The following is a 57,671-nucleotide window of genomic DNA, read 5'->3' on the forward strand; positions in this document are numbered from 1 at the left end:
GAATCCTTTCCGGGCCGCACCCTCGCTCGCTCGGCCCGGAATCCTTTCCGGGCCGCACCCTCGCTCGCTCGGCCCGGAATCCTTTCCGGGCCGAATCCCCCGCGGAATCCTTTCCGCATTCGACGCCCATGACGATGGCGATCCTCCACCGGCAGGTACGGTAGCCGCAAGCCCGACCACTCCCCCAGCGCCAAACCAACCCGCCCTCCGCCGCCCATGACAATATGACAAGCCATGGGCGGAGAAGTCATGGCAAAGGAAGTTATAGGATCGATAAAGGGTTGTTTCACTGATAGATGAGCGACCGAAGAATCCCCGCTACGCGACACACATCGCTGCGAGGTGGAGCCCCCTGTTCTTCGGGGCGCCGCGGCGTGGCTTGCATCCCGTAGCGTCTGATGCTTTAATCGGGGTATCAACGGTAACCGGGAGCCGGATTCATGACCAAGTGGCAGTACTGGTCGCCGCTGCTTGTCGGTGGCGTCATCGGCGAGGTTTACGGGCTGCAGGCCTCAATGAACTCGGGAGGCAACCCGCTCATCACGATGGGCCTGCTTCCGCTGGCATCCGCGCTGAGCTGGGCGATACTGCTTCAGCTCGCCATGTTCGCCGCACAGGCCCTCTTTGCAGCGGTGCTGCCGGTTCCTTTCGGCAAGAGTATTCGCGGGACCCAATGCAGGGTGATCGGCTTCCTGATGCTCTTGGGGTCGCTGATTACCCTGCTCTTCAAACTGAGTGGGGCGTTTGTCTACTTGGGCGGCCAGCGGCATACCTTGACATCACTCTGGCAGATCTGGTTCCTCGGCTGGGCCGTGGTCGCCGCCCTGTGCTTTCCGGCGGCTCTGGTGATCTATCTGTACTCCCTTCCCATGGCCGAGTCGGACTTTCAAGCCGAGGATTAACCGTGCTCCGCCAATACCGCTCCGCCAATCGCCACAGTAGCGGGCAGGACACGGCGGCACCCGGCAAGAGGGGACAAGCCTCCATGACCAAGCCCCCTTTCGAAGATCCGTCCGGGCCCGCCGTGGCGACCCTGGCCCGATAGTGTAATCCGGACGACGAAAGCCGCCGAGGGCCTCTATCCTCCCTTTCCCGAAAAAAGTCTGATGTGTAAGCTTGATGCCATGTCCAGGGGCGAAAATGCACTGATCGACTGGCTGCGGCGGCGATTCCCAGCCAACCCCGCGCGGGTCCCCATTGGCATCGGCGACGACATGGCCTGCCTGCGCCTGGAGGGAAGCCTCCTTCAGATCACCACCGACATGCTGCTGGACGGCGTCCATTTCGACACCCGCCGGCACATCTACGAACTGATCGGGAGAAAAGCGATCGCCTGCTCGCTGAGCGACTGTGCGGCCATGGCTTGCCGCCCGCGCGCCGCCACCGTCAGCCTCGCACTGCACGACGGCATGTCGATGGACGATGTGAAAAGGCTGTACGAGGGCATGGCGTGCATCGCGGGAGAATTCGATTGTGCCATCGTCGGAGGCGACACAACCAGTTGGCCGGGCAAGCTCGCCATTGATGTAGCTATGCTGGCCGAGCCGATGTCGCCGCGCGGGCCGATACGCCGATGCGACGGCCGTGTCGGCGACGGCATCTATGTCAGCGGCCCGCTCGGCGGAAGCGCCGCCGGCAAGCACCTGACCTTCACACCGCGACTGGAACTCGCCAGCCGACTTGTGCTGGACCCCGAGCTTCACGCGATGATGGATCTCTCCGATGGGCTGTCTATGGATCTGCATCGGATGTGCGCGGCGTCCCGATGCGACGCGGAACTGTCCACCGAGGCAATGGAAGAAGTCATCAGCCCGGCCGCTCGGGCCATGTCACAAGAAGACGGCATCAGCGCGATGGACCACGCTCTTAATGACGGCGAAGATTTTGAGCTCCTCGTCGCCGGCGGCGAGGGCCTGCGGGCCGAGGAACTGGGCCTGACGCGAATCGGCCGACTGACCAGGCCGTCACAGGAAGGCCGGCCCACGATATGCCTGTGCGATCGCCTGGGACGATTCAGCTACATCGAACCACGGGGATATGAGCACTTCCGATGAATCAGCGGACGATCAACATCGCCGATGTCGAAGCAACCCGCCGGCTTGGCCGGCGACTCGGTTCGGCCCTCCAGGCAGGAGACCTCGTCGCCCTTATCGGCCCGCTGGGCTCCGGCAAGACGACGCTGGTCAAGGGCATCGCCGCCGGCGCGGGCGTGGCTGACTCGCGCCAGGTGAACAGCCCCACGTTTGTGATCGTCAACGAGTACGAGACCGGTCTTTCACCCGCCCCGCGAATCTACCACATCGATGCCTATCGTCTCCGCGGCGGAGGCGATCTTGAGTCGCTGGGTTTCGATGAGATGCTTTCGCTTGGCGCGGTTTTGATCGAGTGGGCCGACCGCGTTCAGGGTGTTCTCCCGTCCAGTCGCCTGGAGATCAGCATCGAGCCGGTTGACGAGAACCGACGCCGATTCCTCTGCCGGGCGTTCGGATCGGCCACAAGGCTTCTCGATCGGCTGGGACCAGATGAGCGGATTGTCCGACCCGCCGTGAATGGGTAGAATGTCCGCTCCGCACCGGTCCACAGATCGCAAAGGCCGAGTGGGAGATCGATGACCGTGCGTCCTGAAACCAATGCGGCAGCGGCATTGTGCCGCTCCGGTAACCGTCGGAAACGGCTCCGCACCGCATCGGGAGGCACTCCTAAACAGAGGGCTGACAATGGCTTGCGAACTCAAGGTATTCAACACGGAAAACAGAACCAACCAGACGTACATTTGCGATGAAGACAATGCCGGCCGGATGGTCGAAAACGACTTTGCCGCCAAGGGCACCGGTGAATACACCGATACCAGCGGCAAGAAATTCGCAATTGACTGGACAAAGCATCGCCTCGTCGGTTTCAAGCGGGGCAACTGAGCACGCCGACCTTCCTCTTGCTCAGCGCAGCAGTCTCAGCCACCCACAGCAGCCAACTGCGGTGGCCGTTATCGCCAAGGCATCTCGGTCCCGGCCCCTTTCACACGCAAGGATCGCCGTAAAACCCTGGGGCGACGAGCAGGCAAGAGCGGCAAACTCCACACCCTGGTCGTCGCGATTTGCCCAGCCGCGCGGCCTTAACTATACTGATGCGATCGGTAGTCTACCGGCCCCATCGTCTAGTGGCCTAGGACACCGGCTTTTCAAGCCGGCAACGGGGGTTCGAATCCCCCTGGGGTCAATAATCATCGCATGTCGGGTCGGCAGGAACGCCCGGCCCGCTCGCGCACCGTTCAAAGGCGATCACGTCGATCTGATCGATGTAGTTATCGTTGTTGTTATCGAAACAACGGCATTCGTTTGCCACAAGCGGCCGGGTCGGTCCCGTGTAACATATCTGGAAGCTCGCAAAGTCGGCCTGGTCGACGTCCGCGTCGTTGTCAAAGTCGGCGAACGGGTTCGGACACACTGTCGGCGTCAACGGAGACCGCCGCCAATAGTCGGACTCACAGGCATCCTTAAACACCCACTCGTTTTCGCACGAATACACCTGAGAGCCCGTCTCGAAATTCGCGTTTGAGACAAGATTCGGACCGCCGCTCTGACGCACCTCGACCTTGTCGACGAAGAACTCCAGCCGTCCCGGCGGAACACGGCCGCATTTGAATACCACGGTCACAACATCGTTCACCGGCGTAATGGTTTGCGGGCGTGGGCCGTAATTACCTTGATCAGGCGGCGTCTGATCGGTGATCTGCTCCCAGCCGAAAGGATTACTGTCCATTCCCACCTTCTTGCGAACCATGTACGGATTGTTCTGTTGCCGCGTGTGTTCCTGATAACCGTCGGCGTAATAGAGGTTGAAGGGCCCGTCCAGCAGCAGGAGCTCGTACCAGATGTTGTCGTTCGCCTGGTACGTCGCCTGCCCCTTCCACCAGAACGAGTACTCGATCGGCACCCCCGGCGTAACTGAGATCTCCTGGTAGATACCGCCGCTTCCGGCTTGAGTGCCCGTGTCCGGCGGCTGTGAATCCCAGAAGAAGTGGAAGGCCGTGGGACTTCCGTCGGGCGTATCCTTCACCATTCCCAGATTGGTGTTCTGGCTGAAAGAGTAATCCCAATTCGTGGGATTGTACGCCTCACCAACGGGATCCGGATCAAGATCAGGCCCTTTGTTGAGACTACTCCAGGGGGCTGCCCACGGTTGCCAGACGCAGGCAAAACCGGTTGGTGGTTTGACCACCCAGAGCGCGTTGCTCAGCCTGGCCGGATTGGAGCAGTCAGAACTGCGAGTTCCCTCCAGATGATAAGGCCCGGCCGGTCCCCCTTCGCCGTTGAAGCAGGACAGGTTGAAGGTCGCAAGCAGGTCGTCTCCGTCGGGCGTCAACATGGTTCCTGGAATGTTGGGATTGTTGGGATCATCTTCATTGGCGTAGACAAGCTTCACACTTGTCAACAGGGTTACATTTGCCCCCCTGATGCGGAATTGGAGCGGATACTGCGGATTGGAGACTGTGCTCGGCTCAATGCTGTTGAACACGGTCGCGGTGGCACAGGTGAGCTGGAAGGCGCCGGGTAGAGTCTTCGTCGCGCAATTGGGCTGTAGGGTCACCACGTCGTAAGTGCCCCATTGCGCACCCTGGGTCGGGAACTGGACGGTCAACGTGGTGTTCCCCGCACCGGCGACCAGGTTGGTGCCCACGAGTTCGGCGCCGCCGCCGGTCGGCACCAGCTTGACGCTGCTGACCAGGTGAAGATCCGTCCCGGTAATCGTCATCGTCGTATTGCTTGCGTTGTCGTGCGATGCCGGCTCGCTTCCGGACGTCGTATGCTGCACCGGACACTGCCCCAGAATCAGAGCTTGGTTGAAGTCCTCGTCCGTGGGGATGTACGATTCGATCGTCGACCAGCAGATAACATCGATACAGGCATTCCAGGGGGACGCCTCGGCCTCGTAAATACGAAACGTGATTCTGCCGTTGATGAGTTTGAAGTTCTTGTTCAGTCGATAGTTGCCGTTGGCGATGATGTTACCGATCCAGACCCAGTTGGGCCGCCGGCCGTCCAGCTTCGGATTGATTCCGGGAGGCCATTCGACAAACCGGACATCGTTACAGATTCGGTCGTACTCTCGTTGTGGTTCATTTGCCGCTCCTTTGGTCACGGCCGTGTACCACTCCGCATCCGTAGGAACATGGTCGGTAATGTCGATGTCGCCCTTGTCGTTGCTTCCACCGAAACCAGGCGGGTTGCCGTTGACCACCAGCCAGTCAGAGTCCTGGTTCGATTCCACATCGCTTTCGGCATAAAGCTGCTGCGTTCGGGTCCAGAAGTACCACTTGCCACTGAGACTGATATCTCCCGGCACATCGGCGGGAAAGATCTCGTACTGCACCCATGCGTCGGCCTGAGCCTGGTTGTCCACGCAGGTGCCGGGCGGACTCGGACAGGAAACGCGCCAAGCGTCCGCGGGCAGTCCGGTCGGCGGAAAGAAGTAAGCATGGCCGCTGATCGGATCGTTGGCCGACAGATCCTCGACGTAATTGGCTGCCTGTCCGTAGTTGGCGCTGACCGCGGCGGTTCTCGCAGCGGGTATCCAGATCTGCTGACCGCCTCCGTAGTAAGAATACCTGATCTCATTGGCTCCGTACGCCGCCTGGATCGACAAACCAAAGGCGGCCACGGCAGCGATTGCCGCAAGAGCCTTTAGTCCCTTCCGTCGGGACTGGTGCGCGTTTTGCGCGCATGTTTCTGGATCGCAGAGCACTTGGGTTGCGGCCCGCAAAAAGGCGGTCCGCCTTTGATTCTTCTGAAGCATCTCCTAGTCCTCCTTATGTGACTTCTTCAACAAGAAACCTCATTCCGCACTCTCCGGTTTTGTCGGGGCACGCACCCCGGTCGCACGCTGCTTCAGGACAAGCCGATGCCAAGTGCCAATCGATCGGCCAGCATTCAAGCGGATGTTGGTGCCATCCTACGCCATCTGCGAACCTCCCCGACGGGACCGAGGAAGATGGGTCATGTGACGACCGACCAAAGACGAACGAGCGCAGCAGCGGCCGGACGATTCAACGCCCAACCTTCTCGGCCAGGGGCCTCATACCTCCAAGAATAGAATCACACACTGCCCGGAAGGGCACGAAGATCGAAACCAGACATTTGCGCGACACATTATAGCAGGCTGACCCTGCTGATACTCTATGGTACCATCGGCAGGACCTGCCAAGAAAGCCTGAAGTCCCGTTTTTTTGGGGTCTTGCAGTGCGGATATGGCGAACGTTTTGGGCATATCAGGTGTTTTCCCTAAGGCGGACCGCCTTTTTGCGGGCCGCAACCCAAGTGCTCTGTGATCCAGAAACATGCGCGCAAACCGCACAGATATCCCGCCGCAAGGCTCTAAATCGTGACCGAGGAACCCGAAACTGGCCCTGAACCGCTGACCCCGACGGTCGGGGATCACGGATTTCTCGGGAGGGTGATGGGCGGTTTTGACTCCTGCGGGGAACAGGGTTAGCGTGCGGACATGACACAGCGCGACGAGCGGACCGACTGGATCATGCGGGTCGGAACGACACTCCTGGGCATCCTTGCGGCTGCGTCGGCAATGCCCGCCATTGCCGAGCCCCCCCAAAGGGGGAGCTTACCGAACCCGACCTCGTTAGATGTTCAGAGTCCCCTGACTCGACCTCACAATGCATCCGCCGGCTTCAGGGCTGACCGGCACTTCGGTGAGGGGGTCTTGACGTATCGTCTTGAGCCGGGCGTTCAAGTCCGTGTCGTGGCTCCCCCGGCAGCCCAATTCGATCGGCCCAAGCCGACGCAAATCATCGTCTATGCCCTGCCCAACGGAAACACAACCGACCAGACCATCGGCAAGCGCGTGACATCCGGCGTCGATTGGCATTACGGCATCCAGCATATTGGTGCCCAGACCCGGCGGATGCGCGAGGTCATCCGTGATGAGAACCTGGTCACCGCCTACGTCGAGGCTGACGGCAAGAGCTGGCCGGCGTGGCGATCCAAGCATGCCGACAGCAGCCGGATCATCGCCCAAGTCATCGACTCGATCGCCGGCCGGTTCGAGGGCATGCAAACAAGCATCACGCTGACCGGCCACAGCGGCGGCGGCAGCTTCATCTTCGGCTACCTCAACGGCGTCGATCAAATCTCCGATCGCATCGACCGCATCGCGTTTCTCGATAGCAACTACGCCTACAGCGACGACCAGCACCACGGCGACAAGCTTATTGCATGGCTCAAGGCGTCGCCACGAAACCACCTGATCGTGATCGCCTACGATGACCGGAACATCATGCTCGACGGCAAACGCGTGGTGAGCCCGACCGGTGGCACGTACCGCCGAACAACAGAGATGATCGCCCGGTTGCGCAAAGAGATCGCTCTGTCCGAAAAGCCTCTGCTGGAAACGCTGCCCACGGGTGCGTTTCCCGCCATCGCCCCGTCCGGGCACGCCTCCGCTCTGGCAATGAGCAAGCGTTACCGTGGGCTCGATGGCCAGATTGACATCGTTCTCGTCGAGAACCCACAGAACAAGATCCTTCATACGGTACTGGTCGGCGATATGTCCGGCTTCATCCACGCAATCACCTCCGGAACGCCTTACGAGAACCGGGTCGCGGTCTTCGGCGGACCCGTCACTTACGAGAAGTGGATTCAGCAGGATTAACTGCGTCGGCAACCTCCGCCCGTGAGCAAGCTCTTTCTGATGGCCGCCCGCCAGGACCCGGCGCCCTCGCACCACTCAACCCAGGATGACGCTGGTTGATTTGGACCACGACATGGTTCATTTCGACCACTTCGTGCGACTGCCCCTCGCCCAGCCGACGACTGGGCTGCCGGTTTACGGGGCCTCATCGATGGCACGCCAAATGCCAGCGTTTTTATGGCAGAAAACAACGAAGAGAAGTGGCCTGGAATGTCGATTCGCCGGACCGGCGGTTCGACCGGCCGCTGAACCGAGTGCGAAAGCAGTCCGCGCGGCACGTATGCCGACGATTGTTCGGGGAACTGGTGCGCGCTTTTCTGGAAAGGAGGCATATCATGAGGAACCGGCAAGCCAATACGCTCCAGCGTGAGGCTTTCACGCTGATTGAATTGCTGGTGGTAATCGCCATCATCGCCATGCTGATCAGCATCCTGCTACCGTCACTGGCCAACGTTCGCGAGCTTGCTCGGAGAGTGTCTTGCGGCGTGAATCTCCGGTCCATCGCCCAAGCCTGCATCATGTACAGCGAGAGCAACCAACAGGGATTCCCGACCGCCTGGCAGCCCTCGACGGTCGCCCTGAGCATGACCAGCAATACCGCCATCGGAAGCCTTCGAGGCCTGCCCGACGGCTGGATGGACGCCGACGGCCCGGCGGCATTGGATAACCAGAGCAATTATCGTGCCTACTATCGGCTTCTCCTGGGCGGCCCAAAGGCGTACCTGCAACCGCGGCAGCTCATTTGTCCGACGGGCAATCGCAAGCTCGGCCACTTCTCGTCCGGTACCAATCCCAGTCCGATCGTCAACGATGCCAACCTCAAGTACTTCGCAAAACCCAAGCCACCGGTCGGCGCCGAGGGCAAGTGGTATGATTTCGACGGCTCGCCCACGGCCATCGTCAACGCCGGCACCGAATTGGCCGAGATCAGCTACTCCCTCCAGATGACGCGCGTGGCGACGGTCAATGAGCGAGGAATCGGGCAAACCTACGGGGTCAGGATGACCAGCTCGCAAGACCCTCGCAAGGCCCTTGCGGCAGATCGCAATCCCTTCTCGAACCGAATCGAAATGTTGCACCCCAACCCAGCCGGTCCGCAGGCCTCACGATACAACTTTGATCCGACCGCCCAGGGCACCGGCCTGCCCGCCCCTGGCGACCTCGACGGCAACGGCAGCGTGGACGCCGGTGAATGGCTGGCCGCATTGCGAAAACGAGATCGGAGTCTCAGCTCTCGCAACCACAACCTCGCGGGGCAGAATGTCGCCTTTCTTGGCGGCAACGTTAAATGGTGCAGGCATCCGCTTTGCGGGGCTGATGAAGATCTGATCTGGACGCCAACGAGTCCACCCCAGGTCGGCGGGACCGTCCAGGACCCACTTGAGACGCATGTGTATCTGCTGCCCGGCCGGGGAACACCAGCCAACTACCAGACCGCGCTGTCGGACCCGGCCGTGAGTACCGACTCCCTGTTAATCCCATAGCCTCCGGTCACGCAGCCGGAGGCCCTCCACCGGAAGAGCAGCGCGGGTCAATACGGACGCTCGGACATCAACGTTGCTGCCGGAGACCTCACACAGAGGCGTAAGTCTGCTATAATGTCGCCTTTGGTCCGAAACCGGATCGCTCGAAGTGGGTGCGAGTCGGGAAAGGCGTTCGGGAAAGGGTGCAATCTCCAACGGCCGTCACGAGTATATTCCCCAAGGTGGCGCAGACTCCACGGCCGCCCGTCGAAATCGGGAGGCGAAACGACATGAATGCATTCTACTTGCCTGTGTATCATAGCCTGGCGTGCTTGAGAAGGTTCGCTTCGACGGCCATCCTGTTCTTAGCCTCCTCGGCCGTGACGGCGGCAGCCCCCTCGTCACAAGCAGCGGACGGGCAACCGAAAACCGTGGCCGCACCTCCGGCAACGCAGCCGGATTCGTTGACCATCCCGCTGCAAACGACGCACGTCGATGCCCTCAGGGCGGACGAGAAAGACCTGCCTCTCATTCGCGATCTCATCGCCCGGTTCGACACGAGTTCTCTCAAGCCGCCGCTTACCCAAGCGACTGCCAGCCGGCCGGCGGCGACCGCTCCGGCTGCCGAGGAGCCGCTTGTCGTGCGGGTATTCAGCCTGAAGCACATCGATCCCAAGACAGTGATCAACGCCATCACCACCGCATTCAGCGATCCCACAACGCGGGTCACCGCCGGCAGCAGCAACGGCGTCGTCGTGCGGGCCAAAGAGAAGGCCATGGCCGCCATCGAGCAGTTGCTCCAAAAACTGGATGCGGCTCCCGACCAATCCCAGGAGATGAGGACGATCATTTTTCCGCTCAGGCATGCCAAGGCGGCCGAGCTTGCCCCTATTCTCCAACGAGCGGTACCCGGACTACGCGAGTGCATTTCGTGGGCGGCGGCCAATTCATTGCTCGTCACAGGAACCCCCAAGGCAATCGAAACGGCTCGCTCCCTGGTCGCCGAACTGGATGCCCCACCCTCGGCACCTCCCCCCGCACCGCCGACAAACGAGCCGATCACAAAGCTCTTCCCTCTGGAGTTCGCACGGCCCAACCCGGCCCTGCTTGACGCCCTGAGAGCGGCCGCCGGCGACGGCAGTTCCGTCGTGCCGGTTCCCGACATCCGCTCAATCATCGTCACGGCCAGACCCAAGAACATGGCCGCTGTTGAGAGCATCATCAAACAGATCGACAGACAGACCGAGCCCGGCCATGCACCGGCCGTGGGGTTGCGAATCCGATTCCTCTGGCTGGTCAGCGGTCTGCCCGAGGACAAGTCAAGCCCGACGCCGGCTGATCTGCTGCCGTTGGTGGAGGATTTGCAGCGAATCGGCGTGACCGGGCTGCGGCTGGCAACCCAGAACGTGGTCGAAGCCACGCCCGGCCGACGCTTCATCATGAAAGCCAGTCCGCTGTTGGCAAACCGGTGCGACCTGGAGCTCGAAGGCCAGTTCGTCAATGAGACCGCTTCGCAGCCCTGCGTCGAGCTTCAGGCCAGGGTGGCCGAGTATGCCCCCTATCTCGAGCCTGAGAAGAACGGCTACAAGGTGTACGAGAGACGGGAGCTATGCAAATTGGAGACCACAGTCGTCACACCGCTGGGAAAGGCGATCATCGCGGGGGTGACACCTATCGATCGAATGACCAGCGTGTTCGTCGTGCAGGTGCTGCCGCAGTAGGCAAGGGGTCAGGGTTCCCTGCTTCGCTCCTTGAGCTTCGCAGGGCAAGCAGCCTTCGGGGTTCGGGGTTCGGTGAGAAGGCCACAAGACGAAGGTCGGCGCGAAATCACAGAGCAACCGTCTTCCGCGGGGTCTCAATTCATGCCTCATCCTGCCCCGGCCTGAGCTTGTCGAAGACTGCCTTCATCCCTCCGCCTTCATCCTTCGTCTCGCCACGGCGAGTCGCCTGGGGCGAGCCTTTGCCTGCATCCCCGGTCCTTCGGCCTTCAGCCTTCGTCCGACTCGGCCACCCATCCGGCCTCGGGCGTGACGTAGTCCAGGATCTCCGCATCGTTGAAACACAACGAGATCCCAACGGCCGCCCACTCCGGCGAGTCGCTGCCGTGGACAAGGTTATAGGTGGTGCTGGCCCCAAAGCCACCGCGAATGGTGCCGGTCTTCACTGGCTGGAGTGTCGCTCGTGCTCCCGTTTTACAGGAAGTCGGAACAAGTAAGCCCCGCCGTCACCCACTGCGGGCTGCCGACACTACAGCCTTGAGATTCTCCGCGGGCACGGCCTTGGGGTCGTATGTACATCCGGGAGTGATGAGAATCGGGCGATCGCCGGCCTGCCGAAGGGCATCGCGAACCTCGGCTACACAATCCTCGGGTTTGCCCTGAGGCAGCGTCTTGAGGTTGTCAACGCCGCCGGCGATGGCAGGCCTGGCCACCTCACACGCATAGGCGATGCTCGGACCCGCGGCACGATCCGCCCAGTTGATCACCGCCACCGGGTAGTTTGCGAATCGCTCGAAGATCATCGGACGACCGCACACGTGCAGCACATTGAACGGCGCGTGCTTGACAGCATCCAGAATCTCCATATCCGTAGGCATCACCATCTCGTCATACACGCCATCGCCGTTGGCCGGGCGGTCAACCCAATCATCGCGCACGGACAGGAAGATGCCCATGGCCCCGGCGGCAACACACTCGCGGGCGAACGCCGCGAGCATCTTGCCGATCGCCCGCACGGCAGCCTTCACCGCCGACCGGTCCTCTTGTAAGAGTTTCGTGAGAACGTCGTCACGCTGGTCTTCTCCAATGATCTTGGGCGGGCCGTGCTTGTCACTCGGCGGCGCCACCCAGGCTCGCAACACCGTCCACGCGCTGAAAACCGTCGCGCAGGTAAACAGATCGTCATCCAGCCGCCTGCGGAGGCCCCGCAGAAGGTCGAGTTGCCCCGCCAACTGGCCTGCATCGCCCGGCAGTGGCTTGATCTTTCGCAAGTCCGCCACCGACTGAACCAGGTTCACGTCCCCTCGCGGGTAATGGTGGTCATTCATCACCTTGAGGAAATCGAGATCATAGGTTTCCAGGTGACGAAGATGGGCATCGAGGGCCGCCCGCCCGGTAATCTCGTGCGGCTCGAAATGATGCCAGAAGCTCACAGGCGGACAATCCGGACGCCGCCCCCCCAACACCGCTTCCACGCGTTCCCTCTTGGTCATCATGCGAGGAATCTAGGCACGACGAGATCCCCGGTCAAGCTTCTGACAAGCACCGCCGTCGGGGAATGGGAAACGAGCGCCCGCGTTCTTGCCACCCCATAGCAGTTGCCTGCCGCAATCCTGCGAATAATAGATGCCACGATGCCAATACGAGGACTCTCTCGTGAGCGTTTGCGCCATCCCTTGCAGGCCTGCCTCCGAGTCGCCGCTGCCTCTATCCCGTCTCCCCGTCAAGCCGCATCGTCCGGCTTGGCGAAACGCTTGCTTCGAAGGATCATCGCCCTGCAAGTCGCGGGAGACCCGATCATCGCACTCAGGCCGCCGCGCCCCCCACTCGAACGTTTGTATCGCTCCGGCATGCCGCTTAACATGATCTTTCGTACGCAAGACAGCCTTTCCTGCAAGGAAGAACGATGGATACCCGTTATCTGGGTGTTGATCTGGGCACCAAGCGAATCGGCCTGGCCATCAGCGATCCGCACACCGGCGTCGTCTCACCCCTGAGTGTCATCAACACCCGCGCCGGCCTCGAACAAAACGCGTCCGCGATTATCGACGTGGCCGAGGAATATGACGCCGGCGGGATCGTGATCGGCCTGCCGCTGAACATGGATGGAACCGAGGGACCCCAGGCACGGCTCTCGAAACAGCTCGCCGAGGCCATCCGCAAGGCCTGTCAGGCACGAAGAAACGCCGCAACGATCACCGTTCATCTGCACGATGAGCGTCTGACGTCCCATGCCGCTGATCGACGGTTGCTCGGTCGCGATTTGACTCGCAAGAAGAAAAAAAACCGACAGGACGCGATCGCCGCTCAGGTTCTCCTGGAGTCGTTCCTTGACCGCCTGACCGGGAAAAACACGTGAGCAACACCCAGAACTGCAAGAACCGCCTGCTCAACAAAAAAAGTGTCAGGATGCGACACAAAAGTGTCAGGACGGTTTATTTGACCAGCCACCTGGACGCCATTCCCTTCTCGCTCAGTTCTCCTCTCGTCTCCTGCTTTATCCTACAGATGTAGGGAATGTAGACGAAGGTGTAGCAGCCGTCAAGTTGTTTTCGCGACTGTTCTGCAATCCTGACGGCTTCCTTGCGAGGTACTGAGGACAACCCAGCCAGACGCCAGGATGCTTCTAATGAATCTCGGACATGCTATGGCTCAAAGCCCGATGAATGTGCGCGAGCGACGGGTTTCCGCTTCTCTCGGCGGTAACGACGGTTGCAGAATCCCCTCGGGCTGCCGGTTCAGCCCGCACTTCCACCGCCGCTCAGCCGGACTGAAGCCCCCAGTTGCATGAACATCGCCGCAGGTATCCATGAAGGCCGTTGTAGATCGGGCGTTTCGTGCCGAATCATCGCTGTTTCCGGAGTTCGCCGGCGGTGAGGTTCATGGGCGACGGCGAACGACAGCCCATTCCCAATTCCACACTCACAATTCCGCATTCCCCGGCGCTGCCGTATGCAACGCCGGGGTCGATCATCTTCCCACCGGCAGATTGGGCAGCAGACCGTTGCGTCTCACTCTGACAGTGCTTCTCTCTGACCCGAAGAGCGACCAGAGACACGCTGTGGCTCCCGGCAGGGCTATAATGTGCATGGTGTGTTGTCGGATAGCGCAGGCTTCGGTGCCAGGAGAAACGCCGCCATGTCGATCGATCTGAGCAAAGACGCGGGGCTGCTGGCGGGGTTGGCCGGCGAAGTGCGGGCCAAGACGCTGCGGCTGTTCGACGATGTGAAAGACTCAGAGTTGATGTACTCGCCGCCGGGGCTGTCAAACCACATCCTGTGGTACGCCGGGCACGTGCTGTGGGTGCAGGATGCCCTGGGCATTGCCGCGATCACCGGCAAGAGCGAATTGCCGGTCGGCTGGGCTGAGACTTTCGGCAAGTTCTGCCGGCCGGTGAAAGAGACCAAACAGTGGCCCGGCCGCGGCGAGATCCGCGAACGCCTCGTCGCCCAGTTGCCAAGGTTGCAGGAGGTTATTGGTTCGGTGGGCAAACGCGACCTGGAGAGTCCATCACCGAACAAGGCCCTCGGCCCCGAAAAGCCCCTCTGGTACTGGATCACCCACGCCAGCCACGACGAGGCCAACCACCAGGGTGAAATCTATCTGTTGATGAAGATACAGCGAAACAGATGATTCTTGCTCTGCGGCCACCCTTGGCTCCCAGGAGGAATCTCAGTGCCCGAGCCGACATACGACAGCAAAACCTCCTGTCGGCTTTCCGTCCACCCGAGCTCGCGCCCGCCAGTTGTGCCAGCCAGCTTTCCCGATCCGACCGCGAAAATGTTTCACTTTTTGAAAATATTCCATAACCATCGTCGGCACCTATCCTTGTGATCGACCAGACCGTCCAGCGTCTCTGACGAGAGGATGCCTATGGCCGATAACTCCTTTTTTGGCAATCCTTTGCAATCTTCCGGTCGGATGGAAAGAATCCCTCAGAAGAGGTGCAACCTTTCGCCGAAATAGGTGTCCAATATTCCGTAGATTCCCCATTGGGGCCTGCCGGTCAGGCTCAGGGCCGCAAGAGCCTGGGCAAGAGGGAAGCAAGGGCGAGCCCGGCAGGTACCCGCGAGTGAGAAGGAGTGTTTGCTGTGCCGCTATACCTGCTTTGTCCGCATTGTGAACACCCGCAGATCGTTCCGGTCCGGCGTAGGGGCAGACCGCAGTTCTGCCGTCAGTGTGGGCGCGCCTATGTGCCGTCCAAGACCCGGGAGCAGGCGCAACCGCTCCCGATTTCCAGCATTGCCGAGATGGAGGAATACTCTCGGCCTGCCGAAGCACGGGTGTTCGTCCTCGACTGAACAAAGACTGCCCGGCAATCCGGCCGTCGGACTGTCAGGCAGGAGCGCCTGGCAAGAAGCATTTGATGGGCAAAAGATACGTCAGACAAGCGAGGCGGGCAGACCGCTCCGCGTGGTTTCTGTCGTAGCAACGGGAAGGTTTGATCCGGCGAGATCGGGCCTGGCGGGCTCGGGTAACATGCCCGGGGTGGAGCCTGCCGGCCCCATCGCCGGACATTGCTCAACAGCCGACGGCGACGCCGTCTTTCCGGGGATCGGACACCGCCCGGAGCACGTCACTGGCACGGCCAATCGGAATTCCCTGGTACCCTCCGAAGCCGATTGAGCCGCGAATAACCTTGTGGCCCCCGGCTTGCAGAGCGGCGAGCTCGGTCGAACCCCATCCTGCTTTGTGGGACCAATCTCCTGTGACAGACTGGAAGCCTGTCCCACACCGTCGTGAAACACATTGAGAGCGACCGCAGCGACGATCCGGTCATAGCCCAAGCATGCGCAGGGCATTCGTTGCCGCGATGGCTTCCCGCTGCCGTGTGCTCAGTTCCGCGTGATCGAGTTTGGCCACGTTGCACGCCGGGTAGTGCAAAGTTGCGCCGGTCCCCAACAAAACGCGATCCGCACCCACCTGCCGGACCAGATTCGTAACCGAGTCGAAGCCCTGGAGACACGAGATCTCGCAGCTCACGTTGGGACACTGCCCCATGACCTTGACCAATGCCTGGCACTCGATCAGGTAGTTCGGCCCGCTGATAATGAACGTCGTCGACGGGTGCCGGGCCGCCAGGGCCCCAATACTTTCGATGGCCACCGTCTTGAACCGCCAGTTCATCATTGGCCGCGTCGGAATCATCACGGGGATTCGCCGCTCGGCGGCTGCCCGGCACACGTCGTCGGTGAACTCGCTATCCAGCGGGTAGCTATGAAACAGCGGATACAGCCGCACGCCGCGCATGCCCGTATCGGCCAGGCGCCGCAGCTCGTCGCCGTTGCCGTCCATGAACGGACTGAGCGTCGCCATGGGGATCAGACGACCGGGATGCCTATCGGCCGCCGCCAGCGTCTCGTCGTTGCCCGCCCGCCAGTCCACCAGCACGCCGCGAAGGCTCAACACGGCCGCTTTCTCGATGCCGTTGCGGTCCATCAAACGGACCAGGTCCTCCGCAGTTTTGTGCGGCAGATCCCAATAGGGCCAGTGACCGAAACAGGCGTTGATATCCAATCGCATCATGGCAAGCCGAGCAACCGGTGCAGGTTGTCTCCAAGTATCAGGCTCTTGGCCCGGTCGTCCAGTTCCGCCCCCGTGACCTTGGCCATCTGTGTGAACGGGTCGAGCAGCGGCATGTCGCTGCCGTACAGGATCTTCTCCGGTCCGAGCTCCGCGACCGCCCATTCGAGCATGCCGTTGTCGATCTGCGAGCTGGCCGTATCGAGCAGCAGGTTCGGGTGCTTCTTGGCCACCGCCACCGCCCGGTACCAGTCGCCGAAGGCATACGGGTGCCCGCCCATGTGGGCCATGACCAGCCGGGCCTGCGGCACGTTCTGCATGAGGTGGTCACATTCGTCCGGTGTGGTGTGTGAGAGAATGAGCATGCCGCACTCGGCCGCAGACTCCAGCAGCGGATAGGCGGCCGGCTCGGTAATCGGGGCTTCCGGGTGCGAGTAGATCTTCACCCCGCGGAAGCCGTGCTTCTCGAAGCAGCGGCGGATCTCGTCCACGGCCCGCTTGCCGAATCGCGGCGTCGGCACCGAACAGTAGCCAATGAGCCGATCCGAATGGGCTGCAATGTCACGTGCCAGCCGGTCATTGCCTTCGCTCATATCGTAAAACAGCGAACCGAGATCGGTGACGAACAGCTTGTCCACGCCCACCTTGTCCGCAAGACGCAGAAGCTGATCCACATCCGCCTTCATGTGGAAGTAGTTGCCGACCCCGATATGGACATGGCCGTCGATGATCATTGAGATTGCGAGAGACCTTTCAACAAGGAGGTACAGGTGAAGAACCAGAATGACGAAGTCCAAATGACAGGAGTGTAATTGACCTCGCGTCATACGGCTCTCTCGTGGTTTCTACATACCAGCGGCCGCGTTGCCCCGAAGGGGCACAGCTATGTAGCCAGGAACGCAAGCCCCTCGTCCAACTGCCGCCGAGACCGATCAGCCCCGAAGGGGCGGTAGAAAACACCATCCGTTTACAAGAACCCAGGGGCTTACGCCCTTGGCTAAATACCTTCGCCCCCGCCGGGGCGGCTTGTGATGGCGTGTTCGGCGAATTGCACCTCAACGGCGAATGAAACCCGGATGACCAACCCTGAACAAGCAGGCTGGACGTAAGCCGCATACCTTTCGTCATTCGTGCTTCGTCATTCATTCGACATTCGTGCTTCGTCATTCGTCATTTCCTCAAGACCTCGGTTCCTCGGACTCGCCCACCTGGATGCTGACTTTTTGCCTCAGTCCACTCGCCAGAGCCTCGACCTCCCGCCGCCAGTTCTCCACTGTCGGGGCGATGGGGTGTTGCCGGCCGCGACGCCAGTCACCGATGATCCAGTACCGCAGCTCACCCCTTTCCGTCAGGCCGCAGCGAATTCGTCGCTCCTCGGGCAAGTCCACGACGTCTTGTGCCGAATTGGCGGCATCGACCACGATCGCCATGCCGATATCGCCGATGACTTCCTGCTGATAGCCCCAACTTCCCAAGATGCCCTTGTCCGGATCGGAAAAGGCCTGTTCGCGAGGCAGCTTGACCAGCCCCGGAGCCAGGAGAACGTTGCCCTTCGCTCCGGTGACTGTCGCCCGGATCTCCGATTCCTGCCTCTCGGCGTAGGAGATGCACAGAATTCGCACCCTGAGGTCCGGCTGCTCGGGCACGATGTTCTCGGCCGTGATCTCGACCGCCGCCCGCACCGGCCCCTTGACAAGCTGTCGTTTACTGAATTTCACATCGCCTTTGCCGGCCGGGTTCTGGACAAGATAAGGCTTGTCGTCGACATAGAGCGTCAACCCGCCAATCCCGGAAGCGTTGCCAACATGCAGGGCGTCGATGCCCCACTCCGTCTCCTCGTGGTAGCTCTGCTTGCCGATGTCTTCGTAGATGAGCTTGTCGGTCTTCTTACCGAAGAAATCAAACTGCCCCCAGTAGGCCCGGTACGCGCAGCGGTTCGACTCCCATCCGATGTTGGGCGGCACCCAGTCCTCGGCCGTGCTGGTCTTGCGGGCGAAGCTGGTCTCGCTCTTGCCGGTTGGCGAGTAGTACAGATAGTAGGTTGCCTCGCCGCTCGCCGGCACGTCCGCCACGAAGCTCAACTCAGGCCCAATTGCCGGGTCAATCTCATCCACTTGGTGCGGGATCCGACGCCAGTCGAGCCAACGCTCCGATGCAACCACCGCGCAGTTGTCGGCGTTGAAATCGGGTACTTTCGTCTGAATCCGCCTCAGACCCAGTTTCACGGGCCAATCGAATCGCGCAGTTCTACCGCTGTTGCTCATCCTGATCGAGATCCGTTTCGCGAAGCCGCTGAGACCGTTCACCCGAGCCGTCACGGCTTCCTTGTCCTCGCGCGGGACGTACTTTGTTGCGGTCCGTAAATTGCCTACGCCGTATGCCGACTCAATGGCCTTCCACGCCTCCTCTTCGCCGTATCGCTGCTTCAGGGACCAGAGCAGCCGGTCGCGGACGAGATCGGCGTAGAACCTGGCTCCGGCCGGCGAACGGCGGATGTACTCGCCGAGACCCGTCCGGGGCATCCAGCCATCCAGTCTGTTCAGGAAGAAGTCCTCCACAGCTTCCGCTTCAGGATAGTCGTTCGGCCCCAGCGCGGCCCTTGCGGCGTCGACAAATGCCTGGCTTTCAGCCAGTGTCTGATTCAGCTTGCCCCGATAAAAGGTCGAGATGGCCCTGAACGCCAACTCGAGCTCGTGCTGGCTGCCATGCTGCACCATCCAATCGAAGTCCGCCGTTCCGTCGCCGTTCCAATCGATCAACCGCCGTTCGAAGATGCCGTCATGGTCATCGTCACGATACACGTATCGCGCATCCGGCTTGCCATCGAAGTCGTAATCGACGTCAAGCCAGCCCTTGGATGCGCCCTTGAGGTGCAGGCGCCGGTCAGCCGTCGAGTAATAGAGCTTCAGGGGCGAGACCGGCTTGAGAGCCAACTCGTATCGCTTGTTCATCGTGCTGCATGGCGGGCCGCCGACCTGTTTGAAGTCCGGGTTGCCATGAGCGATCACGCCTTCCCATCTCTCGTGCGGGTCTTTCTCGACGTTTTCCTCGGTGTTTGCGTTGATCTCGTCCCAGGTCAGTAGCACGCGGTCCCACTGGGCATTCTGGACAAACGCCTCGGCCTTATCGCGCCTCAGCCAGGCCTGCGTGGGGATGCCGCGAAGCTTAGTGCTGATCGTCGCATCGGCGGGCAGCACCACCGGTCGATCCTCCGGGGCCCGGGCGGTGATGGAAAAGTCGTAATCGTGCGTTCGACGGCCATAGGCATCGTCGTCGGCATCGAAGCTGTAGCGAATCGCCCGCACCTGGTTGCCCTGCCCCTCAATCCGAAGGACCACCTCGCTGCACGTGTCGCCGTCCGGATCGTAGAACAGGAACGGGTTCTCGAAGGCCGACTGCCACTCCTTGTCCTCAAGACGCAGACCAAAGGCCACGAACGACTCATCGCCGCTGAAATGGCAGCGGTACTGGCAGGTGTGCTGGTCGTAGGTGTAGTCGATGTCGTACCAGAGCAGGTTGTCGTCGCCGTCGTCGCTGCCCCACCAGACCCGCAGCACGTCTTTGCCGAAATAAGGGTGCTCGGTCATGTAGAAGTAGAAGGCCATCTCGTCGACATCGTTGTCGCCGTCGTTGTCCTGGTAGTCGAGCACCACGTCGACCGTGCCGTCCGCGTTCCAGTCAACGACGTACAGATCGCTATCGAGATCCGGCCCCATCCACGAGTCCAGATCGCCGTCCTCATCAATCGCCCGTACCAGCAATGGCCGAGCCCTGTCGTTGTGCCGGTAGGCCGTGTCGATGTACCACGCTTCGTCGTTCTTGCCGTCGCCGTTGCGATCCACGAAGATCCGCTCGCCCGGCTTGGCCGCCTTGACCTTGGCCACCATGGCCGGGTCGAGCCTGACCGCATCGCCAAAAACCCGTTCGAACAGCTTGGCCTTTGCGCCCTGTCCGTGGGCGGGTGCCGCAGCCAATGACAAGACCAACACTGCCAGGGCGGAACTGAGAATGAGGAGTTGAGAATTGCGAATTGGCCCTGCGTGCCTGACCAACGCAGTCCGAGATGCCTTGAAAGCTAATAGCCGAGAGCTAACAGCCAATAGCTCTGCGAATAGCTGACTGATAACTGACCACTGACAACTGACCACTCTCATGATCACACCACCTTCATCGCCTCTGCCACTGCTTCCAGCGTCCGAACCACATCCTGCTGCGTATGTGCCGTCGAGACGAACCACAGGCCGTCAGGGATCACACGAACGCCGCGATCCTGCAGAGCCAGCCAGAAACGGGTGTACGCCTCGCGGTCGCGCGACAGACAGGTGCGGTAATCCACAACTTCTTCCTTGTCGTTGAACGACACGAAGAACGCCGCCGGCGTCCCTCGAATTCGGACGTTCTTGCCTGCCTTGCGACCGATATCCTCAATCCCGACCATCAGTCGTCGTCCCATCTCGTGGGCATGTTTCAACGCCGCCCCGTCGTCGGCCGCCAGCATGTCGAGTGCCGCCACGGTCGCAGCCATGCACGGGGCGTTGGAGTTGTACGTCCCTGCGTGGCTGACCGACAGATCGCCGAAGTCCTTCATGTACTCATGCTTGCCGGCGATCGCGCTGACCGGAAAGCCGCCCGACATCCCCTTGGCGAAGGTGGCCAGGTCCGGCGTCACACCGAAAAACTCCTGTGCCCCGCCCAGACTCACCCGAAACCCCGTGATCACCTCGTCGAAAATGAGCAGCGCCCCGTTCTTCTCGCACAGCTCGCGCAGTCCCTCGAGGTAACCTTTGCGCGGCATGATCCCGCCCATGTTGCACATGATCGGCTCGGTGATGATCGCCGCGATCTGTCCGGGATGTCGCCCGAATGCCTCCTCGACCAATGCCAGGTCATTCCACGGACGGATGACCAGGTGCTCGGCATCGGCCGGCGACTGGCCGCGTGTTGCCGGGATCGGCCGGGGATTCTCTCGCGGGCCCGCCTGATCCAGCGCCGGAGCGTAGCTCCAGAACTGGTTGTCGAACCAACCGTGGTAGTGCCCCTCGAAACGCAGAATCTTCGTCCGCCCGGTCACCGCCCGGGCCAGCCGGATGGCCGCCGTTACCGCCTCGCTGCCCGACGACGAGAAACGCACCATCTCGGCGCAGGGTACCATTTTGCAGAAGCGCTCGGCCGCCTCGATCTCCAGCCTGTGCTGCCCGGCGTACATCAGGCCCAAATCAAGCTGTCGTTTCACTGCGTCCAAAACCGGCTTGGGCGAATGACCCAGCAGCAGCGGCCCGCGTGCCAGCACATAATCGATGAACTCGTTGCCGTCGGCGTCCCAGACGTGTGACCCATGCCCGCGTTCGTAGAACATCGGATGGGGCTTCCAGTTGGCCCGCACGTTGCTGTGAATACCACCCGGCGTAGTCTTGCACGCTCTTTCGTACAGACGGAGCGATTCGGCGAACTTCATGACAGCACGATCTCCTTGCCCGTCCGCGACGACTCATACGCCGCCAAAGCGGCCGCGACCGCCTGGCGCCCGTCCCAGCCGGTGACCGCCGGCGGGCGGTTTTCGATGCACGCGTCGATGAAGTCCTGGCACTGGCGGACGTAGCTCTCCAGCCGCACAGGGTCCAGAAAACCCTTGCCCTGCCAGTCGATCGGGGCCTGCGTCTCGACCACCTGCCACTCGCCATCCACCGCCAGCCGCAGCTCGCCGTATGCGTCCAGGTCGATCAGACCCTTTTCGCCGACGATTCGGGCGGCAAACTGCGATCTTGGGAACGAAGGCTTGGGCAACTGGAACGAACTCCACAGGCTGGCGAACGTCCCGCCGCTCAGCGTCATCAGCACCATCGAAGTGCCTTCAACCTTGACGTCCGGTTCGAAACTCGTGCACTTCGCGTAAACCGTCTTGATCTCCTGCCCGCTGAGCCAGCGGATCGAGTCGAAGTTGTGGATGCCGTGGCCGAACAGCGTGCCCAGGTTGGCCGCGTCGCTCTGCCAGCCGGGCAGAGTACCCACCCCGCCGCCGAGCAGTTGCGTCGAGGCAATCTGTTGAACGGTGCCGATGCGGCCGCCTTCGATAAGCTGCTTGGCCCGCATGTTGCAGATTCGCGTGCGCTGCGTGAAGGCGATTGAGGATAGCACCTTGGCCTTCTTGCACGCATCGAGAATTGCGTCGCAGTCGGCCACCGTACAGGCCATGGGCTTCTCGATCAGGATGTGCTTGCCGGCGGCGGCGGCGGCGATCGACTGTTCGGCATGGACATGGTGCGGCGTGGCGATAAACACGGCTTGAATGTCCTTGCGACCCAGCAGTGACTCGACCGACGGTTCCAGGTCGATGCCGTAGTCTTTGGCCAGTTGCCCGGCCCGCGACCCGACGGCGACCGCCCGAACGCGTCCCCGCCTGCAGTACTTGTTGATTGTTTCCGTGTACGTCCGACCCATGAAGCCGGACCCGATGACGCCAATGCCGATCTCTGTCATGATTCCTACTCCTGCGACTTGAGTTGCGTTTCCGTCCTTGAGCCCCGACCGCTTCGCCACGCGACATATACCCCACTGACGACCAGAAAACCGCCGAGCACAGAATCCAGCACGAGGCCGAGTCTTGTTCTCGTCCAGGGCGTGATCGCAATCAACAACACGCCGATAATGGCCGTGCTCGTGCCGACAATGCGGAAGGGTGAGATGATATCGCCCCGCGCCGGTTCCTCGACGCGGTCCCCATCGAGTTCGCCGATCGGCGTCCGAAGTCGGTCCAGGAACTGCTCGACGCGCGGAAGCGTCCCTTGCCGCTGTCCGTCCAACCAACTGATGGCCGCGGTCAGGCATATGGTGACCGCCAGGGCGACGAGGAAAATCGCATTTTCCCTCATCCATGTCATCTTGAGGAAAACAAACTTCTCCTCGAGTCCAAAGAACATGAACAGTCCGACGCCCACCCCCGCTGCGAAACCGATCAAAGCGGCGCGAGTCGTAACCTTTGGGGTGATCAGTCCGGCCAGCATCGGGACGGCCACCGGCGCGGTCGCCACGCTGAACAGAGTGATCATCCAACGAAAAAGCTTGTCGCCGCCGGCCCCCTCAAGGCTGACAATGTAGAACGCCACCGCCAGCGAGATCAAACCTACCAGCAGCGTCATGAGCCGACCGACGAGAACCAGTTGTTCTTGTGAGGCATTGGGCCGGATCAACCGCCGATACACATCATTGGTCAATACGCTGGCGCATACGTTGTAGTCGGTGCTCAGCATCGACATCGTTGCCGAGAACATCGCCGCAACCACCAGCCCCAGGAGCCCGACCGGCAACAGCGTCACACAAAGACTCGGATAGGCCTGATTGGGATCGGCCAGGGCGGGCAGAAAATACCGTCCGAGCATGGCCGGCATGAACATCAGAGGAGGGGTCACGATGTTCAGAACCACCACCAGCCAGCCGACCTTCTTGGCGTCCTTCTCCGTGGGCACGCAGTAATAACGCTGCACGAGACCCCAGTTCACACTGTAAGAGAGGCAGTATAGCACCACGGCCGTTGCCAGGTAGACCCAGTTGAAATCCCCCGTATACGGCTTGAAGAAACCGGCCGGTGCGGTCTCGATCATCTCAGACAGGCCACCGGTTTTGTCAAAGGCCGCTTGCAGTGACAGCGGAAACAGGATCAGCACCGCCAGCATCATGACCACAAACTGCAGAAAATCGGTCACCGTCACCGCCCACAGACCGCCCATGAAAGTGTAGGCAAGCATGATCACCGACGACCAGAACATCCCTTGCTTGAGCGGGACGTTCAGCGCCGTCGCCAGGAACATCCCGATCGCAACGATCTTCAGAGCATCATCGATGATTTTCTGGGGGATGCCCTGCCAGGCGAAAAGCTGCCGGACAGCCGAGTCGTACCGCGATTCGAGATATTCGACCGGGCTGCTGATTCGAGCCCGCCGCCAGCGGGTCGCGAAGAAGACAACACCGAACGCCGCCGCCGGCACTGTCACCCAGTAAAAAGTGACGCCGAAGATGCCGTACTTATAGGCCAGCCCTGAGTAGGCCACGAAAGCAAAGGCGCTGAAGCTCGACATATAGTAGGACACGCCGCTCAGCCACCAGGGAATACGATTCCCCCCGGCAAAGTAGTCCTTCATCGCTTTGATGTAACGATAGAAGTACGCACCCACGCCCAGCATGAGCACAAAGTAGGCGACAATGATGAAGTAGTCGGGACCGTACAGCTTGCCGGCTGCCAGGATGTTCACTCGATCACCTCCCCAGTCTTCGCGATCAGTCCGTCTTCCTCACCAGTGGTGATGCTGAAAGCTCATCCAGCGCAGCGAGTACTGCGTCGATGTCTCCCTCGCCCCACGCCACGTCCAGACGCTCCAGCAGGCGGGTCAGTTCCCAGGCGGTCTGCGAATTGGGCGTGGCCGCCCGCTGCTCGGGGGACAGCGGCCGCAAGTCGTCCATCTTCGCCTCAGCCAGGACCTTGTTAGCCGCCTCGCTCAGGCTCCGCCGCAGATCGCGATAGTGGAGCTCCAGGGCGATATCCTGCGCGTACCGGCGGTAATTGTCCGGCCCTTCGCGCATCGCCGCCTGAAGTTCCGCCGAACAGGTGAACGGTCGCACGCGGCTCATCGCGGCCATCAGCTTCTCATTCGCCGCCATCGTCTCGGGCAGCACTTTCTTCGTGTAGAATTCCCGCAGCCATTCGATGTCGAATGGCACGCGGCGGGCCTTCTCGTCGTGCACCGTCGAGACCCTCCACGGGCCGGGCTCGCCCTTGAGCCAGACCTCCCAGCGGTCGAAGTACCCGTTGCCATCCGTGTCGTACATGCGCGACTCGCCGATCTCGCCCAGGCCGGCGAAGTGGCCCATCTGAATCCAGCCTTCTTCGGCTCCGAACAGATGAATCCGCCTGTCGATACCGCTGTAGTACAACTCGCGGCGGTTTGCCGGCTTGCGGCTCCACTCTCGGCGAACGTTCCACTTCTGGCACGGCCCGCCGGTGTTCTCCATGAACCGCCGTTCCCAGATCCAGAACACGCCCTCCCATCGGAAATCGTCGTCCTTGCTCGCCCCGTAGCCGATCGAGATCGTGTCATCGTGGTTCTCGTGCCAGGAAAAACCCGTCTCGCGGGCCGGATAGATATTGCTGATGTGCCGGACGCGGTCGTATGGCGCCACCACCGTTGCCTGCGGCGGCCGTCGCAGCGGGTTGTAGTGATACATCCCCGGGAACTGATAGGGTACCTTGCTGACCAGGTTGAAGCCGAAATCATAGTGGAGCGGCGTCTGCGCGCTGCTCAAGTTGTCGATATCGAAGCTGTAGCGGATGTTCACCACGCCCATGCGCTCCAACTCGTTTTTCCACGGCAAGGCGTAGGCCGTATTTGCGTAATCAGGATACTTCCCCACGTCGTATTCAAGCGGCACGGCGCTGAACCGAACCACCTCCTCGCTCTGGCCGTCGCCGTCGGTGTCGTAGAAAGCAAACGGGCACTCGGAGATAGGGCTCCATCGGCCGAGGTTGGGGTTGAACTTGTTCATGTAGATCATGTTGTTGCCGTACGGGTCGGCCTCGAAGAAGCTCGGACCACCGTACTCGTAACCCGTCAGGCTCCACATGTGCCCGTCGCCGTCGAAATCCATTCCCAGCCAACAGTAGTTCAGCCGGCCGTTGGTGAAATAGCGGATGTCCATCTCGTCAGGGACGCCGTCGCGGTCGTTGTCGATCCAGTCGACTATGCGGTCGACCACGCCGTCGCGGCCATAGTCCGCCACGTAGCAGTCGTTGACCCGATCGCCGCCGCGAACCGCACTGCCGTCATGGCCGTCGTCAATGATCCAGACGAGTGCTTCAGCCTCCTTGCCGTCGCGAAGCGTGACCTTCTCTCGCCGCACAAGCATTCGAGTGGCTGCCTCTCCCTCGGCACGAACAATGAACTGTTCACCGACCTCAAGCCCTGCAGCCTGGGGCCACCACTCTTTGCCCTTAAGGTCCAGCTTGCCGTCGCGGGTCATCGCAGTCTCCCGCATCCACCAGGGGCCGAGCCCTTCCTGCCCGGCATCCAGGCCGCGACCGCGCCCGGCCGAACATCCGGCGATCAGCAAAACGGCGGCTGTTAGACACAACGTATGGCGAGAGATCCGACTACGAGCTGCGGCTGGGTGGGACGGGTCCGTAGAGCAGCCCTGTGGCTTCACAATCAGTGACCCCGCACGGCTGCAAATCGCCCCGGTAGGGGCGGAGGTGTGTAGCCAGGGGCGCGAGCCCCTGGATTCGATGCCCCATTCACCGGTTAGCCCCAGCGGGACGATGGACGCCTGTGGAAGGCCTGGCTCTTCTTCCGCCCCTTCGGGGCTGATCGGTCCTGGCGACATCTGCACTTGGGGCTCGCGCCCCAGGCTACATATCTGTGCCCCTTCGGGGCAAAAAGGCTGCTGGTGCGCAGACGATACGCGAACGGCGGATCCGTGCCACCCTTTCGCGGGCAGGTGCTGACCCATAGTGAGGTTCGCCGTTGTCTGCCACAATCGCATGGCACGTCTCTCATTTCTTCCTGGTTTGCACTGGTGCATCCTCGGGCCCGATCCGCAGATGCTCCTCAAGCAACCTGACGGCCCTTTTCCCGTCGCCTCGGCGAACGGCATCAAAAATGGCCCCATGCTGATCGCGGCCCTTGCGATAGCGCGCCATGCTCTCCGGCCCCCGCCCGAGCATGAAGCACTTGCCCTGCTCGACCAGCGTGGCGTACATCTCACTCAGTCTCTTGTTCCGGGCCATATCCACGATGGCTTGATGAAACCGCGTGTCCGCCGCAAGATAGGCCAGAGGATCGCTTCTTCGAACCGCCGCCCGGAGCTCGGCCAGCGCCTTCTCCAGTTGCCCCAGCCCCTCGGCCGGCGGGCGAGGCATCACCTTTCGCAGCGCGGCCAACTCCAGCATCCCCCGAAGCTCGTAGAGCCCGGCCAGCTCGACCGGGTCCAACGGCCGCACGAATGCCCCCCGAAACGGTATTGTCTCCACCCAACGCTCGTTCTCCAGTCGTCGTAAAGCCTCGCGGACAGGCGAGTTACTGACGCCGAGCTGCCGCGCCAGGGCATCAATGTTGAGCTGTGTGCCCGGCCCGAAATCTCCGCCGACGATACGTTGCTTGATGGCCTGGTACGCCTGCTCAACAAAGCTCAATCGCGAAATGGCTGAAGGAGGCATGATCGTTCATCACCCGAGCAAGCCAATGGGCAAGCGCACCCAATCGTGCATGATCCATAATCAACGATCGGCTGCCTGTCAACCCCCAGCGCCGCCAAACCTGTGAATGCACGCGGAGAGGGACCGGGGCAAGCCTGAACCCCGGCTCGGCATCAGGTTCTGTTACCCGCATGGGTCACGCTGACTCTGACAACCGAGAACGGACCACTGACGACTTCACTCGTCCCTCACCACCGGATTGACCAGCTCCCCGATCCCGTCGATCTCGACGGCAAAGGTGTCACCTTCGCGAAGGAAAACGGGAGGCTTGCGGGCAACGCCCACGCCTTCGGGCGTGCCGGTCACGATCACCGTGCTTGGCAGGAGAGTGAACTGGTGCGAGAGGTAGCTGATCAGCTTGGGCACCGAGAAGATCATGTCGGCCGTGTTCGACTCCTGCATGACCTTGCCGTTGAGCCGGCCCCGGATGGGAAACGCATTGGGATCCTGATTCGGGTCGATCAGCAGGCACGGCCCCAGCGGGCAAAAGGTATCGAAGCTCTTGGCTCTTGCCCACTGCTTGTCCCGTCGAATCTGGCAGTCGCGGGCCGACACGTCGTTCCCGCAGGTGTAACCCAGCACATACTTGAGCGCATCGGCTTCGCTCACCTTGCGGGCCTTCCTCCCGATCACCACCGCCAACTCCGCTTCGTAATCCACCTCGTCCGGGGCATCCGTGGGCAGCACTATCGGCTCACCCGGCCCGATCACGCTTGTCGTGAGTTTGACGAAAACCAGCGGGAATTCGGGCACCTGCTGGCCGCCCTCAGCCGCATGCCGCCGGTAGTTCAAGCCGATGGCAATGACGTTCACCGGCACCACCGGAGCCAGCAGCCGCTTGATCTTGGCGGTCTGCGACGTGATTTCATAGGAACCATAGAGATCGCCACTGATCAGCCTGGCCTGGTCCGCCGCGATCCATTCGCCAATGCACACTTTTCCGCTCGGATCTTCAAAACGAACAACCTTCATGATGACTCCCGATTCTCTGCGTGGTCAATCCAGACTCGAACGCGAATCCGTCGTGCGGCCAACATACTGAAACCCCACCATGAAAAGCAACTGCTCCGCCCTCGACACCTCCCATCGTGACAGAAGCACTGCCACGCTGATATCATCTATTATTCAGACCTTTGGCTCTCATTTGGAGGAAATGCCATGCTCAGACATTCGTTGGCCTTGCTGACAGCTTCGGTCACAATGACAACCGCCTCGGCCGAGGAGTTCAGATACAAGGACCGTCTTCTCGACGACCTCGTGCGGCAAGTCCCTGATATCCTCAAGACTTACGATGCCGAAACGGGACACTTCGGCAAGGGCATCTGGATCTGTACCGACCAGAACCTGATGTTCCCGCTGGCCGTGGCCTATGCGCGACAGGGAGAGGGGAACAAGTACTATAAAGACCAGCAGTTGCTTGAAACCATCATGAAGGCCGGCGACGCCCTGATCGCGGACGCCGACAAAGACGGCAAGTGGGTCTTCCGCAAAAAAGACGGTAGCGAGTGGGGCAAGATCTGGATGCCCTGGACTTACTCGCGATGGGTGCGCGCCTTCATGCTCATCCGCGATGACATGCCCCCCGACCGCCGAGCCGCTTGGGAAAAGGCCCTGACCCTCGGCTACGACGGCATCGCCCGCAGCCAGTTGGGCCACGTGCACAACATCCCCGCGCACCACGCAATGGGCTTGTACTTCGCGGGCAAGGTGCTCGGCAAGCCCGATTGGTGCGAGAAGGCCGCCGATTTCATGAAGAAGGTGGCCGGGGCACAGTTCGAGGGCGGCTACTGGTCCGAGGATGTCGGCCCGGTCGTCCGCTACAACTTTGTTTACGTCGATGCACTGGGCACCTACTACTCCGCGTCGGGCGATCAACACGTGCTGCCGGCTATCGAGAACGCCCTCCGCTTCCACAGCATGTTCACCTATCCCGACGGATCGATCGTCGAGACCATCGACGAGCGCAACCCGTATCACGACGGTGTCCATCCAGCCAACGTGGGTTTCACGCTAACGCCACACGGCCGTGCTCTGCTGCATGTTCTGTGGGCCAAACTGGGAAAAGAGCCGCTCTCGGCTGATCTGATCGCCTCCCTGTTGATGCACGGTGAGGAAGGCCCCATGGATCCTTCGTTCCTCAATCCCGGCGGCTCGCTCGAGGTCTTGACCGAGAAGGGCGTTGACCGGGCGGCGGTCCTGCGGCGAGGTCCATGGTACGTCTGCGTGTCGGCCTACACCGCGCCGATTCCCAAGTCGCGATGGCACCAGGACCGCCAGAACTTCGTGAGCGTCTTTCACGAAAAGGTCGGCCTGATCGTCGGCGGCGGCAACACCAAGCTGCAACCGGCCTGGAGCAACTTCACCGTCGGCGACATGGCTCTGCTCCAGCATAAACCCGGCGACGAGAACCCCGACTTTCTGCCCAAAGGGCCGCTGTTCCACGTGCCCAGCGACGTCAGACTCATTCGCGAGCCGCAGTTGGGCCTGGATCTGACCTACGGCAAACAGCTCTGCCGGATCCGCATCCAGCCGAACGATGACCACAGGCTGGACTTGGTTCTGTCGGCACCCGGCGTCGAGGATGGCCCCGTCGCCGCTCACCTGACCTTGATACCGCACATCAAGAAGCCGCTGGAGACGGCCGGCGAACAGAGCGTGACGCTCGGCGATGCGTCCATCGCCTGGACACCCGCGCAGGTCGCCGGCGCAGTCTCACACGGCGCTGCTCGCCTGCTCGTTCCCGACACCGCGAGCCTCTTCTGGCCGGCCCTGCCCCACAACCCCTACCGCAAAGACGGCCGTGCCGAACCCGCCGAAGGCCGAATCGAAATCCGAATCCCCTTCGACCGCCAACATACCGAATACACGGTCACCCTGGAAGTACCTGAATGACGTTGACGACGCGAGGTGGATGAGTGGCCTTGGCCCTCTTTTGATCCGAGCTCTCGATTTTCCCGCGAGAGCTATCACGGCAGGCTAGCCGGCCGAGAATCCGTGCCAACGGGATTGACGATCAGCTCGAACGGTTCCGAGGCGAACACGATGGTATCCGACAGATTCCCAGGGCCACACGCCGAATCGTTGAACTCTCTTGATGATATACTCCGTCTGTGCCCGCTGAGCATGAGGGAGTGTCGCCAGGAAATAGCTGGTCGGTCGTACCGCGAGGTAGACAGGTTCATGCAACCAGATGACTCGTATTCTGACCAGCCACGCGTAGTAACAGCAAGCCGCCATGAGGACTGCTGCCACCATCGCCCATCGCCGCCGGCGGGTGCAATACAAGGCTTTCGACCGTCGGGCATCATACCCGCACTCTGGGCAAACCAGGCTGGGAGCGCCGGTCATGTTGTACCAGCACTTCGGGCAGCGCGGCCGTCCACGGCTGCGGTCCTGGAAGAGCCCCAGATAGAGCAGCGAGACCGTGAGGCCGGCAGTCATTCCGACGGCTGTCCAGATGATCAGGACGGTCGATCCCATGAACAGCATTATGCAGCCAGGCAGAGGGTATTCACAATGCGCGGAGCTTCTGAAATGATCAGGGGCAGATGACTCGCAGAGCCGATCGAGCCTGGGCGAGAACGCGTGGTGACATCCAAAGCGAGGAGCGGCTGAGCCGATCCAGGAAGCCCTCAGCCTCACGTGCTTCAAGCCGGCGAGCTCCCGCAGCCCAGAGCAGTATCCCGATCGTACCATGTACCTCCAAGTTCATGGTTCGACCGACAAGTCGAGCGGCGGCGTCATCTGTCAGAAACCAATCAGCCTGAATCTGTCTCGCCAACGCCAAGGCGGCTGCTTCGCCTATATGAATCGCTTCCGTGTCCATCCAAGGCTGCAGCTCGACCATATGGGCAGAGTCGACGTCAATCACCTGGATCCATTCGGGGCGTCGTGATGACCACTCGGCAAGAGCCCGCTGCAACTCCTCCTGCACGGCCGGTGGGATATGGACCGCACCCACCTCTTGCAACAGATCGAGGGCATCGATCTCTGATAGGCGCAGAATCGGCCCGGTGTTTGAAACAACTCGTCTCACGGATTGGCCGTCCTCTGGTGCAGGGCCCAGTCGATGTCCTCTCGCTGGAAGGCTTCGGTCAGTTCCAGCCGCCGGTGCCGTAGGAACTCCAGGAGCGCAGTGCGTACGAGCTCATCCTGGCTATGGAACCAGCCGGCTTGGACAAGGGCTGCGACCTCACCGGCGATCTTGTCAGGCAGTTCAATCTGGAGTTGTTTCATGGCAACATTCCTTCCGAACAGCATATGATAAACCCTTACCTCGGTCAGGGCAATCTGTTCTTAGCCGTTGGTCGGTTGCAGGCCAGACAATGGCGACCCTCACCGAACCACAGCGACACTTTCCGCCTCGACGCTCACTCTCCCCAGCGGCGTATCGATTTCCGCTGTCGTCCCCGTGAAGTTGACCGCCACCGCGCACTTGGCCTCCGGCAGATGCACGACGATGTGAGGGAACAGGCCGCTGACCGTGCCGCTCGGCCGTCCGGGCGTGCTGGCCGGATCACAGTAAATTGCCAGCACCGTCTTGCGGAACCACTCCTGTGGGCTGACAATCCGCGGGCGGTCGTAAGCCGGCGGGCCGAAGTACAGTTCGTGGGCCAGCAGCGACTCGTCCACCGCAAACCTGTCCTCCGGATACACCATTTGACTGCGATCGGCATACCGCTGCCGTTTCTGCATCAACTGGAACGAGCCCTCGCCGGCCAGTGCGTGAATGGCCATCTGCTTCTCGATAGTGATCGAGCGAGCCTGCAAGTCATGCCAGGTGTCGTTGCACTCGGCCGGTTTGAAGACATGCTCCTTGCCGTTGGTCGCCAGGTTCACCTGGTGGTTGTTGTAGATGTCGCATGCCAATCGCAGGCCCAGGCTCCCCTCGCGCAGCAGCCAGATCTGGTCCTCGGCCATGCACCAGTCGATCAGCAAGGTGGGTCCGCCCGGCAGCGCGACGAACGCCTGGTACTGACGAATCATCGGGAAGACCTTGTTGTTCGGCCGGCCATGAATGACGTTCTTGGTCTCCCGGCCGATACGTCCGGTCGTCCAGAACCCGCCCTCATCGAACGTCCCGATCTTGAAAGACTCCAAACTGAACTGAGGCGTAACGCCCGTCGCCTGGATCATCCCCATGCCGTTACCGTTGTACCGCAGCAAGTGAGGCAGGCCCACCGGCTGAACGAGCATCTGCCACCACCCGAAAGCCGACCGCCACGCGACGCTCGAAAAGCTGTGGGAATCGCGATGCCAGGCCAGCCGCACGTTCGGCTCGTAATACGTGCCGACATTACGTTCGTTGAACTCTTTCACGCTGGCCGGTGGCACCATCTGCTCGTGCTTCATGTGCTCCAACAGCCACAGCGCCTGGGCCAGCACGCAGCCTTCCTGCCCCTCATACCAGGAAAAGTCGTTCAAACGGAATCGCAACAACGACGAAAGCCTCGCTGCCAGGACGCTTCCGCCGCCGAGCTTCTGCTGCAACTCGATCATCTTGATCCACTCGTCGGCCATGAGCGTCGCGTCGGGGTCCTTGAAATGGGCGGCCGCGAACAGATACGCCGGCATCATTTGCGTGTTGCCGTAGCCGTAGGTGATCCAGTCGTCGCCGGCACAGTGGATGAAACGCCCTGTGTACAGCGTGGCCTGCTTGAGCCGATCGTACGCGTACTTCCAGTTGTGCAGGTAGACGTCCGGGTTTCGCTGCGACTCAGGCAATTGCTGATCCATCACGTACGCGTAAGCCAGATACGCCAACGGCCAGCCCATGTAGCCCGGATGGTAAAAGCCGTGGTGCTCCTGGATGCCGCCGGGCTCGAAGTTGGCCGCTTTCACTCGCTCCTTGAGCGGCTTGCCGCCGACCACCTTGTCCGAGGCGACGTCCGCCGGCATGCAAATGGCGTTCAGGCAATATTCGATGGCCGACTCACGCCAGGCGGCCTGCCGAGGTGAGTCTGGCATCGCGACGCGAGCCATTTGCAGCAACGTCGACGACCACGCGTTGGATTCGCCGCACGAGTGTTCCGGCCAGGTTCCCGGCCAGGTCCGCCACTTCTTGCTGATCCCGTACTCGACCTGCTTGTCCGCCTCCCAGACCAGGATCTTGAGCATTTGCTCTCTCTGATCCGGCGGCAGGGCGTCGATCAAGAGCATGGCATCCGCCACCGCGAACAGATCCGCGTGCCAGTCATCGGCCATCGACAGCGTCGCCCCCCATTTCTGGATGTCCGGTCGATCAACAGTGTTGGCCGCGATGTGCGTACCCAGGACCAGCTTGATCAAACCGCGAAGCGGCCGGGCGATATCCTCCGGCGGGTTGGCCCGCTTGAGCCAGTACCCCGCCGCCGCGGCCGCAAACGTGTTACCGGCCACGTCACGGTAGGGATTGCTGCCCGTGCCCAGCGTGGGGTTCAGCGTGTACAGGTCTGTTCCCGGGACTCGGTAAAGGTATGTCGAGAGCCAGCGACACCATTGGTCGAGGGCCTTCTCCAAACGCGACCGGAAGCTCTGAACAACCGGATCGGATGCCGTGTCTCCCTGCTGTCCCGCGGCCACGCACCAGGAGGCCGCCAGAACAATACTCGCCACCAACACCAACAGGGCCGGAGTGTGCTTGCGTTGCGACATGACCATCTCCTGAAGTATTGCGTGCGATCGCTTGAGACCAAGAGCATAGGGTAGCCTCAGAATCGCCCCATGAGCAAGACCAACGTTCCAGAATACCTGCGACCCTACTGGACAACCCGGCACGGCTCCTGGATGATGGTTCGCGCGAATTCGTTGAGGAACTCAGCCGCGGAACTGCGGCCCCTTGCCGCATCCGCTGCGCATTCCGGGAGCATGCCGCATGTCTACTGCAACCACAACCAGAAGAGAGGTTCTCTCCATCTTCGGTCAGACCGTCGCAGGCTTGGCCTTGATCCCGGCCCCCGGCCCTGCCCTCGGCGCGGATGCCGGTTCAGGATCGGCGATCCGGGTGGGTATCATCGGGGCGGGCAATCGCAGCGGGGTGCATATCGCCCAGCTTAAGGAGCTCCCTGACCGCTGCCTCATCACCGCCGTCTGTGATATCGAGCAAGCCAGGGCCGAGGCGGCTCTCGTGAAGGTCGGCGGCGACGCCAAACCCTTTACCTCCCACGCTGACCTGTTGACCTCCAGACTCTGCGACGCCGTGGTCGTCGCCACGCCCAACTACACGCACAAACAGATCGTCGTCGACGCTCTCAAGGCTGGTTGCCATGTCCTCTGCGAGAAGCCAATGGCCACCACTCTGGACGAGGCGAGGGAAATCGTTGCCGCCGTCCGCAGCAGCAAGAAAGTTTTCTCCATCGGTCTTCAGTTCCGCTACGCGAGCGTCTACCGCAAAGTGCGCGATCTGGTCGCATCAGGGACGATCGGCGATCTGAAGTACGTTTGGGCCGAGGAGTTCCGCGGCGACTGGGCCCGTCTGTTCGCCGACCCGCAGGAAAACGCCCGCCGCAACTGGCCCTACTACCAGAAGCTCTCCGGCGGCACACTGCTGGAGAAGAACTGCCATGATTTTGACATCCTGGGCTGGGTCATCGGCAGCAAACCGGTTCGCGTTACGGCCTCCGGCGGCAACAGCGTCTACCGCGAACGCGAGACCATCGATCATGCCAGTGTGACGGTCGATTACGAGAACGGCGTCCAACTCGCCCTCGGCGTGTGCATGTTCGCCAAGGTCGGCCGCCATCAGACAACGCTTGTCGGCACCGACGGCATGATTGAATTCCCTCGGGGCGGCAACCAGTTAACCATCCGCAGGCCCAAGCAGAAAGATGAGGTCTTGCAACTTGTCGAGCAGACTGGCGACTCCCACGGCCAACAGGGAATCCGCGAGCTGCACCTCGATTTCCTCGATGCCATCAGCACCGGCCGGCCACCCCGGACCGACGTCAACGTCGGCTACGACGCCATGCACGTACCCGTCGCCGCCGAGGAGGCCATCCGCGACCACCGCGTCATTGAGTTTAAGCACGTCGCGAGTTAATCGTCCTTCCAGAGATCGATGAGCCTCTCTTTCGGAGATGCCGCTTGCGGTGCCGACGCCCTCGTCGGGACTTCGGGTGTAAGGCGGCCGTGCCGCATGCCCACGCAAAACCGTGGGCATGGCTCCCGACACCTGGCAGAGAGGATTCCGCCCGAAGATACGGACCCGAAGGGGTTCCGGCCCGGGCGGCGTCGGGCAAAGCCCGCCCTACCTTCCCTTTCCGTTTGCGTCCATCTGTGTGGTCTTGCGGGCACATTCTTTCTTCTGGGCTGTGCCTGGTGATCCCCCTTTGCCCTGCCGGCCCGATCAACGGGATGCTGCACCGCGCCAAAAACCCTGGCCCCACTGTGAGGGTTTCCGCGTTCAAGATGATACTTGCCCGCAAGCGGCAGATGGGGTAGCTTCTTAGCAGACCCGGCGGCAACCGATCCGGGACTCCTGGACTACCGCCGTTGCACGTTGCCGGTGACACATCCGTCCTGGACCGCAAGTCAGCCCGCCTGTTTCCAAAAGGAGGATACCATGCGCCGTTTGATGCTCTTTCTGCTCATTGTCGCTTTCTGTTCAGGTCAGGTGTGCAACCAACAACCTCCGGACAATAATGACACCGACAACGGCGGCGGCGGCCCCGCGACGCCCGTTGACGGCGAGGCCATCATCGCCGACCACCTTGCCGCCGCAGCCTTTGATGATATTCCGGCCGAGACGATTCAGGCGGTTAAGTCAGGCTACCGCATCTGGTACGGCCACACGTCGCACGGCAGCCAAATCGTCACCGGCATGCAAATGCTCTTCGCCGAGAACAGCCGGTATGCCTTCAACGCGGAGGCAGGTTCCCTGGTCCTGGAAGAGCAGGACGACGTGGACCTCGGTCATGAGGGCAACCTTGACTGGACATATATCACCCGTGACGTGCTTGATGAGCCGGGCAACAACATCAACGTGGTGATGTGGTCATGGTGCGGCGGGGTTAGCGACAACACCGTGGCGGGAATCAATGCCTATCTCAATGCCATGAACGAGCTCGAAACGGACTATCCCGACGTCATCTTCATCTACATGACCGGCCACTTGGATGGCACCGGCCCCAGCGAGAATCTCTACGCACGCAACAACCAGATCCGCAACTACTGCCGGACCCACGGCAAGATCCTGTTCGATTTTGCCGACATCGAGAGCTACGACCCCGCCGGGAACTACTACCCTGACGGCTCCGATTGGTGCGAATGGTGCGAGGACTGGTGTTCCACGCACACTTGCCCAACCTGCGTCGAATGCCAGCACTCCGTGTGTTTCAACTGCTACCAGAAAGGCCGGGCCTTCTGGTGGCTGATGGCCCGCATCGCCGGCTGGGAAGGGACGTGAAAAGGTGAAGCAGGCGCTGTGCCTCCTCCACTAAGGCGGACCGCCTTTTTGTGAACCGCAACCCAAACGTTCTGCGATCCAGAAACATGCGCGCAAGCCGCACAGATATCTGGCCGTAAGGTTATAAAAACCTGGCCGCCTCTGGGATGCGGCCGAACGGGAGTCGTGGCCGCGGAAAACGAGCAGCCTCGTCGACACCGGGCCCGCCATTGCGGAGCTGAGAAGCAGAATACACTGCCAGACAAGCTCCCAGTGCCACGCGGCGCTCGACATTTCCGCATTCTGCGGCGATGCTGGTGGCATGACCCGCGACGAGATCTGTTCCAAGTTCATCGAGTCCATCACCTTCGACCTCTATTCCTATCAGGAAGAGGCCCTGATGGCGTGGTTCGACTCGCCCGGGGGCGTGATGGTCTGCGCCCCGACAGGGATGGGCAAGACGCTCATCGCCGAGGCGGCCGTATTCGAGGCCCTGCACAGCCGTCGGCGGCTCTTCTATACCACTCCGCTGATCGCCCTGACCGACCAGAAGTTCCGCGAGCTGCAGGATCTGGCGGAAAAATGGGGTTTCGCCCGCGAGGAAATCGGCCTGATCACCGGTAACCGCAAGGTGAACCCGGACGCTCTGGTCCGCGTGGTGGTGGCCGAGATCCTGCTCAATCACCTCATCTCGCCGGAGCCGGGCCAATCGGATATGAGCGAGGTGGCCGCCGTGGTCATGGACGAGTTCCACAGCTTCAACGACCCCGAGCGGGGCATCGTCTGGGAGCTGTCGCTGGCCCTGCTGCCGCCGCACGTGCGGGTGCTGCTGCTGTCGGCCACGGTCGGCAACCCGTATGAGTCCTGCCGCTGGCTGAGGCATTTCTCCGGGCGACTTCCGTTCAAAGGGGGTTCAGGTCAGCCTCGATGCCCGGGAGGAGCAGCAATTCGGCGGCGTGCACACGCAGCCGGTGGGGGCGTTGCTGTTCGGTTTAGCATGCTGAATTCCGAGGGGTCCTGCAAAGAGCTGCGTACGCCCGTTTCTGATGCGTCACGGAAGAGGAAGAAACCCACAGGCACAGTCATGTGGCGGAAACTAAGGGGAGCCGTTCCGAAGGCGCTGCCGGATGCGAGGTGCGCGGTTGGAGCATCCTCGATGAGCACCGTTCTCCCGGGGGCGACCAGGAATCGGAAACCGACCACCGACCGCCTCCAGCCCATAGCCCTTGCATCCAACAGTCTCGAGCAGTAATCTATTCTTGCCCATCATGGCTTCGACGAAGCTTCTCTTGTGAAGGCGATCGGATAGACGCAATGACCGCATCAGACAAGGTGACAAAGAGCAGACGAAGGCCGCCAAGGCATCCGCGAAACAGATCTGGATCGCCTTTTCCGATCCTTCTTCGGCGAGGTGAACGACATGATTATCCTGTTCAAGTGTCCGCAATGTGGCAGGGCTCACAACGTAAAGAGTGAACTGGGTGGGAGGAAAGCAAGATGCGCGTGTGGCCAAGAACTCACGATCCCAGTCGTGAGAGAAGACGACACAACGGAGACGAGAAGGGGTATCGCTCTCGACACTACTGGAACCGCCAGCGGTCCCGTGGTACCGGCCCAAGCCAATTCTTCAAGCCAAGCCCGTCCCGACAGCCAAGGCAAAGTGAGGTGGTATGATCGAGGATTGCTCGTGCTCAGCTTGCTCGTGCTCTTTTTCCCCGTTGGCGCATACGGCCTCTGGCGAAACAGCCATTACTCTAGGCGGAGTAAGATTCTACTCGGCGTCACTGGTTTTGCACTTGCGGTAGCCATTGGCCAGCAGCTCACTGAGCAAGTGGTGTCTGCTCCAACAGATATCACCTGGAAACAGTACATGGATGAGTGCGGCACGACCGCGCAAGAGGTCAACAAGACCCGCGCCATCAAGGTGTTCGAGGCCAATTACAAGGGGAAGCAGGTGAGATGGGCCGGCATTGTGGACAGCGTATCGCCCGGACTACTTGGGGGAACGCGGATCGGGCTCAAGATGAGCCCTACGGAATCGTTCGGTGCCGACGTTGTCCTAAAGGTCCCCGACAACGTGGATGTCTCTGCGCTTAACCGAGGTGCCATTCTGGAATGTGTCGCCCGGATTGACACACAGGGCGGACCGATCCTCCCGCACGAACTGGCGTGGATTGGACCTGCCACGGGGGCGACAACGCCCTTGTCTGCGCAGCGCCCAACGAGTGATACAACAGCGGTGCCTCCGCACGGCATGGTTCTGAGCCAAGCACAGATCATGCCGGCCACTTGGAAAGACTTCATGAGTGCTTGCGGCACGGCGGCCCAGCAGGCCAACGAAATCCAGGCCGTCGATCTCTTCGAGAAGCAGTTCAAGGGCAAGGTAGTCAAGTGGTCCGGGGTCGTCGACAGAATAAGCACTAGTATTCGGGGCGAGGCCCAGATTTGGATGAAGATGAGTCCCACCGAATCCCTCGGCCCCGATCTGGTCCTTAACGCGCCACGCAATCTTGACCTCAAGTCGATTAGGAAGGGTGATACCGTCGAATTCCTGGGGCAGATAGAGACACAGGGCGGAGCATTCACGCCTCATGTACTCTACTGCGATCAAGTGCCGGTACGGGAAGACGGGCTAACGGGCGAGGCTGGTTCGCGGCTCAGGCCCGAAGAGAAGACGGCGAAAGACCGATCCTCCCAATCAATGCTCAGCAGCCCTGCGCAGGACACGTCCGATTTGGCTCGTGCATCGGATTTGGACTCGCACATGATTCGAGAGCTGGTGCGCAACCTGAACCACCCAGACAATCCGGTCGTGGACGCTGCAACAGGAGAGTTGAGTACTTACAAGGATAAGGCGGTGCCCGTCCTAAAAGAGTTCATCCTTGACTCAACGAACACGACCTCCGGTCGGCTGGCAGCAATCACGTCGCTGTGGCAGATTTCTAGTCAACTGGCACGTTCTGCGCTGAGAGACTGCGCTATGACGCTAGCAAAGAGAACAAGCAGCCTGGACAAGGCTCTCGCCAATGCCTGCAATGACTACGCACGACGACCGAGTGCGGAGCACCCAGAGGACACTGACAACTCACCCGACAGTCAGGACACGGCCGGCACAAACACGCCTGACAGTGTTCAAAAACCATCCGAAGATACACCGAGAGACCAGCCCGGATCTGAAATCGACGAACGTCTCAATCGGTTGGTGACCTTGAAGAAGCCATACCCAAAAGTGTATCCGAACGCCCCAACAGACAGAATCACTGCCCAGTATGTCGCGATTCTGGTAGCCGAGCAGGTGGGCCTCCAATACGACTTTAAGACCTCATTCACGAACACTAACCCGAAATGCCGTCAGTGGATATATCCAGAATTCGAGGGCATTCCATGCAACGTGGCTCTCAAGCAAGTACTTGACCCTCTTGGTCTTACCTACGAGTTGAAGGGTGACAGAATAGTTTTGCAGAAGAAACGGTAGGTCTGTTGCGGCAGAGGAGTCCTATGCCGATTCCCAAAGGCAAACCGTCATTCTGAATTGGAGCATCGGATGTACACCATCCTCACAAGCAGCCTGCCGCGTATCCTGAGAACCTCATGGTTTCGACAGGCCGTTGCTGGGTACGGCAAGCTCTTGAGCCAGTATGCCGCAACGAATGCGGCCACTGACCGGGATTTTCAGACGAAATACGCGTCATTCTGGCAAATGCGATGGGTCAGGGGTGATACGGACAACTCGGCATGGCTGCAAACGTATTTTCAGATTCTGGAAGAGGCAAAAGGGAAACCCGACGTTGACATTGAAGCCGTTGCTCGCCAACTCTATGAGATTCCCGTGCGACGTGGCAAGAAGCAGCTTCAGTTCTCCTTCGTGACAAAGCTTCGGCACATGAGACAGCCCACGGCCCCGATATACGACGCGAATGTGGAGGCGTTCTTCATGTTGCCGCGGAAGGACCAGAGCCATCCGGTCGATGAGCGGCTGGCAAATCTGATGATGAATTACGAGTTTCTTGTCAAAGAATACGACCGCGTCATAAGCAATGATCTTTTGCGGGAAGCGGTTGCCGCCTGTCGTACTGAACTGCCAGCGATGCAGCGGATTACTGACGAGAAAGCGGTCGATTTCATGATCTGGGGTTTCGTGAACGTGGCGCGAAAGGGGGCCGTGCGAGACCGGACCATCGTGTATAGTTGATCCACGGTCTGCGACATCCCCGAAAGCCTTTCCCGCCCTGTGCCCCTCGCCCTCGCCCCTCGCTGCGACCCCCGCCCGCTCCCCCTTGCCAAAGGGGGAGGGAGGGCCGACGAGGGCGCGCGCCACGGCGACACGATCCAGTTCCCGCAGTCCGCCGGCAGATCAGTCGGTGAACGCCAATCGTATCGCTCCGCCAGGCAGAAGCCGTGTCGTCGCCGGGTCGGCCTCACTGAGCTCGGCTCGACATTTCTTCGCTGAGATGCGATGCTGGTGTCATGACACGTGACGAGATCTGCTCCAAGTTCATCGAGTCCATCACCTTCGACCTCTATTCCTATCAGGAAGAGGCCCTGATGGCGTGGTTCGACTCGCCCGGGGGCGTGATGGTCTGCGCCCCGACAGGGATGGGCAAGACGCTCATCGCCGAGGCGGCCGTATTCGAGGCCCTGCACAGCCGTCGGCGGCTCTTCTATACCACTCCGCTGATCGCCCTGACCGACCAGAAGTTCCGCGAGCTGCAGGATCTGGCGGAAAAATGGGGTTTCGCCCGCGAGGAAATCGGCCTGATCACCGGTAACCGCAAGGTGAACCCGGACGCTCTGGTCCGCGTGGTGGTGGCCGAGATCCTGCTCAATCACCTCATCTCGCCGGAGCCGGGCCAATCGGATATGAGCGAGGTGGCCGCCGTGGTCATGGACGAGTTCCACAGCTTCAACGACCCCGAGCGGGGCATCGTCTGGGAGCTGTCGCTGGCCCTGCTGCCGCCGCACGTGCGGGTGCTGCTGCTGTCGGCCACGGTCGGCAACCCGTACGAATTCTGCCGCTGGCTGAGGGTCGAGCATGGGCGCGAAGTGACTCTGGTGCAGTCAAACGAGCGCCGTGTGCCACTGGAGTTCATCTGGGTGGGCGACAAGCTGATTACCGAGCTGCTCACCGAAATGGTCAGCGACGACGACAGCAAGTGCCGCGTGCCCGCCCTGGTCTTCTGCTTCAACCGCGACGAGTGCTGGGAAGTGGCCGAGCGGCTCAAGGGGCTGCCGATCATCAGCAACGCACAGAAAGTCGAGATTGACGCGGAGCTGGCGGCCCACAAGGACGACCTGGCCGACGGCGTCGGCCCCAAGCTCAAGCAGATGCTCATCCGCGGCGTCGGCGTGCATCACGCGGGCGTGCTGCCCAAGCACAAGGAGATCGTTGAATCGCTCTTCCTGCGCAAGCTTGTGCCGTTCGTGGTTTGTACCGAAACACTGGCAGCCGGGATCAACCTGCCGGCCAGGTCCGTCGTGATCAGCACGCTGATGAAGGGCAAGCCGGGCGAGAAGAAGCTGATATTCGCGTCGGCGGCCCATCAGATGTTCGGCCGTGCCGGGCGACCGCAGTTCGACACGCAGGGATATGTCTTCGCCCTGGCCCACGAGGACGACGTCCGGCTGCTCAAGTGGAAGAAAAAGTACGACCAGATCCCCGCGACCACCAAGGACCCCGGCCTGCTCAAGGCCAAGAAGGATCTGGAGCGCAAAAAGCCCGTCCGCAGCAAGACCGAGCAGTACTGGACCGAGGGGCAGTTCAAGACGCTCATCCAGGCCGGCCCAGCCAAGCTGCTCAGCCGCTCGATGATCTCATACAACGTGCTCATCTACATGCTGACCCGCACCGGCACGCTCAACGAGGTGCGCACCTTCCTCGGCAAGCGGTTCGAGTCCGCCGAGCGTGTGGCCCGCTTCCGCGAGCAACTGGATTTCATGCTCAGCAACCTCGCCGGCCTGGGCTACATCACCCGCAGCGACAACGGGGAGCACGTAACGCTCAACGACTCGATCCGCAAGCTGCAGGTATTCCGCAGCGTCGATCCGTTGTACGGGGCATTCCTGGCCGAGCAGCTCAATCACGCCGATGGCCGTGAGAAGATTCTCGCACTGGAGTCGGTGCTTGAGATTCCGCCGACCATTCTGCGCCGCGTGCGGATCCCGGACGCCCCGCCCGGCCCGCTTCAGACGCAGGTCATCGAGCCGCAACTGATCCAGCAGGGCCTGATGGCGGCCATGCCGCAGGATGCCCCCGAAGAAGACGACGGCGACGACTACTGGGCCGAGGAACAGGAGCGTCCGCCGACCTTCCCCGAAATGCTCAAGCTGGTCTTCGAGTCGAAGCTGGCCGCGCCCGAGCCAGTGTACGTCCAGCCCAAGTGGGTGGCCGGCGGCGTGGCCGAGTTCCAGGGCGATTTCTACAAGTTCGTGCACAACCGCGAGCTGATCAAACAGGAAGGACTGATTCTGCGCCACCTGCTGCGTCTGACGATCCTGGCGAGCGAGTTTTTTGCCCTCACGGAGGATCCCGAGTACCAGTCCATCAGCGACGCCGCCACCGCCGCCTGCCAGAAGGTCGACCCGCGCTACACAAGCCGCTTCCTTGAACAAGCCGCGGAAACGAGGACACTGACAGCCATATAAGGTATCATCTCGGGTGCAAGGGATGATGAGTATGGACCTCGGCGCCTACCGATCTTTGCCAATTCCGCAATGGCTGGACGTGAACTGTCCGAAGTGCGCCTACCCGCTTCGCGGCCTTCCGGAGCATCGTTGCCCGGAATGCGGCGCTGAGTTCAACATCGACGAACTCGTGACCGACACGACGCCGTTGCGGCCCCCGGAGATCACCGCCCGGACTCGGCCCGTGCCTCAGCTCGGTCTGGAATGCAACGGGTGCGGCTATCCGCTCAGAGGACTACCGGGCGACCAGTGCCCGGAGTGCGGCCGGGAGTTCAGTCTCACCGATTACATCCCACCCGAGCCTTGGGGCGAAGTGGCCGTAGGCGCGTCAGCAACCGAGACCATGCTCATCTTCTCGCACCTCCGCTCGTTGGGCATCCCCTGCATGATCACAGAGGCCAGAGGAACTCTCGGCGCCCGGGGAACCGACGTGTTCCTCGGAGGGGTGAGCAAACAGCTCCGCGTGCGCCGGGACTACTATCTTGATGCCCTCGCGGCCATCGCCGAGGCAACCGAGAAAACCGGCCGGCCTTGGACGTGTCCAAACTGCTCGGAGGAGGTACCAGGCAACTTCGAGCTCTGCTGGAAATGCCAACATGGCCGAGGAGATGAGCCGGTGCGAAACTGAGCCACCTTATCGCGGACGACGTCGTGTTTCCCCGGCCACTGGCCTGCCGGCGCGGGCTCGTTGACACCATCCGGCCGGTTCGATACGTTATCTCCCTGATTTCGCCGTCCCTGGCCGGGCGGGTGCCGCCCGCGTACCCGGCCGAGTGGCTCGGCCGGCATTCAGAGAGGTTCAGGCCCGATTCGCTGATCGGCGGATAGGTCGGTTTGGAGCATCGCTCATGGCAGATCTTGAGGGTTTGGCAATTTCGCTGATTCGCGGCAAGCAGGATGAGGTGAGGGCCAAGGTCCAAGCGGCCCTTGACGAAGGAGTATCGCCTGTCACCGTGTTGAACGAAGGGCTCGTCGCCGGCATGTCGGTGGTCGGAGAACGGTTCCGCAAAAACCTGATCTACGTTCCCGAAGTCCTGATCAGCGCCCGGGCAATGCGCGGGGGTATGGAAATCCTCAGGCCCAAACTGGCGGCCTCGGGGGCCCAGCCGGCGGGCAAAGTGGTCCTCGGCACCGTCAAGGGCGACCTGCACGACATTGGCAAGAACCTCGTCGCCATGATGCTCCAGGGCGGCGGGTACGAGGTCATCGATCTGGGCACCGATGTCTCGGCCGAGAAGTTCATCGCCGCGGCCAAAGACAAAGGCGCCGGCCTCATCGGCATGAGTGCCCTTCTGACCACTACCATGCCTTACATGTCCCAGGTTGTTCAAGCAGCCAAAGCCTCCGGCCTCAAGATCAAGACCATGATCGGCGGCGCCCCCGTCACCCAGCAGTATGCCAATGAGATCGGCGCCGACGGCTATGCCGCCGACGCTGCCTCCGCCGTCGAACTGGCTCGCAGCCTGTGCGCGGCCTGAGCCAGCCGGGACAGGCGACGTTTCCGGCGCTGCCGGACAAAAGTGCGGTTTTTATAGGACCAACCCCGGTTGCCCCTCTACTGGCGGGCCGTTCTCTTGCAGTCTTTTCTCCTTCAACCGCAAACGCATTGACCGGATGATCAACCAAGACCATCCGGGAAATCACGTATCAGAACAGGTTCAACCGGGGCAGGACTGCTGTATACTGGGGGGTTACGGTCCTGCGCCATGCCCCGTCACGAATCCCAGGGGCACGTCGGCTGGCGGGGCTAAACGCGCATCTTCGATATGGAGATCACCTTCATGTACGCAAGACCGTCCCAAATCATTGTTCTGCTTGGCCTGCTTGTACCCCTTTGTCTGGCCGCCCTGTGCGCTGCCCCTGGCAGTGGCTTCACTTCGGGCGACATGCTCGCTGACACCTCCGACGCCCAAGACGCAAGTCAGGCACTCACAGAGGCGATCAAAGGAGGTGCTTCGACTCAGGAAGCGGTCGATTCCCTGGTGCATACGCTCAGAGCCAACCCGAGTATCGTGGTCGCCGTGGCCGACGAGGACGGCCGGACCGCCTGGGCCCTCTTTGAATCCGGTCTTGAATGCGTCTACGAGGTGATCGACGAGGAAGAAACCGAGCTCACGCTGCCTGCGGTCCAGGCGACTGCGGCGTCAAGCCTCGCGTGCGCGGTCGCGCCGGTCCGACCTCACGGCCTCGCCACCTCGGCAAGAGACTCGCCCTTCTCCATCGCTCAAGCAGGCTGGACGTCGTACAAGCTGCCGGCCAACAACAGGGCCGTCCTCGCCAATTCACTCTATGTCACGCGGCCCCTACAGGACGTCAGGACGCCAATGAAAACCATGCTCGAAGCGTGCGGCTACGACGTACAAGTCGTCGACGCCGACTTGACATTCTTCGAGAACATGAGCCAATACAGCGTGATCTTCATTGAGGCCCACGGCGGCCGGCGGAGCTCCGCTGAGACGACTTGGGACTCGGCCGCCAATACCTTCTACAACCTCGTCCTGAAGCAGAACCTACCCGCATGCGGCCTGATCGGGGCCGAAGCCGTGCTCCAGACCACCACCGAGGTGACTCAGGATCTCATCACGCAATACAAGGAAGACTTGGAGTGCGGCCGGCTCAAGATCCGCTTCCCCACCGTCAAACGAAAGGGACTGCCTCCCGTGACCTATCGCTTCTTCGGTGTCACCCCCAACTTCGTGCGCCGCCATAATACGGGCAAGTTCCCGGATTACGCCCTCTTGTGTCTCAGCGCGTGCCGCTCCTTCACGCCGGACGGCAGCCCGTGGGCCGATCTGATGAGCGAGAAGTCTTACGGCTCGGTCACCGTCGGCTGGGACCAGCGTGTCCACTATGGCATTTCGGCGCGAGCCATGCTCAATCTGTTTCAGCTCATGACGGGTAGCAACGAGCAGTTCGCGATTGTCCAGACCGACGACTCGGGCGGCATCAAGACCATCTATCCTTTGCTCGACAAGTACGACCCGCCGGTGCCTCCCCAGACGGTCGGCAACGCCCTGGACGCCCTGGAGAGGAGAGGCTTCAACCTCGACCCAATTACGACCGCCCGACTGACCGCCGGCGGGGATACACTCTACGGCTTCAACCAGCTCATGCTTGCGCCGGCCATTGAAACCTTCGAAACGCGCGGCGACGGTAAGGTCAAAATGGCCGCCCGCTGCGCGGACAACGCCGAGCTCGAGTTCTCCGGTGGCTCGGTCAATATCGGGACCGCTAACAACGGTGAATGGGAGTTCGCGCTGCCTGGCTTACGCTATGGCCCCATGTCCCTGGTGATGGAAGGGCGAAGGTGCCCGCCGCGAGATCTCCTTCGATGGAACCCGCTGGTCATCAAGATACACCCGGCTTCCACCACCAACGCTTTCGGCACGTGCAACTTCGAGGTCACCTACCGGCTCAGCGCCCGGGCCATCGCCGCCGGAAACCGCGAGGGGTGGTCCGTCTGGGACCCGCCCGACTCCGCGTTCAGCGCCAACTGGGATCCGGACGGTTCGGTGGTAACCTGGTCAATCAGCGGCAATGCCAGCGACCCGGACCCCATGTTCGGCACGTCGCAGTGCACGTGGTCGGGCGGCAACACACGGGCCTTCAACGAGATCTCCATCTCACCAGGCGACACCGGTGGGCTGGATTCGATGGACGGAAAGACCGCCTGGTTGACCGTCGAGCCGCCATTCGACCTTGAGTACACGGCTTCCTGTTCCGGTGCGTTCGCGCCTGATTATGCGTGCGGCATCTATGGCTCGATCTGGATTCAAGTCGATTTGGGGGCCGATTGGACCATCCTGCCCGGCTCGACCACCGACCTCTTGGGAATGAATGTGATCGAGTGGCAGGCCTGCACCCCGACCCCGGACTTCGACAGTGCTCGCCTGCCGCGCTGATTCCCTTCCACATGGGTGAAAACCGGCGGCACCACATCGTAGGGCAACATCGAGGTCGCCGCAGCGACCGAGACCTGCCGTATGGTCTTTATCAATATCAACCAGAGCCTGTTATGATGGTGCGAGGGGAGAATAGTACCCCAACACACACGATGGTTCGACACGAGGTGACCGCCTTTGGCCGAGTTGCACGATGACAACGACGACGACGTGATTCTCAATCCCGAACTGGCCGACCGACCGCTGGATGTGGACAGCGAGGAGGCTCAAGCGGTCACCATCTACATCCGGCGGCGGCTCCCCGGACGAAGGCTGGACAAATATCTCCACGGCCGGTTCCAGCGGATGTCGCGAACGACCATCCAGCGTCTGATCAAACAGGGCGTCATCACCGTCAACCGCAAACCGACCAAGGCCAGCTATGAACCCGAGGCCGGCGACCGGATCGATCTGGTCATCCCCCCGCCCGAGCCCTATGAAATCATCCCCGAGCCGATACCACTGGACATCATCTACGAAGACGAGGTCATGCTGGCGATCAACAAGCCCAAGGGAATCATCGTTCACCCCTCCTGTGGTACGCAGACCGGCACCATCGCCAACGGACTGGCCTACTATGCCAGGCAACTCAGCCACGGCGACGACCCCTTCCGTCCCGGCATCGTTCATCGACTGGACAAGAACACCACCGGCATCATGCTCGTGGCCAAGACCGACGAAGCTCATTGGCGGCTGGCCATTCAGTTTGAGCGACGCCTCGTCCGCAAAACCTATCTCGGCGTGGTCGAGGGCAACCCCGAACTGGACAGCGACGTCATCAATGCTCCCCTCGCCGCCCACAACGTCATCAAGGACCGGTATATCATCCCACCCTCCCATCACCGTTGGCGATCCAGGCTGCTCAAGGAGGCCGTCACCGAGTACGAAATCGTCGAACGGTTCAGGGGCTATGCGCTGGCCCATCTGCATCCGAGGACCGGCCGCACGCACCAGTTGCGCGTCCACATGTCCTACATCGGCCACCCGATGGCTGGCGACACCTTCTACGGCGGGCACCACGTGTCCGAACTCAGCCTCACCGGCCAGGGCAGCGACGAGCCCATCACCAGCCAGCAGGCACTGCACGCCTACCGCATTCGCTTCAAGCACCCGATCTCCGAGGCTCAGATGGAGCTGGAAGCGCCGCCGCCACCCGAGTTGGCCAAGCTGATCCAAATCCTGCGAGAACATCGTCGCTTGTAGCACCCGGTTGCGACACCAAACCGCCTTGTGTGCCAGGGATACACGGACCGCCGGCAGGCCCGATAATCTGGAATGCCGGGCCCCCTTCATGTATCCTCACGGTCGTGAATCTCCGGCGCTGCCGGCAGGAACAGCCTTGCGCGGATGGAAGCGGCGCCGTTATATTCCAGCTTGACCGGGTGAGACGAGTGTTCAACCTTCGATGTGGAGGACAAGTCGATGACCAAGAATCTGATGGCGGCAACATTGCTGGCCGCGGCGGCGGCAGTGACCGGCTGCTCGGAGATCAGAATGGGTGAACCAGAATGTGACAAAAGAATGCCCCACTGGCGGCTGGCGATGATGAGCTACACCTTCCGACAGTTCACCGTCTTCGAGGCCGTCGACAAGACCAAGGCGCTGGGTCTCGAGTATCTCGAGGAGTTTTCGTGGCACAAGATCGGCGGGCCGTGCGGCGATGCAAAGTTCGACGAAACCGCTCCTCCCGAGGCTCGCCAAGCTCTCAAGAACAAGCTCAACGAGACGGGCGTCAAGGTCGTGGGCTGCTACGTCCAGGTGATCGGCAAGGATGAGGCCGCAACCCGACGGACCTTCGAATTCTGCAAGGACCTGGGCATTGAGTACATCGTCTGCGAGCCGGACCCCGGGGACTTGGCTCTGGTTGACAAGCTGGCTGGCCAGTACAAGGTTTACGTCGCCATTCACAACCATTGGAGGGACGTCAACAAGCCCGAATACCGGAACTGGAACCCCGACGAGGTGCTCAAGATGGTCCAGAACCGCAGCAAGTGGATCGGGCTCTGCGCCGACACCGGCCATTGGGCCCGCTCGGGACTCGACACCGTCGAGGCCGTCCGCAAATGCAGGGGGCGAATCGTCTCCTTGCACCTCAAGGATATCGAGAAACCCGATCCCAAGGCCCACGACGTGGTCTGGGGGACCGGCGTCGCCAATCTCAGCGGCGTCCTGGCCGAACTGGCCCACCAGAAGTTCCGCGGCGTCTTCTCCATCGAGTACGAGACCAACCCGGCCGACAACATCGCCGAAGTCGCCCAGTGCATCAAGTTCTTCAATCAGGTGTCAAACGAACTGGCGAGGTAACCAAACAGGCGCGTTGACGGCTGGGAAGGGGGAGATGGTCCGAAAAACGCGGCAAGGATAGACCAGACAGGAGCCAACGGAGACGACAAAGGGCCGGCCGACTCCGTTTGCTGAGGGTCTCTCCGTCTCCATTCCGGGAGCCGGACAACAAGGGCAAACCATCTGAAGCTGATCGCCGAAAGCTGACAGCTAATAGCTTCTTCTCACAGTAGCGCCGTGCTGAAATAGCGCTCCGCACGGTCTGGCAGTACTGTGGCAATGTTGCCTGTGACCCGTTTGGCCAGTTGTCGAGCCGCCCAGACATTGGCACCGGATGAGATGCCCACCAATAAACCGAAATCACGACCGAGCTGCCGAGTCGTCTCGATCGCGTCCTCGTCGGTAACCTCGATCACCTCATCGATCAGCTTCACGTCCAGAATGGCCGGGATGAAGCCGTCACCGATGCCCTGGATCTGATGCAGGCCCGGCTCGTGACCGAGCAAGGCAGAAGCATTCTTCGGCTCAACCGCCACCAGCCGCACGTCCGGCTTGTGCTCGCGAAGGAACTTGCCCACCCCTTGTAGCGTCCCGCCGCTGCCGACACCGGCCACAAAACACGCGATATCGCCGTTCATCTGCCGCCAAAGCTCCCGGGCCGTCTCGGTGTAGTGGATTCGCGGATTCTCAGGGTTCTCGAACTGCTGCGGAACGAACACCCGCGCATCCTCCGCCGCCATCTCGGCGACGCGGCGCACGGCCCCGCCAATACTCTCCTTGTCCGGCGTCAGGATCAGTTCCGCCCCCAGAGCCTTGATGAGCTTCTTCCGCTCCTCGCTCATGCCTTCCGGCATGACGATCCGGACCTTGTAGCCCTTGAGCCGCCCCACCAGGGCCACGCCGATTCCGGTGTTGCCGGAGGTCGGCTCGACAATGATCGAATCCCGTTTGAGCTGGCCGTCCCGCTCGGCTCCTTCCAGCATGGCCAGGGCCACCCGATCCTTGATTGAACCGCCGGGGTTCAGAAACTCCGCTTTGGCGTAGATATTCTCTCCCTTCAGACGCAGCAGGGGGGTGTTGCCGATCAGATTCAGGATGTTGTCGGTCAGCATGGCGTGTTTTTCTCCTTGCCAGGGCTAAGCATATCCGACTCCGCCCGACCGAGCACGAGGGAGGCGCGGTGCGACTGGGGCGAGAGCCGGATGACCCGCCGGCGGGCGTGGTCGTGCAATCTGAAACCGATAAATGGCCAAGGTATCGGGCAGAATACCGACCCGGAGGCCTGAGCCGGGCCGCGGGTTCCTGGGAATTACTATAAGCCATTTGTGCTTAATGAGTTGCTGCGACCGATACCGCCGGACCGTATCGTCAGTGTCAATGTAGATCATGATCTGTGAATAGCTAACCTTGGATTCTCAAGTGTTGCGCTGGGTGATAACCGCGCATTTTTAAGTGCTGCGCATGGAAACAATCTTGTGTTTTTGAAGGCCGGGCATGGAAGTAACCTAGTAATCTTGAGTGCGGTGCAGGGTAGTATTCGACGCTTTCATGCAACCGGGAGGGTACGTCATGGCGAATCAGGGACATCGGCAAACGAGATGGACAGGGCTGACGGTGGCGCTCGCGGTTGCGGCGTTAGCCGTTGTGGTGTCGCCGACATTCGGTCAAACGGACGCGCGGCGGGTCCGGCAGCCGAACATACTGGTGATCATGTCCGACGAGCACAACGCCTCGGTGATGGGCTGCGCCGGCAACAGGATCGCCCATACGCCGAATCTCGACCGGTTGGCCGAACGAGGCGTTTTGTTCGACGCCGCCTACACGACGTCGCCGCTATGTGCGCCGGCTCGCCTGTCATTCACCCTCGGCAAGTACATCAGTCATATCGACGTCTGGAGCAACAGCGCCAGACTTCCGCCTGATGACACGCCCTCGCTTCCGCACATTCTCAATGCGGCCGGCTATGAGTCTTTCTTGTGCGGCAAGATGCACTACGACTCCGAGCACCGCTACGGTTTTGCCGAGCTTGGCAAGGCCGACACCAATCGGGGAACCAAGAGCGGCGCTCTGGGGCGTCGAAGGCCGGATGATCTCGCACCGTCCGGAACGATCTCCGGACGCTTCGATCAGTTCCGTCCGGGTGACAGCTCGGGGCCCCTTAACCATGACCGCGAGGTCACGGCCGGAGTCACCCGCTTCCTCGCCGGCCGGAAAAAAACCGACAAGCCCTTTTTCCTGCTCGTCGGCTATCTGGCTCCGCATTTCCCGCTGATTGTGCCCGCCCGCTATTGGCAACCTTACAGAGACAAGGTACCCATGCCCGAGATTCCGCCCGGCTACCTCGACACGCTGCCTCGCAACTACCGTCACCTCCGCGTCGGCTTCGAGCTGATCGGCCTGCCGGAGGATACCGTCCGTCGCGGACGCGAGCTGTACTACGGCCTCACCCAATGGCTGGATGGGGAAATCGGCAAGGTGCTGACGGCTCTGGAGGCAAGCGGACTGGCCGAGGACACAGTGATCATCTACACCACCGATCACGGGGAGAACCTGGGGGAACACGGCCTGTGGTGGAAGAACTGCATGTTCGATTCAGCGGCCCGCGTACCGCTGATCATCTCATGGCCGAAGCGCTGGCCCGGAGGCCAGAAACGCGACAAGGCCTGCTCACTGGTCGACCTCGTGCAGACCATCGCCGAGATCGGCGGCGCCAAGGCCCCGACTGACTGGGACGGCGACTCGATGTGCTCATGGATGGACGACCCTCAGACCGAGTGGAAGGACCTGGCGGTCAGCGAGTACTACGCTCACAACATCGCCTCAGGATACGCGATGCTGCGGACCGGAGGATACAAGTACGTCTATCATACGCCCGCCGACGAAAAACATCCGGCCGAGCGGGAATTGTACGACCTCAAGGCCGATCCCGGCGAACTGCGCAATCTCGCGCCTGATCCGGCGATGCAAACCCGGATTCGAGAAATGCATACCCGGCTTGTGAAGGAATTGGGCGAGGACCCCGACAGAACCGAACTCCGCGCACGGGCAAGCCACGACACAAGGGTAAGCACCCATAGTCGCGGGCGCCCCAACCGCGAGAACAAGCAGCCGCCGGAAACCGCCCTGAACAGGTGAGGCGCGAGCCTGAGCGCCCCCGCCTTTCTCTTTCCAAAGCTGATCGTTGAGAGCGGACCGCTTTTCTCAGAATTCATCGTACCGGACGAAGGCTTCCATCGCATAGTACTCCGGCAGGCCGAGCTTGTTGAAAATCGCCGCCGTCTCGGTGTTCCGCGCCTCGGCCCGCTGCCAGAACTCGCGATCGTCATACGGGCCGGGAAAAAGGGCCTTGTCCTTCTGCGACTGGTGCTTGAAGATCGCGAAAATCTTGTGCATCAACTCCGTTCGCGAAAACGGTATCACCACGTCGATCACGTCCGGCTCCCACTCCTGCCATGCCCCGCGATACAGCCAGACCTGCACCGGCTTCTCCTCCGGGCTCAGCCGCCTCAGGGCCGCGAAAATGGCCTCCGCACACAACCGGTGCGTTCCGTGCGGATCCGACAGCTCGCCGGCCACAAACACCCAGTCAGGGCGTATGGCACGCATCAACCCGGCAACAATCTCGATATCCTGCTCGCTGATGGGACGCTTCCGCACTTCACCGGTCTGGTAGAACGGCAGGTCGAGAAAATGGGCGTTCTGCGTCGGTATGCCCATCGACCGGCACGCCGCAAGAGCCTCAGACTCGCGAATCAGCCTCTTGATTTCCTGTACCTCGAAGCTGTCCACTTCGCCCGGCTCTTTGTCCGCCAGAAATCTGTGCACCTTGTCATAGAACATCGCGGTCGACTCGGTGTCGAGCTTGAAGGTGTGATTCAGGTCCGACCAGAAGTCCAGCAATTGCAGTGCGTGATCGTCGGCCACGGCTATGCTGCCGTTGGTCATGTAAGCCACATGAACCTCGTTCTCCCTTTGCACGAGCCGGGTCAACGTGCCGCCCATGCTGATCACGTCGTCATCCGGGTGCGGGCTGAAACAGAGCATCCTCCGCTTCGTCGCCATCAGATTCTTGGTGACGATCGTTGCCGAGAGCCGTCGATGAGTCCGATGGTTGAGCCGGTCGGCCGAACCGACCGCCCGCACAAGCGAGGAAAGATGATTCCCGCTGTAGTCCTCCGGATCCAGCTTCAGAATGCTCTTGCCGGTCTTCAGGCTGAGCCAGATCACCGCGCGAAGCTGATTCTCCGGCGTCCATTCGATTTCCCCGAGCAACCACGGCGATTCAACCCGCGTCAGATCGCCGGCAGCCCCCCGGTCGATAAAGATCTCGGCGTTCGGATGGTTCTGTAGGAACGTGGCCGGAACGGCGTGCGTGACCGGCCCTTCGACGGTCCGGCGGATGATCGGGGCCTTTTGCTCGCCGAAGGCCAGCATCAGAATCCGCCGGGCTTTCAGGATCGTCCCCACGCCCATGGTAATCGCTCGGTGCGGTACGTTCGCCTCGCCGAAAAAGTCCGCCGCGGCATCCCGGCGGGTCACGGCGTCAAGATCGATAAGCCGCGTCCGCGAGTCGATCAGCGAGCCGGGCTCGTTGAAGCCGATATGACCGGTGCGGCCAATGCCCAGAATCTGAATATCGATTCCGCCTGCCTGTTCGATCATCTCCTCGTATCGCTCACAATAGGCCGACACCTCCGACTCGGGAATTGAGCCGTCAGGGATGTGGATGTTTTCCGGTTTGACGTTGATGTGGTCGAACAGGTTTTCCTGCATCCAGCGCCGGTAACTCTGAATGCTGTCCGGCCTCATAGGGTAATACTCATCGAGGTTAAAGGTCACGACTCGCGAGAAATCAAGGCTTTCCTGCTGGTGCAGTCGAATCAGCTCCCGGTAGACGTTGATCGGCGTGTTGCCGGTCGCCAGCCCGAGAACCGTCTTGCGGCTGTTCGCATTGTTCTGGCGAATCAGGTCGGCAATGATTCTCGTGACCTCTCGCGCGGCCTCGGCGTCATCAGCACAAATGTGGACGCGGATTCTCTCCAATACAGTGAATTCCGGAGCGGTCGGTATGGGTTCTTTGCGCAGCACGCTAGCTCTCCAGGGCAGGTCTGCTTTCCGCCGGTCGGGCCAGGGCCTCGGCCGCTGAACCGCGTCCGGCGGGTGTGGAACGAAACACTATATCGTCCTCGAACCGGCGGGCAAGGCCGCGGACAACAACCCCGCGCCGCCCCGCCAACTCTCCATCGCGATGGCCAACGGGCACGGCACTGGTTACGATCACGACAATTCAGCAGTCAGTCAGGTGGTAGTTTCATCAGGGGTGGCCGAAATGTCCGATTCGAACTTGATCGAGACTCGCAACAAAGAATCCCGACGTCTTTGGGAGCGATCCTGCCAATGCATCGTCGGGGGCGGGCAGGCCCACAAGAGGCCCGTGGACATCATGAAACTCGGCGGGCCCTCGTTCGCCGCCAGAGGCAAGGGGGCCCGGTTCTGGGACGTCGATGGCAACGAGTACCTCGACTACCTGCTGGGCTACGGCCCGATTGTCCTCGGACACTGCGACCCCGAAGTTAACCAAGCAGTGCGGCGGCAGATGGAGGAGGGCACGGTCTTCAGCATCGAACATCCGCTCGAGATCGAACTGGCCGAGATGCTTATCCAGACCATCCCCTGCGCCGAGATGGTCATGTTCTTCGTGGGCGGGTCCGCGGCCACCATGGGCGCCATCCGCTGCGCGAGGGCTCACACCGGTCGTGAACGGATCATTCGATGCGGTTATCACGGCTGGCTCGACTGGTGCGTGCCGGACAATCCCGGCGTTCCCAGGTTTAACCGGGAGCTGAGCGTCGCCGTTCCGTACAACGATCTTCCGGCCCTGCGCAATATGCTCGAAACCGCGCCGGGCCAGGTCGCCGCCGTGCTGGTCGAATCGGTACAGGACAACGGCCCCTCGCCCGATTACTTCCCCGGTGTGCGGCAGCTCTGCGATGAGCACGGCGCCGTCTTCATCCTCGACGAAATCAAGACCGGCTTCCGCTTCGGCCTGGAGGGCGCAGGCCCGCGGTTCGGCGCCGAGCCCGATCTCGCAACCTTCGGAAAAGCCATGTGCAACGGCTATCCGGCCGCCGTGGTCGTTGGAAAGCGGAGCATCCTCGAAAAGCGAACCGACACCCACATGGCCGCAACCTTTCACGGCGACTTGTTGTCCGTCGTGGCTGCGCTGACAACCATCCGCGTTCTGAAAGAACGGGACGGCATTGACCACTTCTGGCGGCTCGGCCGGCGGCTCATGAACGGGCTCAACCGTCTCGCTCGCGAACAAGAGCTGCCGATCAAGTTCGTCGGATTCGCCCCCATGCCCGTGCTCAAGCCCGCCGACGAAACCGATCCGACCCCCTGCCCAAAGGAGCTTCGCGACGAAGTCCTCAAGCAGTTTTGTGCGGCGATCCAGCGCCGAGGCGTGTTCGCAACACCGCATCCGTGGTTCCTGTCGCTGGCTCATACCGAGGAGGACATTGACAAGACCATCGACGTGGCGGCCGAGGCCGCATGTGAACTGAAACACTTTCTCGCGCGCGGTGCGGCAGGATGAAAGAGCCGTAAAAACGAACCACCCCGAGCTCTGCCACCCGGGGCACTTCGCCTGTTGGCCCGTTTGCCGTGCAGTCCTGAAGCCGCTCTCGATGCTCTCACCGACCCATAGGTCGCTCGACTCGCTTCACCGACTTGCGGATCCGCCGCCGCCGGCGCTCGCTGGGCTTCTCATAGTAGGCCGTCCGTTTGATTTCCTTGGTGAGGCCTTCCTTCTCGCACATCTTCTTGAACCGGCGGAGCATCTGCTCCAGGGATTCGTTGCCACGGGCCTTCACCTTAATCATACGGAAACTGATCCTTTCCTTCTCGGCTGAACTTCCTCAAACGTTCGCAACCCTCTTCTCGTACGCCACCTACCCCGATCCTGCAAGTATAGTCGGCACGGCCACCCTTGTAAATGCCCCGCAGGCCAGTTCGATGTCGATTGGGGTAGCTCTTGCGGAACCCCAAGCGCAAGCACGGGATGCCACTGGCGGATCGCCTCTGCCGGTCCTTCTTGCCCGACCAAGTGCCACCTACAGCTCCCTTGCTGCGGCGCAGACTTCGCGAAAGCCAACGCTGCCACCGCCGTCTCAGCAAAGGGAACGGTGCCGTCAGGCAACCACAGGCGAATACCCGGAGAGACTTAACCCTTTTAAGGACAGATACTTAGTCAATATCCCATCCCCCTTTGCCCGGTATCGGTTGTCCTGCCTGACGGATCCAAGACCCTCGAACTCGCGGTCTTGTCGCGAAACGATATGATGATGACCGACGGCCACCCAGCAACGCGGTCGGGGGCCGGATCCTGCTACTCAATCGGAGAAAACCATGAATCGGACCAATTGCGCCGGTCGGTTGATCATCATTGCCGCCGTGGGTTGCTTGCTCGGCACCTCGGCGCTGAAAGCTCAAGACACGTCACAGCCCTTCCCCATCCGCGCCGATGAAGCCCGGATTGCCGAGGTGCTCAAGGATCTCGACACCAAGCGCGCAGGGATGATGAACGTCCCCATCGAAGACGCCCGCCTGCTTCGATTCATGGCCTTGGCCGCCAACGCCAAACATGTCGTCGAGATCGGCACCTCGAACGGCTATTCGGGCCTCTGGATCTGTCTGGCGCTGCAAAGCACCGGCGGCAAGCTCACCACTTTCGAAATCGACGCCGGTCGGGCGGCCTTGGCC

The 57,671-nt window shown here is 61.3% G+C and carries 43 protein-coding genes, 1 tRNA gene and 1 pseudogene (1 of these 45 running past the window's edge); 25 read left to right on the forward strand and 20 right to left on the reverse strand.

Going from position 1 to position 57,671, the window contains the following annotated elements; all coding sequences use genetic code 11:
* The coding region (locus tag PLL20_01245; GenBank protein HPD28591.1) for a hypothetical protein at positions 1-236 on the reverse strand (236 nt) is incomplete at its 3' end.
* A gap of 204 nt (positions 237-440) precedes the next feature.
* Between PLL20_01245 and PLL20_01250 the strand changes: the two genes are divergently transcribed.
* The 5 genes from PLL20_01250 (at position 441) to PLL20_01270 (ending at position 3,216) form a co-directional block, all read left to right on the forward strand.
* Positions 441-902: a hypothetical protein gene (locus tag PLL20_01250; protein HPD28592.1), complete on the forward strand. Its 462-nt coding sequence runs from the start codon at positions 441-443 to the stop codon at positions 900-902.
* A 204-nt stretch (positions 903-1,106) separates the two neighbouring features.
* Complete coding sequence (locus tag PLL20_01255) at positions 1,107-2,054, forward strand: thiamine-phosphate kinase (protein ID HPD28593.1); 948 nt, start codon at positions 1,107-1,109, stop codon at positions 2,052-2,054.
* Positions 2,051-2,557 (forward strand): tRNA (adenosine(37)-N6)-threonylcarbamoyltransferase complex ATPase subunit type 1 TsaE, encoded by a 507-nt coding sequence (gene tsaE / locus PLL20_01260; protein ID HPD28594.1) that lies wholly within the window; start codon positions 2,051-2,053, stop codon positions 2,555-2,557. Before PLL20_01255 ends, tsaE begins: the two co-directional genes overlap by 4 nt.
* Positions 2,558-2,717: 160 nt before the next feature.
* Positions 2,718-2,915, forward strand: a complete 198-nt coding sequence (locus tag PLL20_01265) for a hypothetical protein (GenBank protein HPD28595.1) — start codon at positions 2,718-2,720, stop codon at positions 2,913-2,915.
* A gap of 228 nt (positions 2,916-3,143) precedes the next feature.
* Positions 3,144-3,216 (forward strand) — tRNA-Glu (locus PLL20_01270).
* On the opposite strand, the gene PLL20_01275 is transcribed toward PLL20_01270, so the two are convergent.
* Entirely contained in the window at positions 3,214-5,793 is a 2,580-nt protein-coding gene (locus PLL20_01275) for a hypothetical protein (protein ID HPD28596.1), read from the reverse strand. The genes PLL20_01270 and PLL20_01275 overlap by 3 nt on opposite strands.
* Before the next feature lie 921 nt (positions 5,794-6,714).
* Here PLL20_01275 and PLL20_01280 point away from each other — a divergent pair.
* From PLL20_01280 to PLL20_01290, 3 genes are all read left to right on the forward strand, one after another.
* Positions 6,715-7,662 carry a hypothetical protein gene (locus PLL20_01280; GenBank protein ID HPD28597.1) on the forward strand — a complete coding sequence of 316 codons (948 nt, stop codon included), beginning with the start codon at positions 6,715-6,717 and terminating at the stop codon, positions 7,660-7,662.
* A gap of 374 nt (positions 7,663-8,036) precedes the next feature.
* The gene (locus tag PLL20_01285) at positions 8,037-9,185 is read left to right on the forward strand and encodes a type II secretion system protein (protein HPD28598.1); all 1,149 of its coding nucleotides are present in this window, start codon (positions 8,037-8,039) and stop codon (positions 9,183-9,185) included.
* A gap of 269 nt (positions 9,186-9,454) precedes the next feature.
* A complete protein-coding gene (locus PLL20_01290; GenBank protein HPD28599.1) occupies positions 9,455-10,885 on the forward strand; it encodes a secretin N-terminal domain-containing protein in 1,431 nt (476 codons plus the stop codon).
* A 266-nt stretch (positions 10,886-11,151) separates the two neighbouring features.
* Here PLL20_01290 and PLL20_01295 read toward each other — a convergent pair whose 3' ends face one another.
* Both PLL20_01295 and PLL20_01300 read right to left on the reverse strand, forming a co-directional pair.
* The gene (locus tag PLL20_01295) at positions 11,152-11,328 is read right to left on the reverse strand and encodes a nucleoside-diphosphate kinase (GenBank protein ID HPD28600.1); all 177 of its coding nucleotides are present in this window, start codon (positions 11,326-11,328) and stop codon (positions 11,152-11,154) included.
* A 60-nt stretch (positions 11,329-11,388) separates the two neighbouring features.
* The gene (locus tag PLL20_01300; protein HPD28601.1) at positions 11,389-12,378 is read right to left on the reverse strand and encodes a uroporphyrinogen decarboxylase family protein; all 990 of its coding nucleotides are present in this window, start codon (positions 12,376-12,378) and stop codon (positions 11,389-11,391) included.
* A 410-nt stretch (positions 12,379-12,788) separates the two neighbouring features.
* On the opposite strand from PLL20_01300, the gene ruvX reads away from it, so the two are divergent.
* Together ruvX and PLL20_01310 are read left to right on the forward strand one after the other, a co-directional pair.
* On the forward strand, positions 12,789-13,241 hold the full coding sequence (gene ruvX / locus PLL20_01305; GenBank protein ID HPD28602.1) for a Holliday junction resolvase RuvX: 453 nt from the start codon (positions 12,789-12,791) through the stop codon (positions 13,239-13,241).
* A 779-nt stretch (positions 13,242-14,020) separates the two neighbouring features.
* The gene (locus PLL20_01310) at positions 14,021-14,515 is read left to right on the forward strand and encodes a DinB family protein (protein ID HPD28603.1); all 495 of its coding nucleotides are present in this window, start codon (positions 14,021-14,023) and stop codon (positions 14,513-14,515) included.
* A gap of 1,143 nt (positions 14,516-15,658) precedes the next feature.
* On the opposite strand, the gene PLL20_01315 is transcribed toward PLL20_01310, so the two are convergent.
* The 9 genes from PLL20_01315 to PLL20_01355 form a co-directional block, all read right to left on the reverse strand.
* The gene (locus tag PLL20_01315) at positions 15,659-16,408 is read right to left on the reverse strand and encodes an amidohydrolase family protein (GenBank protein HPD28604.1); all 750 of its coding nucleotides are present in this window, start codon (positions 16,406-16,408) and stop codon (positions 15,659-15,661) included.
* The gene (locus PLL20_01320; protein ID HPD28605.1) at positions 16,405-17,232 is read right to left on the reverse strand and encodes an amidohydrolase family protein; all 828 of its coding nucleotides are present in this window, start codon (positions 17,230-17,232) and stop codon (positions 16,405-16,407) included. Before PLL20_01320 ends, PLL20_01315 begins: the two co-directional genes overlap by 4 nt.
* Before the next feature lie 351 nt (positions 17,233-17,583).
* A complete protein-coding gene (locus PLL20_01325) occupies positions 17,584-20,385 on the reverse strand; it encodes a DUF4861 family protein (protein HPD28606.1) in 2,802 nt (933 codons plus the stop codon).
* A 176-nt stretch (positions 20,386-20,561) separates the two neighbouring features.
* Positions 20,562-21,860: an aspartate aminotransferase family protein gene (locus tag PLL20_01330; protein ID HPD28607.1), complete on the reverse strand. Its 1,299-nt coding sequence runs from the start codon at positions 21,858-21,860 to the stop codon at positions 20,562-20,564.
* Positions 21,857-22,882, reverse strand: coding sequence for a Gfo/Idh/MocA family oxidoreductase (locus PLL20_01335; GenBank protein HPD28608.1), 1,026 nt, complete (start codon positions 22,880-22,882; stop codon positions 21,857-21,859). Before PLL20_01335 ends, PLL20_01330 begins: the two co-directional genes overlap by 4 nt.
* Positions 22,883-22,887: 5 nt before the next feature.
* Positions 22,888-24,651 (reverse strand): sodium/solute symporter, encoded by a 1,764-nt coding sequence (locus PLL20_01340; protein ID HPD28609.1) that lies wholly within the window; start codon positions 24,649-24,651, stop codon positions 22,888-22,890.
* 25 nt (positions 24,652-24,676) lie between these two features.
* Entirely contained in the window at positions 24,677-26,413 is a 1,737-nt protein-coding gene (locus PLL20_01345) for a hypothetical protein (GenBank protein ID HPD28610.1), read from the reverse strand.
* 529 nt (positions 26,414-26,942) lie between these two features.
* Entirely contained in the window at positions 26,943-27,605 is a 663-nt protein-coding gene (locus PLL20_01350; GenBank protein HPD28611.1) for a GntR family transcriptional regulator, read from the reverse strand.
* Positions 27,606-27,821: 216 nt separating this feature from the next.
* Positions 27,822-28,616 (reverse strand): fumarylacetoacetate hydrolase family protein, encoded by a 795-nt coding sequence (locus PLL20_01355; protein HPD28612.1) that lies wholly within the window; start codon positions 28,614-28,616, stop codon positions 27,822-27,824.
* A gap of 186 nt (positions 28,617-28,802) precedes the next feature.
* On the opposite strand from PLL20_01355, the gene PLL20_01360 reads away from it, so the two are divergent.
* Positions 28,803-30,536 carry a hypothetical protein gene (locus tag PLL20_01360; GenBank protein ID HPD28613.1) on the forward strand — a complete coding sequence of 578 codons (1,734 nt, stop codon included), beginning with the start codon at positions 28,803-28,805 and terminating at the stop codon, positions 30,534-30,536.
* Between the two features lie 84 nt (positions 30,537-30,620).
* Here PLL20_01360 and PLL20_01365 read toward each other — a convergent pair whose 3' ends face one another.
* The 4 genes from PLL20_01365 to PLL20_01380 form a co-directional block, all read right to left on the reverse strand.
* Entirely contained in the window at positions 30,621-31,124 is a 504-nt protein-coding gene (locus PLL20_01365; GenBank protein HPD28614.1) for a hypothetical protein, read from the reverse strand.
* A gap of 58 nt (positions 31,125-31,182) precedes the next feature.
* A complete protein-coding gene (locus PLL20_01370) occupies positions 31,183-31,680 on the reverse strand; it encodes a DUF3368 domain-containing protein (protein HPD28615.1) in 498 nt (165 codons plus the stop codon).
* Positions 31,677-31,880 carry a CopG family transcriptional regulator gene (locus PLL20_01375; protein HPD28616.1) on the reverse strand — a complete coding sequence of 68 codons (204 nt, stop codon included), beginning with the start codon at positions 31,878-31,880 and terminating at the stop codon, positions 31,677-31,679. The genes PLL20_01370 and PLL20_01375 overlap by 4 nt, the downstream gene beginning before the upstream one ends.
* 99 nt (positions 31,881-31,979) lie before the next feature.
* Positions 31,980-34,277: a hypothetical protein gene (locus tag PLL20_01380; protein ID HPD28617.1), complete on the reverse strand. Its 2,298-nt coding sequence runs from the start codon at positions 34,275-34,277 to the stop codon at positions 31,980-31,982.
* A gap of 220 nt (positions 34,278-34,497) precedes the next feature.
* Between PLL20_01380 and PLL20_01385 the strand changes: the two genes are divergently transcribed.
* The 11 genes and pseudogenes from PLL20_01385 to PLL20_01435 all read left to right on the forward strand — a co-directional run bounded on the left by PLL20_01385 (position 34,498) and on the right by PLL20_01435 (position 49,931).
* Positions 34,498-35,661, forward strand: a complete 1,164-nt coding sequence (locus tag PLL20_01385) for a Gfo/Idh/MocA family oxidoreductase (protein ID HPD28618.1) — start codon at positions 34,498-34,500, stop codon at positions 35,659-35,661.
* Positions 35,662-36,183: 522 nt separating this feature from the next.
* Positions 36,184-37,026 carry a hypothetical protein gene (locus PLL20_01390; protein HPD28619.1) on the forward strand — a complete coding sequence of 281 codons (843 nt, stop codon included), beginning with the start codon at positions 36,184-36,186 and terminating at the stop codon, positions 37,024-37,026.
* 301 nt (positions 37,027-37,327) lie between these two features.
* Positions 37,328-37,858, forward strand: a pseudogene (locus PLL20_01395) (DEAD/DEAH box helicase).
* Between the two features lie 567 nt (positions 37,859-38,425).
* Positions 38,426-40,480, forward strand: coding sequence for a hypothetical protein (locus PLL20_01400; GenBank protein ID HPD28620.1), 2,055 nt, complete (start codon positions 38,426-38,428; stop codon positions 40,478-40,480).
* Positions 40,481-40,549: 69 nt separating this feature from the next.
* On the forward strand, positions 40,550-41,197 hold the full coding sequence (locus PLL20_01405) for a hypothetical protein (GenBank protein ID HPD28621.1): 648 nt from the start codon (positions 40,550-40,552) through the stop codon (positions 41,195-41,197).
* Between the two features lie 275 nt (positions 41,198-41,472).
* Positions 41,473-43,647 carry a DEAD/DEAH box helicase gene (locus tag PLL20_01410; GenBank protein HPD28622.1) on the forward strand — a complete coding sequence of 725 codons (2,175 nt, stop codon included), beginning with the start codon at positions 41,473-41,475 and terminating at the stop codon, positions 43,645-43,647.
* A gap of 31 nt (positions 43,648-43,678) precedes the next feature.
* A complete protein-coding gene (locus PLL20_01415) occupies positions 43,679-44,314 on the forward strand; it encodes a hypothetical protein (protein HPD28623.1) in 636 nt (211 codons plus the stop codon).
* A 220-nt stretch (positions 44,315-44,534) separates the two neighbouring features.
* The gene (locus PLL20_01420; protein HPD28624.1) at positions 44,535-45,164 is read left to right on the forward strand and encodes a corrinoid protein; all 630 of its coding nucleotides are present in this window, start codon (positions 44,535-44,537) and stop codon (positions 45,162-45,164) included.
* 303 nt (positions 45,165-45,467) lie between these two features.
* Positions 45,468-47,588, forward strand: a complete 2,121-nt coding sequence (locus PLL20_01425; GenBank protein HPD28625.1) for a hypothetical protein — start codon at positions 45,468-45,470, stop codon at positions 47,586-47,588.
* 177 nt (positions 47,589-47,765) lie between these two features.
* Entirely contained in the window at positions 47,766-48,830 is a 1,065-nt protein-coding gene (locus tag PLL20_01430; protein ID HPD28626.1) for an RluA family pseudouridine synthase, read from the forward strand.
* 219 nt (positions 48,831-49,049) lie between these two features.
* Entirely contained in the window at positions 49,050-49,931 is an 882-nt protein-coding gene (locus PLL20_01435) for a sugar phosphate isomerase/epimerase family protein (protein HPD28627.1), read from the forward strand.
* A gap of 203 nt (positions 49,932-50,134) precedes the next feature.
* Here PLL20_01435 and cysK read toward each other — a convergent pair whose 3' ends face one another.
* Positions 50,135-51,022: a cysteine synthase A gene (gene cysK, locus PLL20_01440; protein HPD28628.1), complete on the reverse strand. Its 888-nt coding sequence runs from the start codon at positions 51,020-51,022 to the stop codon at positions 50,135-50,137.
* Positions 51,023-51,479: 457 nt separating this feature from the next.
* Between cysK and PLL20_01445 the strand changes: the two genes are divergently transcribed.
* Positions 51,480-53,045, forward strand: coding sequence for a sulfatase-like hydrolase/transferase (locus PLL20_01445; protein ID HPD28629.1), 1,566 nt, complete (start codon positions 51,480-51,482; stop codon positions 53,043-53,045).
* 66 nt (positions 53,046-53,111) lie between these two features.
* On the opposite strand, the gene nagB is transcribed toward PLL20_01445, so the two are convergent.
* Entirely contained in the window at positions 53,112-54,998 is a 1,887-nt protein-coding gene (nagB, locus tag PLL20_01450; GenBank protein ID HPD28630.1) for a glucosamine-6-phosphate deaminase, read from the reverse strand.
* A gap of 241 nt (positions 54,999-55,239) precedes the next feature.
* Here nagB and PLL20_01455 point away from each other — a divergent pair, with 241 nt between their 5' ends.
* Positions 55,240-56,505, forward strand: a complete 1,266-nt coding sequence (locus PLL20_01455; GenBank protein HPD28631.1) for an aminotransferase class III-fold pyridoxal phosphate-dependent enzyme — start codon at positions 55,240-55,242, stop codon at positions 56,503-56,505.
* A gap of 97 nt (positions 56,506-56,602) precedes the next feature.
* On the opposite strand, the gene rpsU is transcribed toward PLL20_01455, so the two are convergent.
* Positions 56,603-56,791, reverse strand: a complete 189-nt coding sequence (gene rpsU, locus PLL20_01460) for a 30S ribosomal protein S21 (protein HPD28632.1) — start codon at positions 56,789-56,791, stop codon at positions 56,603-56,605.
* A 526-nt stretch (positions 56,792-57,317) separates the two neighbouring features.
* Between rpsU and PLL20_01465 the strand changes: the two genes are divergently transcribed.
* Positions 57,318-57,671 carry the beginning of a glycerophosphodiester phosphodiesterase family protein gene (locus tag PLL20_01465; protein ID HPD28633.1) on the forward strand. 1,125 nt of this gene lie beyond the right edge of the window, so only the first 354 of its 1,479 coding nucleotides appear in the window; it begins with the start codon at positions 57,318-57,320; its stop codon lies beyond the right edge, outside the window.

It is taken from the genome of Phycisphaerae bacterium (assembly GCA_035384605.1).
GTDB lineage: Bacteria > Planctomycetota > Phycisphaerae > UBA1845 > PWPN01 > JAUCQB01.

Coding starts and splice junctions, on each gene's coding strand:
- PLL20_01250 (HPD28592.1), top strand. CDS start 441: ATGACCAAGTGGCAGTACTGGTCGCCGCTGCTTGTCGGTGGCGTCATC.
- PLL20_01255 (HPD28593.1), top strand. CDS start 1,107: ATGTGTAAGCTTGATGCCATGTCCAGGGGCGAAAATGCACTGATCGAC.
- tsaE (HPD28594.1), top strand. CDS start 2,051: ATGAATCAGCGGACGATCAACATCGCCGATGTCGAAGCAACCCGCCGG.
- PLL20_01265 (HPD28595.1), top strand. CDS start 2,718: ATGGCTTGCGAACTCAAGGTATTCAACACGGAAAACAGAACCAACCAG.
- PLL20_01275 (HPD28596.1), bottom strand. CDS start 5,793: ATGCTTCAGAAGAATCAAAGGCGGACCGCCTTTTTGCGGGCCGCAACC.
- PLL20_01285 (HPD28598.1), top strand. CDS start 8,037: ATGAGGAACCGGCAAGCCAATACGCTCCAGCGTGAGGCTTTCACGCTG.
- PLL20_01290 (HPD28599.1), top strand. CDS start 9,455: ATGAATGCATTCTACTTGCCTGTGTATCATAGCCTGGCGTGCTTGAGA.
- PLL20_01300 (HPD28601.1), bottom strand. CDS start 12,378: ATGATGACCAAGAGGGAACGCGTGGAAGCGGTGTTGGGGGGGCGGCGT.
- ruvX (HPD28602.1), top strand. CDS start 12,789: ATGGATACCCGTTATCTGGGTGTTGATCTGGGCACCAAGCGAATCGGC.
- PLL20_01310 (HPD28603.1), top strand. CDS start 14,021: ATGTCGATCGATCTGAGCAAAGACGCGGGGCTGCTGGCGGGGTTGGCC.
- PLL20_01315 (HPD28604.1), bottom strand. CDS start 16,408: ATGATGCGATTGGATATCAACGCCTGTTTCGGTCACTGGCCCTATTGG.
- PLL20_01320 (HPD28605.1), bottom strand. CDS start 17,232: ATGACGCGAGGTCAATTACACTCCTGTCATTTGGACTTCGTCATTCTG.
- PLL20_01330 (HPD28607.1), bottom strand. CDS start 21,860: ATGAAGTTCGCCGAATCGCTCCGTCTGTACGAAAGAGCGTGCAAGACT.
- PLL20_01335 (HPD28608.1), bottom strand. CDS start 22,882: ATGACAGAGATCGGCATTGGCGTCATCGGGTCCGGCTTCATGGGTCGG.
- PLL20_01345 (HPD28610.1), bottom strand. CDS start 26,413: ATGACCCGCGACGGCAAGCTGGACCTTAAGGGCAAAGAGTGGTGGCCC.
- PLL20_01350 (HPD28611.1), bottom strand. CDS start 27,605: ATGCCTCCTTCAGCCATTTCGCGATTGAGCTTTGTTGAGCAGGCGTAC.
- PLL20_01355 (HPD28612.1), bottom strand. CDS start 28,616: ATGAAGGTTGTTCGTTTTGAAGATCCGAGCGGAAAAGTGTGCATTGGC.
- PLL20_01360 (HPD28613.1), top strand. CDS start 28,803: ATGCTCAGACATTCGTTGGCCTTGCTGACAGCTTCGGTCACAATGACA.
- PLL20_01365 (HPD28614.1), bottom strand. CDS start 31,124: ATGGGATCGACCGTCCTGATCATCTGGACAGCCGTCGGAATGACTGCC.
- PLL20_01375 (HPD28616.1), bottom strand. CDS start 31,880: ATGAAACAACTCCAGATTGAACTGCCTGACAAGATCGCCGGTGAGGTC.
- PLL20_01380 (HPD28617.1), bottom strand. CDS start 34,277: ATGTCGCAACGCAAGCACACTCCGGCCCTGTTGGTGTTGGTGGCGAGT.
- PLL20_01385 (HPD28618.1), top strand. CDS start 34,498: ATGTCTACTGCAACCACAACCAGAAGAGAGGTTCTCTCCATCTTCGGT.
- PLL20_01390 (HPD28619.1), top strand. CDS start 36,184: ATGCGCCGTTTGATGCTCTTTCTGCTCATTGTCGCTTTCTGTTCAGGT.
- PLL20_01400 (HPD28620.1), top strand. CDS start 38,426: ATGATTATCCTGTTCAAGTGTCCGCAATGTGGCAGGGCTCACAACGTA.
- PLL20_01405 (HPD28621.1), top strand. CDS start 40,550: ATGTACACCATCCTCACAAGCAGCCTGCCGCGTATCCTGAGAACCTCA.
- PLL20_01410 (HPD28622.1), top strand. CDS start 41,473: ATGACACGTGACGAGATCTGCTCCAAGTTCATCGAGTCCATCACCTTC.
- PLL20_01415 (HPD28623.1), top strand. CDS start 43,679: ATGGACCTCGGCGCCTACCGATCTTTGCCAATTCCGCAATGGCTGGAC.
- PLL20_01420 (HPD28624.1), top strand. CDS start 44,535: ATGGCAGATCTTGAGGGTTTGGCAATTTCGCTGATTCGCGGCAAGCAG.
- PLL20_01425 (HPD28625.1), top strand. CDS start 45,468: ATGTACGCAAGACCGTCCCAAATCATTGTTCTGCTTGGCCTGCTTGTA.
- PLL20_01435 (HPD28627.1), top strand. CDS start 49,050: ATGACCAAGAATCTGATGGCGGCAACATTGCTGGCCGCGGCGGCGGCA.
- cysK (HPD28628.1), bottom strand. CDS start 51,022: ATGCTGACCGACAACATCCTGAATCTGATCGGCAACACCCCCCTGCTG.
- PLL20_01445 (HPD28629.1), top strand. CDS start 51,480: ATGGCGAATCAGGGACATCGGCAAACGAGATGGACAGGGCTGACGGTG.
- PLL20_01455 (HPD28631.1), top strand. CDS start 55,240: ATGTCCGATTCGAACTTGATCGAGACTCGCAACAAAGAATCCCGACGT.
- rpsU (HPD28632.1), bottom strand. CDS start 56,791: ATGATTAAGGTGAAGGCCCGTGGCAACGAATCCCTGGAGCAGATGCTC.